Here is a 57,127-nt window from a genome sequence, read left to right on the forward strand (position 1 = left end):
CGTTTCCTGCCCAGCTCACCTAGGAGTCCGCCGGCGAGAGCAGCTGTCGCACGCCATCGGCGATCCGGTCGCGGCCGCCCCTCCTGTACCACGGAGGGGCGGCCGCGGCGTGTGGTGCGCATCGCTTCAGCAGGTGCGCCCCTTTGCGCGCTCCGGCTCCGGATCCGGGTCCAACGACCCGCCCATCAGTGCGTCCAGCAGTCCGCCGAGCACCTGGCGCTCCAGGTCCGTCAGCGGATCAAGAATCTCCTCCGCGGCGGACACCCGCGCGCCGCGCAACTCCCGCAGGGCCCTTCGGCCGTCCTCGGTGAGCTCGATCCGTATCACCCGCCGGTTGGTGGGGTCCGGCATCCGGCGCACCTTGCCGCTCGCCTCCAGCCCGTCGACCAGCGTCGTCACGGCCCGAGGCACCACCTCCAGGCGCTCGGCGAGGTCGGCCATGCGCGGCGGCGACTCGCAGTGCGCCAGGGTGCGCAGCAACCGTGCCTGTGCCGGCGTGACGCCGAGCCCGCTCCGCTGCAGATGGCGCTTCTGGATGCGGTGCACCCGGCGCGTGAGCCGCAGCAACTGCTCGGCGAGCAGGCTGTCGGAATCGGGGGTGCTCATGCGGGAACAATATCAGGATGCCGTTCATTGTGAGTATAGGTAACAATGAGCTATGCTCCGTCAGTCCTCGACGTCTCACACTCCGTAGGAGCCATGCCCCGCGACAACATCGAATGGACCCCCTCGCCCGGCACCTCGACCGACGAACCCCGGCAGGTGCGCCGCATCCTCACACTCTTCAAGCCCTACCGGGCCCGGCTGGCGGTCGTCGGCCTGCTGGTCGCCGCCTCGTCCCTGGTCACCGTGGCCACCCCCTTCCTGCTGAAGGAGACGCTGGACGTCGCCATCCCCGAGGGGCGGACCGGCCTGCTGAGCCTCCTCGCCCTCGGCATGATCCTCAGCGCCGTGCTCGGCGGCGTCTTCGGCGTCCTGCAGACCCTGATCTCCACCACGGTCGGCCAGCGCGTCATGCACGATCTGCGCACGGCCGTCTACGACCGCCTGCAGCGCATGTCCCTCGCCTTCTTCACGCGCACGCGTACCGGCGAGGTGCAGTCCCGCATCGCCAACGACATCGGCGGCATGCAGGCCACCGTCACCTCCACCGCGACCTCCCTGGTCTCCAACTTCACCAGCGTGGTCGCCACGATCATCGCGATGGTCGCACTCGACTGGCGGCTGACGGTCGTCTCCCTGCTCCTGCTGCCGGTCTTCGTGTGGATCAGCCGCCGCGTCGGCAACGAGCGCAAGAAGATCACCACCCAGCGTCAGAAGCAGATGGCCGCGATGGCCGCCACGGTCACCGAGTCGCTGTCGGTCAGCGGCATCCTGCTCGGTCGCACCATGGGCCGCTCCGACTCCCTCACGCGGGCCTTCTCGGAGGAGTCCGAGCAGCTGGTCGACCTCGAGGTGAGATCGAACATGGCCGGCCGCTGGCGCATGGCCGTGATCGGGATCGTCATGTCCGCCATGCCGGCCTTCATCTACTGGACCGCGGGCGTGACCCTCCAGCTCGGCGGCCCCGGTGCCTCCCTCGGCACGATCGTCGCCTTCGTCTCGCTCCAGCAGGGCCTGTTCCGCCCGGCAGTCAGCCTGCTGTCGACCGGGGTGCAGATCCAGACGTCCCTCGCGCTCTTCCAGCGCATCTTCGAGTACCTCGACCTCCCCATCGACATCACCGAGCGCGAGAACCCGGTGCACCTCGACCAGATCAAGGGCGAGATCCGCTTCGAGGGCGTCGACTTCCGGTACGAGGGCAAGGGCGGGCCGGTTCTCGAAGGCATCGACGTCACCGTCCCCGCCGGCGGCAGTCTCGCCGTGGTCGGCCCGACCGGCGCCGGCAAGTCCACGCTGGGCTATCTCGTGCCGCGCCTGTACGACGTGACGGGCGGCCGGGTCACCCTCGACGGCGTCGACGTCCGCGATCTCGACTTCGACACCCTCGCTCGCGGGATCGGCGTCGTCTCGCAGGAGACGTACCTCTTCCACGCCACGGTCGCGGACAACCTGCGCTTCGCCAGGCCGGACGCCACCGACGAAGAGCTGTACACGGCCGCCAGAGCCGCACAGATCCACGACCACATCGCCGCGCTGCCCGACGGCTACGACACGGTCGTCGGCGAGCGCGGGCACCGTTTCTCGGGCGGTGAGAAGCAGCGGCTGGCCATCGCCCGCACCATCCTGCGCGACCCGCCGGTGCTGATCCTCGACGAGGCGACCAGCGCCCTGGACACCCGTACGGAACGGGCCGTCCAGGAGGCCATCGACGCGCTCTCCGCCAACCGCACCACGCTCACCATCGCCCACCGCCTGTCCACCATTCGAGGCGCCGACCAGATCGTCGTGCTCGACTCCGGTCAGGTGGCCGAACGGGGCACGCACGAGGAGCTGTTGGAGCGGGACGGGCGGTACGCGGCCCTGGTGCGACGGGACGCCCGACTGGAGCCGACAAGATGAAAGTATGGCAAGTTATGCCGGGTTTGTGACGATGTGGGGGTTACCGTGCCCGCATGCAGATGAACACTCCGCCACGGAGCACGAGGAGCACGATTCGACTGACGCGCCGGGGCCGTCTCGTCCTCATCGCGACCGGAGCCGTCGTGGCCGGCACCGCCGTGGCGGTGCCGCTGCTGAGCCTGGAGAGCCCGAAGAAGGTGCAGGCGAAGCCGACGTCGCTGGTCATCCCGGAGGGCTGGCGCGCGAGTCAGATCTACGCGGCCGTCGACAAGGCGCTCGCCCTGCCGCCGGGCACCACCGTCAAAGCGCTGCCGAAGGCCGGTCTGAAGCTGCCGAACGACGCCGACGGCAACCCGGAGGGCTACCTCTTCCCGGCGACGTATCCGCTGGAGAAGGCGACCCCGCAGACGTTGCTGTCGTACATGGTCGACACGGCGAACAAGAAGTTCAACGGGGCGCCGATCGCGGCCGGCGCCCAGCGCAACGCCATGAACGTCTATCAGGCGGTCACCATCGCCAGCCTCGTCCAGGCCGAGGCCGCCACCAAGGCGGACATGGGCAAGGTGGCCAGGGTCGTGTTCAACCGTCTGGAGCGCGGGATGCCGTTGCAGATGGACTCCACCATCAACTACGCGCTGAACCGCTTCACGCTGAACACGACGGAGAGCGACACCCGCATCGAGAGCCCCTACAACTCCTACCAGCGCATGGGCCTGCCGCCGACGCCGATCGACAACCCCGGCGAAGAGGCGATGCGCGCCGCCATCAGCCCCACCCCGGGCGACTGGCTGTACTTCGTCACCGTCAGGCCCGGCGACACGCGCTTCACGGCGAGCTACGCGGAGCACCAGAGCAACGTCGCCGAGTTCAACCGGAACCAGAAGACCGCTCCGAAGAGCCCGAGCGCTTCGGAGGGCGTAAAGGGCGAGAAGAGCACGTCGGCGGCGGCCGGTTGACCCGACGGGTGCATCAGGCGACGGCGACGCTCTCTTCCGCGAGCAGCCGCCGGATGTCCCGTACGGCCGCGCGTCCGGCCCGGTTGGCGCCGATGGTGCTGGCCGACGGGCCGTAGCCGACGAGATGGATACGGGGATCGGCGACCGCGCGCGTGCCCTCGATCCGGATGCCGCCGCCCGGCTCGCGCAGCCGCAGCGGCGCGAGATGGTCGACGGCGGCCCGGAAGCCGGTCGCCCACAGGATGACGTCGGCGGCGACGTGCCGCCCGTCGTCCCACTCCACGCCGTCCTCGGTGATCCGGTCGAACATGGGCAGCCGGTCCAGCACCCCGTCGGCCAGCCCCTGCCGGATCGCGTCGTTGAGCGGCAGCCCCGTCACGGACACCACGCTCTTCGGCGGCAGCCCCTGCCGCACCCGCTCCTCCACGAGCGCGACCGCCGCGCGGCCCACCGCCTCGTCGAAGGGCCCCTCGCGGAAGACGGGAGGCCGTCGTGTCACCCAGGTGGTGTCGGCCGCGTACGGCGCGATCTCCAGCAGATGCTGAGTGCCGGACGCCCCACCGCCCACCACGATCACCCGCAGCCCGGCGAACGCCTCGGGACCGGGGTACTGCGCGGTGTGCAGCTGCCGCCCGCGGAAGGTCTCCTGGCCGGGATAGCGCGGCCAGAACGGCCGGTCCCAGGTGCCGGTGGCGTTGATCAGTGCCCGCGTGGACCACGTACCGTCGGAGGTCTCGACGAGCAGCCGCCCACCGGTGCCCTCCCGCACGGCCTTCACGTCGACGGGCCGCCGCACCCGCAGGTCGAAGGTGCGTTCGTAGGCGGCGAAGTACTCGGCGATGACCTCGGACGACGGCCGGGCGGGATCCGCGCCCGTCAGCTCCATGCCGGGCAACGCGTGCATCCCGTGCACCTTGCCGTACGTCAGTGAGGGCCACCGGAACTGCCAGGCGCCACCCGGGGCGGGGGCGTGGTCGAGCACCACGAAATCGCGCTCCGGCTCGAAACCGGTGCGGCGCAGGTGATAAGCGCCGGCCAGACCCGCCTGACCGGCGCCTATGACGACCACCTCGACCTCACGCAAGTTGTTCACGCTTCTACCAACGGAACGGTGGACGTGGATCTTCCCGCGTCGGCTGTGACTACGAGGACACGCGCGCGGGGAGTGGTGGAGGGCGGCAGATCGCCGTTGTAGCGCGGGTCCACGAAGGCCGCGAAGTGCACCTTGCGCGGGATGAGCTTCAGCTCGGTGAACGTGTCGGCGATCCGCTGCTCGGAGGCGATCAGCGGCTTGTCGATCGCGACCGAGATCCGGGTGGAGTTCGTCCGCTTGACCGAGGCCAGCGCCGCCTCGTACGGCAGCCCGGTCTCCTTCGCCCACACCTTGGCCCACTCCTCCTGGTGGTCGTACACCCACGCCGTCGCGCGCCGCAGCCGCTCCAGGTAGTTCTTGACGGCGGCGGCCTTCATCGTGTCCTCGAGCGCGGCGGGCGCGGCCACCTGGAAGGTGAGGCCGTTGGTGACACCGTCGCCGGTGGTCAGCACCCGCCCCTGCTTCGCGTGCAGCACCTGCGAGGTGTACGGGTCCCACACCGCCCACGCGTCGACCTTGCCGGAGGTGAACGCGGCGAGCGCGTCGGCCGGCTGGAGGTACTTGACCTTCACATCGCTCAGACTCAGCCCCACCGCCTCCAGAGACGCCACCAACTGGTAGTGCGCGGAGGAGCCCTGCGCCACGGCGACGGATCTGCCCTTGAGCTGCTCGGGCCGCGTCAGCTCGGAATTGTCGGGGACGAGGATGGCGTCGCCCTTGGACGTGCCGTGGAAGGCGGACACGACCGTGATCTTCGAGTCGGCTCCGGCCGCGAAGACGGGCGGGGTGTTGCCGACGCCGCCGATGTCGACCGCCTTGGCGTTGACCGCCTCCAGGAGCGGTGGTCCGGAGGTGAACGTGGACCACTTGATCTTGTAGTCGAGGTTCTTCAGCTCTCCTGCGGCTCGCAGCACGGCCTCGGAACCACCCTTCTGGTCTCCGACGTTGAGTGTGAGAGAGCCCTTGCCGTCGGTGTCGCCGCCCGCGCCCGTCCCGGCGGACGCGTTCCCGCCGCAGGCGGTGAGCAGCAGGGCGAGAGGGAGGAGCAGGGCGGCAGGGAGAAGGCGTCGTCGCATGGCGGTCCGTTCGGAGGAGGGGGAACGCCGGGCTGAGGAGGGGGAGGACCGGCTGAGAGGTGGGGCGGCGGAGTCGGGGTGGCGGAGGTGGTGGAGGCGGGGGCGATCGGCTGTCAGGCGGCTTCGGCGGCCGTCGGGTCCACGCCCAGGCGGCGCAGCAGCCCGGCGCGCAGTTCCGCGAAGCGGGGGTCGGCGATGTCGCGCGGGCGATCGAGGTCGATCTTCTGCTCGTGCGCGATGACACCGGCGTCCATCACCAGCACCCGGTCGGCGAGCAGCACGGCCTCCTCGACGTCGTGCGTGACGAGGAGGACGGCGCAGCCGCGGCGCTGCCACAACTCCCCGACCAGCCGCTGCGCGGTGATCCGGGTGAGCGCGTCGAGGGCGCCGAACGGCTCGTCGAGGAGCAGCAGATCGGGTTCGCGGACCAGGGCCCTGGCCAGGGAGGCGCGCTGGGCCTCGCCCCCGGAGAGGGTCTTCGGCCAGGCGTCGGAGCGATGCCCGAGCCTCACCTCTTCCAGGGCCTTGTCGGCGACGGGGCGTTCGGGCCGGCCCGGCAGCCCGAGGAGCACGTTGCGCCACACCTTCTTCCACGGCATCAGCCGCGGCGCCTGGAACGCGACGGCCTTGCGGCGCGGCACCAGCACGGTGCCCTCGATGTCACGGTCGAGCCCGGCGAGGATGCGCAGCAGCGTGGACTTGCCGCAGCCGCTGCGACCCAGCAGGGCCACGAACTCGCCCGGCCGGATGTCGAGCCGGAGGTCGTCGATGACGGCCCGTCCGTCGAAGGAGCGGGTCAGCCCCGCCACGCGGACCGCCTGGGGTGTTTGGGCCGCCCGGGGGCTCAACGGCCGGTGAACGCCGGTCGCCATTGCAGCAGCAGCCTTTCGAGGGAACGGACGACGAAGTCGGCGAGCAGGCCGAGGAAGGCATAGACGATGAGGCAGACCACGATCACGTCGGTGCGCAGGAAGTCCCGCGCCTGCACCATCAGGAAGCCGATGCCGGAGTCGGCGTTGACCTGCTCGGCGAAGACCAGCGCGAGCCAGGCGACACCGAGCGAGTAGCGCAGGCCGGTCATCGCGCCGGGCAGCGCACCCGGCAGGATCACGTGCCGGACCAGTCCCCGGCGCGACAGCCCGAGCGACTCCCCGGCCTCGATCAACTGCGCGTCCACGCCCCGGATCCCGGCGTACACGTTGAGGTAGAGCGGGAAGGTCACCCCGAGCGTGATGATGGCGATCTTCGGGGTCTCGCCGATGCCGAACCAGATGATGAACAGCGGGATGAGCCCGACGAACGGCACGGTCCGCAACATCTGTACCGGGGCGTCGACGAGGTCCTCCCCGATCCGGAACAGCCCCGACACCAGGGCCAGTCCGGTGCCGATGACGGTGCCCAGGAGCAGCCCGGCGGCCACGCGCTGAAGCGAGGTGCCCATGGCCGAGGGCAGGGAGCCGTCGGAGACGAGATCGCCGGCGACCTGGGCGATCCGGCCGGGCGGGGCGAGGACGTCGGAGGCCAACACGCCGGTGACACTGAGGAGTTGCCACAGCAACAGGAGCAGGACCGGTCCGGTGGTACGGCGCAGCCAGCGGGGGACACGGGCGCGACGGGCGGAGCGGGGGACGATGGGAGTGAGCGGGATGGATCCTTCGGAGGCGGAAACAGGGGAGATATCCGCCTCTGCGGATTCGGGCGGGGCGTGGCTGATGCTCATGGGGGCTCCACGGAACGGAACGGCGAGGACCGGCGGCCGGTGGGGGTGGCGGGGGAGGGGCGGGCGAGCGCGCCTCAGCGCCGCCACATCACGATCGGCTCAACCGGCGAAGGCGGCGAAGGCGGCGAAGCCGAGACGAAGGTGCGGTGGTGGGGCGAAGGCGCGGTGGTGGGGCGAGCGAGGTGAAGTGAGGCGGAGCGAGAGGTGCAGCCGGAGGCTGGAAGAGGTCAGCGGCCGCGACGACACGCGGCGGAGGCCACCCGCAGCAGGTCGATGTGACCGCGCGTGGTGAGCAGAGCTGAACGCAACATGCGGCCGAACGTAGTCAGCCTGCATGCCCACGGTCAACGGGTGTCTCGCAGATCGGACTCCGTAAGGTCAGGATGGGGTCATGTCAGCTGCGTTCACCACCCGAGTTCTGCACATCGCCTCCGGCTCCCGGGAGCGGGTCGTCGACATCACCGGCGACTGCGAGGCGTTCCTGCGCGAAGTGGCCGCCGGTCGCGACGGCCTCCTGAACGTCTTCGTCCCGCATGCGACGGCCGGCGTCGCGATCATCGAGACCGGCGCCGGCAGCGACGACGACCTGCTCGCCGCCCTGCACACGCTCCTGCCCGCCGACGACCGCTGGCAGCACCGCCACGGCAGCCCCGGCCACGGCCGCGACCACGTCCTCCCGGCCTTCGTGCCGCCCCACGCGACCCTGCCGGTCCTGGACGGGAGGCTGGAACTGGGCACGTGGCAGTCGGTGTGCCTGGTGGACACCAACAAGGACAACCCCGACCGCCAGGTCCGGGTGAGTTTCCTGGGCTGACGAGGGACGCCTCGTCAGCCCTCGTGCGAAGCGAAGAGTTCCAGGTGGCCGCAGGCGCGGCAGCGGTGGGCGTCTATCTGGAAGCGGGGCCGGCCCCAGCGCTTGGCATTGCCCAGGATCCCTCGCTTCAGCGGGCCGGGGATCCACCGCGCGTACCCCCGCGCGTGCTCGCCGGTCTCCTCGACGAATCCGGGCTCCAGGTCGTAGCCCTGGCACTGAGAGCACCTGATCTCCATGGCCGCACTGTAGACAGTGGACCGCGGCCCCGGATACGGCTGCCGGACGGTGTCCGGAGATCGCCCCGAGCCGAGCCCCCGTAGTTCACCTGGTGCCGGGCCTGGGATAGGGTCCCCCCGGTTCCGGTCACCGAATGGGGACGTGCCGGTACGGGGAGTGTCTGAGGGGCGGGCAGATTGATGGAATCCCAGGTGGGCGATGGCGGATCCGTGGACATCGAGGGAGCGACGTTAGAGTCGTTGTCCCCCGAACCGCTGCTGACCAGGGACTACGAGACCCGCCCCTCGCTCGTCTACGAGAGGCTGCGCCAGCGCTACGGTCCGGTCGCGCCGGTCGACCTGCTCGGCGTGCCCGCCTGGCTGGTCCTCGGCTACCGCGAGTCGCTCGACGTCCTTCAGGACGACGCCGGGTGGCCGAAGGGGCTGGAGAACTGGCGGGCCCGCTCGGAGGGCCGGGTGCCGGCCGACTGGCCGCTCGGACCGTCCCTGGAGGTCAACCATGTGCTGATCCAGGGCGGCCCCGGTTACCGGCCGCTCAGGACGGCCTGGGACGCGGCTCTCAAACCGTTCCAGGATCCGCGTCACCCCCAGGCGAAGCGACTGAAGACGGCGGTCACCGCCTACGCCGACGACCTCATCAGCCTGGTGGGGCAGGCGGGCGGCACGGGCCTGGCGGACCTGTCCGCGCAGTTCTCCCGTCCGCTGCCTCTGATGGTGGCCAGCCATCTGCTCGGCTTCCCCGGTTCACAGGGCGACGACGCCCTGATGGACATGTGGCGGGTACTGGACGCGGGCCCCGACGCGGAGCCCGCACTGGAGCGGCTGCTGGGGGCGCTGGCCGAACTCGCGGCGGTGAAGCTGAAGACGCCGGGGGACGACTTCCCCTCGTACCTGCTGGCGGCGCACCCCGAGCTCTCCCTCGACGAACTGGCCCGCGAGCTGTTCATGCTGCTGGGCATGACCTCCGATCACGTCGGGATCCTCATCTCCAACACGGTGGTCGAGGTCATCTCGGGCGAGGGCGGTGTGCGTGCCAGCCTGTCCGCCGGGATGGTCAGGGAGAGCATGAACCGGGTGGTCATGCGCAAGCCGCCGCTGGTGAACTTCGTTCCGCGCTTCGCGGCCAAGGACACCCCGCTCGGGAACTACACCATCCGCGCGGGCGACCCGGTATGGGTCTCCGCCGCGGCCGCGCACGCCGACCCGCTCTTCGCCGACAACGTGGCGCCGGGCACCACGGTCAGCACCCGGGCGCACCTGGCCTGGGGCGCGGGCCGTCGCCAGTGCCCGGCGCGCGAGCTCGCGTCGACGGTCGCGGCGGTCGGCGTGGGCCGGCTGTTCGAGCGGTTCTCCGACCTGGAGCTCGCGCTGCCGGTCGACCAACTGCCGTGGCGCTCCTCGCCGTTCATGCGGGGGCTGCGCTCGCTGCCCGTACGGTACGAACTCGCCGCGCTGCCGGAACGGCCGTCGGCGCACGCTCCGGCAGCGGCGTCGGCCTCGCAGTCGGATTCGGGATCGGAGTCGGAGTCGACCGAGACGGCCTTGCCGGATCCGTCCGTCCGGCAACGCTCGTCGCTGTGGAGCTATCTGACGGGCCTGATCGGCGTCGGACGTTGATCCGCTGCTGATCGGCCGCCGACAAGCCGTTGACGGGCCGTCCGTCGGTCGGAGTCCAGCTCTCGGAAGAGCCGGGCTACGACTGGCGGACGATCCGGCCCAGTTCGATGCGGTCGATGTTCGGGGCCCAGGCGGTCGCGTTCGCGAACGTCACGCCGTTGGCCCCCTCCTCCAGGTCCACGGGGACGCCCAGCGTCCAGTAGTCGTCCCAGCTCCAGGTGTTCTTGAAAGTGACCCTGCGCGGCGCTCCGGCGCCGATCGTGATGTCGGCCGTACGGGACATGATGTCCGTGTTGTAGGCGTGGCCGTTGTCGCGGCGGTCGTTGTGCGCGTAGTGGACGACCAACAGGTAGCGGCCGGCGGTGGGCGCCTGCACGGTGAACTCGGCTGTGCTGGAAGGGCTGTTGCCGAGCCCGCCGATGCGGGAGCCCCCGGAGGCGTGGGCGGAGTCGACGAGCCTTGCTCCTCCCGCGAGGGCGGCGGACGCGGCCTCGTAGGAGAGGGCGCCGGTGGTCGAGCCCTCGCCCGAGACGTCGAGGGCCCGGACCGCGGCGTGGTCGGCGGTCAGCGCGACCCGGTTGTTGCCCGCCGCCAGGTAGAGCCGCAGCGGACGGCTCGGAGCCGCTGTCACCTGCTCGCCGTGCACGGTGAGTCGTACCGCCGCCGAGGCGCGCGGTACCACCGTGTAGTAGGCGTCGCGCGGCGCGTACACGTCGAAGACGGCCTTGTCGCCCTTGCGCAGGACGAGTGCGCCCGTGCCCGCTCCGGCCGACGAGGAGTAGTCGTACGACGGGTTCCCGCTGATGTCCGCGAGCGTCGCCTCGTACGACGCCGACGGGGCGCCGGTGCGCGTTGTCAGGTCGATGCGGTCGAGGGTGACCTCGGCGTCGCCCTTGGCGAGCGTCAGCACATGGTCGCCGGCGGCCAATTCCACACAGAGGTCGTTCTTGGCGCGGTAGTTCCAGTTCTGCGTGGAGGGATACGTCACCGTGACCGGTTCCGCGCCGTCGATCGACAATTTCTGCGTGGCCGGGGTGCCGGACTGGTTGCCGTACAGGATCGCCAGGTCGTACGTCCCGTCCGCCGGGACGGTCACCGTGAAGTCGACCTTGCTGGAGACGGAGTCGAGGGAGCCGACGTCCTTCGTGCCGGAGGCCGCATAGCCGTTGGCGTCGCCCACCGTCCCGTGGGTGTGGATCCGACCGTCCGTGATCGCCGCGTCCTCGGCCTCGTACGACGCCGACCAGGGGACGACGGCGGGGCTCGGAGTGCCCGTGCCGCCCGGGGTGAGGACGATCCGGTACGCGGACATCCTCCGCAGGCCGCGCAGCGCAACGGTCACCGAACCGCCGTCCGCCACGTCGGTCTTCGTCCGGGTGAGGACACGCGGAGCGGCGTGCCGGCCCTCGTAGCCGGACCAGGCGGCCTCGGCGACGGTCACGCCGACCGTGCGACCGAAGACGGATCGGGAGAGGTTGTGCACCACGATGTCCGAGTCGCCGTCCGAGCCGCCGAGCAGCACCTGCGCCTGGCGGCGTGAGGTGTCGAGGGAGGCGAGACCCTGGAGTGTGTCGACGGTGTTCGGCTGCGGCGGGGTGACCCTGACCGTGTCACCGGTGAGCCCGGCGTACCAACGGAACAGCCACCAGCCGCCGTTGGGGATGTTGGTGCGCACCACATTGCCGTCCATGTTGCCGGCGGCGTCCCAGTAGGCCTGGTTGGCGTACACCTTGTTCCGCTCGAACATCGAGACCCACTGCACGAGTTGCCCCGGCACGGACAGGTCGCGGCGGTTGGCGTACTCGTCGATGCTGATCTTCAGCGGTGCGATTCCCAACCGGCGCTCGACGCGACGGTAGTTGTCGTAGTGGTCCTGGAAGTCCCGCAGTGAGCCCGAGTCCAACTCGTGCCAGGTGATCACCTGGGGCAGGACGTCCTCCCGCTTGGCGAAGGCGAGGAAGTCGGTCAACAGACGGGAGTGGTAGGCGGCTTCGTTGGGGCCGGCGATCCTCGCCGCGGGGGCGATCGCGCGAATGCGCTCGTACACCGTCTTCCAGTCCGCGAAGAAGCGGTCGCGGTTGGCCTCGTACTGCTTCCGGTCGGCGACGCCGAGGTCGTACCAGATCTGGTCGGGCTCGTTGAACGGGATGTAGACGAAACGGTCGCCGTCCGGGTCCGCCGACACCTCCTTGACGATCTCGTCGACCTTGGGGAGGTAGTCGTCGATGCCGAGATCCTCGTACGGCCACCGGGCGTAGACGTCCTGCATCATCACGTTGATCTCGCCGCCGCCGTTGCGGAAGAACGATCCGGAGACCGAGAGCGCGTCCCCGTTCGGGTGCTGGGCGCCGCCCTCCGGCTTCTGCGAGATGCTGGTGATCTTCAACGGCTCCAGCACGGCGTCGCCGGGCACGCCGTCGTCGCTCAGCCCGTAGAGCGCGCCGTTCGCGCCGAGCAGCACCGGGCCCTCGGAGGCGGCGAGGTCGACGGTGAGGCGCGTCGGCAGAGCCTCTGTGTGACCGGTCACGTTCATGCGTGGATTGTGATCGGTCACATACGGGCCGTCAAGAGCGTCGACGATCGTCGTCGACGCAAGACGGCCGACCGTCGAACTCCACGCATGTCATCCGTTCGGTCCAACTGGAGCCGAGGCCCGGGCCATGTCGTTGCGGGCCGGTGTCGGACCGTCGAGGGTGGTCGTACGGCGCCGGGCGACGCCGGGCGGTGGCGAGGAGGACAGGCGATGACGGACGGCGACGGCGTGGCGGACGCGGAGCGGCGGCGACTGGCTGAGGCCGACGCCCCTACGCCGACCTCGTCGACGCCAACCGGGCCCGCGGCCGCCACGACGTCGAGTACGAGCTCCTCGACACCAAAGTCTTCGACGAGAACCGCTACTTCGACGCGCTCGCTGGTCGGCTTGACACCGCTGGCGGCGACCAGCGTGATCGGCGGCCGGACGGACCAGCGGTTCCCCGAACTGGTCCAGGGAGCAAAGGAGTTCATCAAACGACACCCGGCCGTCGAGGCCTTCGTCTCCCAGCACGTCACCGCGGATCCCAATGCCGAGGGCCGCTGTCTCTTCGCCCTGTTCGGCGAGGACCGGCTGCGCCGTATCCTGGCCCGCATGCTCGACGAGGACGAGTTCCTCGGCCCGCACGGCATCCGCTCCCTCTCCCGCCATCACGCCGACCACCCGTACACCTTCGAGGTGCACGGCCGGACCTACGGCGTCGGCCGTCTCCCCGCCGAGTCCGACTCGGGGATGTTCGGCGGCAACTCCAACTGGCGCGGACCCGTGTGGTTCCCGATCAACCTCCTCCTGATCCGGGCGCTGCTGAACCTGCACGGCTACCACGGCCTCGACTTCCGCATGGAGTGCCCGACCGGTTCCGGACGCCTGCTGAACCTCTACGAGGTCGCCCGTGAGATCTCCGACCGGCTCACCGCCGCCTTCCTGCGGGACGCCGACGGTCACCGCCCGGTGCACGGGGCTCAGCCCCAGTTCGCCAAGGACCCGCACTGGAAGGACCTGATCCTGTTCTACGAGTACTTCCACGGCGACAACGGCGCGGGCCTCGGCGCCTCCCACCAGACCGGCTGGACCGGACTGGTGGCGGTCACCACGACGCTGTTCCGCACCCTCTCCGCCGACGAATGGCAGCGCGGCGGCCGGGAGTCCCTGCGGCCGAAGGGCGACGCCGAACGAGACGGCAACCGTGAGGAGCCGCTGTCATGACGGTGCTCTACGAGATCAACACCGTCGTCTGGCTCGGTGAGTTGAGCGTCCGATACGGGCGGCGCGTCACCCTCGGGGACGTGCCCGGCGAGGCCTGGGACGAGATCGCCGTGCCCGGCGTCGACACGGTCTGGCTGATGGGCGTCTGGGAGCGCAGCCCGGCCGGTCTGCGGATCGCCCTGCGCGACGAGGGCCTGCTGGCCTCCTTCCGTGGGGCGCTCCCCGACCTGACCGAGGCGGACATCGTCGGATCCCCGTACTGCGTACGGGACTACATCGTCGACACCGCCCTCGGCGGACCGGACGGACTGGCCGCCGCCCGCGCCCAACTGGCCTCTCGTGGGCTGCGGTTGATCCTCGATCACGTCCCCAACCACGTCGCCCCCGACCACCCCTGGCTCACCGCGCACCCCGACCGTCTGATCCGGGGCACCGCGGACGACCTGGCGCGAGCGCCGGGCGACTTCGTCGAGGCCGCCGACCGCGTCTACGCCCGCGGCCGCGACCCGTACTTCCCGCCCTGGCCGGACGTCGTCCAACTGAACGCCTTCAGCGACGGCCTCCGCGCGGCGACCGTGGACACGCTGGTGTCCATCGGCGACCAGGCGGACGGCGTGCGCTGCGACATGGCGATGCTGCTGATGAACGACGTCTTCGCGAAGACCTGGGGCGACCGGGCGGGACCGGCCCCCGCCGAGGACTTCTGGCCGTACGTCGTCCCGCGTGTCCGGGAGCGCCACCCCGACCTGCTCTTCGTCGCGGAGGCGTACTGGGACCTCGAACGGTCCCTCCGACAGCAGGGCTTCGACCACTGCTACGACAAACGGCTCCACGACCGTCTGGTCCACGAGGACGCCGACGCCGTCCGCGCCCATCTCCGGGCCGACCTCGCCCACCAGCGAGGCCTCGTCCGCTTCCTGGAGAACCACGACGAGCCACGGGCCGCCGCCACCCTGCCCGGTGCGCGGGGCCGGGCCGCCGCCGTCACCGTGGCGACCCTGCCCGGCGCGACCCTCTGGCACGAGGGCCAGTTCGAGGGGCGCCGGGTACGGCCGCCGGTGTTCCTCGCGCGCAGACCGCAAGAGGCCGTCGACGAGCCGTCGTGTGACTTCCACCGCCGTCTGCTGCCGGCCGCGGCCGCCGTCCGCCGGGGCGAATGGCGGCCGCTCGCCCCGACGGGCTGGCCGGACAACGACACCTGCCGCAACCTGCTGGCCTGGACCTGGACGCACCCGGACGCGCGCCATCTGGTCGTCGTCAACCACTCCGACCGCCCGGCCCAGGCCCGTCTGCCCCTGCCCTGGGACGACCTGCGCGGACACGACCACCGCCTGACCGACCTGCTCACCTCACAGTCGTACGACCGCGACGGCGACGAACTGACCGAGCCGGGCCTGTTCGTCGCCCTGGAGGCATGGCAGGCGCATGTCTTCGAGGTCGGGTGACGCTCAGCCCATGCTCTTCGCGCCGTCGATGGCCTCGCGGATGATGTCGGCGTGACCGGCGTGCTGCGCGGTCTCGCCGGCGATGCGCATCAGGACCCGGCGGGCCGACTGCCGAGCGCCCGGCTCGTTCCACGGGGCCGCCGGCAGCTCGTGGTCCGCGTCCAGGTCGGGCAGGGACACGACCAGCTCGTCGGTACGACGGGCCACCTCTTCGTACTCCTTCAGCACCCCGGCCAGCGTCTCGCCCGGCAGCATCCGGAACTCGGCGGCCCGCGCGGCCCAGTCGTCCTCCGTCATCTTGGTGAAGTCGGGCATCCCCGACGCGCCCTCCAGGATGAACCTCACCCAGCTTCGCTCCACGGAGGCGACGTGCTTGATCAGACCTCCGAGACACAGCGCGCTCACGGTGGTCCGCTGCCCGGCCTGCTCGTCGGTGAGGTCGCGGGTGGTGAAGCGCAGGAAGTGTCGGTGCTCGGCGAGCGTCTCCAGCAGGTCGGCGCGCTCGCGGCTGACGGCCGGGGCTGCGACGGTCTCTGTGAGGGGGGTGGGCTGGCTCATGACGGCCTCCGTGAGTGCTGTTCCGGGATCATCTGTCCCGCGGTCACCTTGCCCCGCGGTCACGAGTGCCACGTTAGGAGAGATAGAGGTCAGATCCTGACCTACAGCGCGGGCCGCTCAGAGCGAAAGTGAAATCGCCTCCGTACGTGCTCCCCACGCCGCCGCGCACAGCGTCCGTTCGACCTCGGCGGTGTACACGGCCGAGGCCAGCCAGGCGCGGGCGAAGCGGTCGGTGTCGGCGGGCAGCAGACGGCCGAAGGCGTCGCGGGAGCGGTCCGCGGCGGCGGCCTGGAGTTCGTCGAGAAGGTCTGCCGCGGTGGCCAGACCGGCACTGCGCAGCCGCCCGCCGTCGCCCGCCCCGCTGCCGGGGAATGCCAGCACCCGGCGGCCCCCGGACACGCTCTGGTGCACCCGGCGGCGCAGGAGGTGCAGCGGTGCCTCGTCCACCGCAGGAGCGGAGCCGGGCGCGGCCGTTGCCGCCGTGGGCAGGTCCGCGCGTTGGAGGCGGTCCAGGCCGAGGTCCACCCGGGCGTCACGGGCGTCGCCGGCGTCGGGCCCGGCGGGGTGTTCGGCGGCGAGCAGCAGCGCGCGCGGGAGCGGTCCCGGGGCGAGGCGGGCGACGATCCGCAGCCGACTGCCCCGCGCGGCGGCCAGCAGACGCAGGTTGTCGCGGTAGGGGAGCGCGGGGTCCTCGTGCGCCATGGCGAGCCGGAGCGCGAGGCCGTCGCAGTCGGCCAGCAGACAGTCGCCCGTGGCCTCACGGACCGTGCCCGCCAGGGTGACGTCGAGGAAGAGCAGGCCGTGGCCGTCACCGAGGCCGCCGGTCAGCGCCCGGGCGACCTGCGCGGCGGCGGGCGCCGCCCACAGCCTGTCGAGCGGCGCCTCGTGCCAGGCGGCGCCCGCGGCCCGAACCGCCCGCACCCCCGCCCCCGCGCCGAGCCGGCCCGTCGGGGACACCGTCGCACCGGAGACCGCGAGCCCCGCGCGCGACAGCTCACGGTGGGTCAGGGAGGTGTCGCCGATCCGCACCGCACGGTCGGCGGCGCCGGTCGCCCGCCCCGGGCCACCCGGAGCCACGTCGGAGACCGTGTAGAGGCGGCCTTCGGCGTCGGCGGTCCAGGTGACCGCGCCCGCGTACCCGCTCGCCGTCAGGATCGGCTCGGAGAAGAGCCCGTACAGGCGCAGGGAGCCGTCAGGGGTGTAGGGCTGCCGTACGGAGCCGCGCAGTTCGGCCAGGTCCGGGCCGGTCGCGAACGGCAGGCGATGGGCCACGCCGAGGACGCCGCGGAGCGCGTCGACGAGTTCGGGCAGCCGGTACGCGGGGTCGGCCGAGCGGGCCGCGCGCACCCCGGTGACCACGGAGACCGCCGAGGCGGCGGCCCGGGGGAGGCCCGCGAGCCGCGCGGTGTGCGCGGCCCGCAGCAACTCCGCCTGGAGCACGGCGCCGGAGCCGTCCGTACCCGCGGCGAGCACGGCGGCCGCCGCTTCGTACACGGCCCGCGCGGCGGCGAGTTGGTCGGGGGCGGCGGTCGCTGCGACCGGCGGTCGCGCTGCCTCTCCCCTCTCGGCTCCGGCCTCCGGTGCGGGCGACGGGTCGGGAGCGTCCTCGGCGACCGGTGCGGCCGAGGCCGCCGCCGCGCGGTGCAGACAGCCGGGGGCGAGCAGACAACCGCAGCGGATCGCGTCCGCCTCGGTCACCGTGCCGTCGGGGGCGTGCAGTTCGAGGTCGGTGTCGTCGTCGACGGCGATCCGTACGGTGTCGCCCTCGTGGACGACCGGACGAGCCGCGAGTTTGGCGACGCCCGCGTCCAGCCGCTTGCGCAGCCGGGGCGAGAGCGCCTCGACGAGTTCGGCAGTGACCGACGGGGCGACCGGAGGCAGGCCCGGGCTCGTGCTCATGCGATCTTCTCCCCTACCCAACGGGCCAGTTCGAGCGGACTGAGGGCGGCGACGGGCATGCCCGCGGCGACGAGCCGACCCGCGACGCCCGTGGAGTAGCGCGGCCGGCCGGTGTCGTCGAGGCTGGCGCAGCCCAGCACATGACAGCCCGCGCCGACCAGCGCCCGCACCTCGGCGAGCAGCCCGCCGAGCGGATAGCCCTCCTCGAAGTCGCTGACGACCACGACGAGAGTCCGCGACGGCACGGTGACGAGCTCGCGCGCGTGCCGCAGCCCCGCCGCGATGTGCGTGCCGCCGCCCACGCTGACCTCCAGCAGCAGCGACAGGGGGTCCTCGACATGGCCGGTGAGATCGATGACCTCCGTGGAGAAGGCCAGGAAGTGCGTGGACAGGGTCGGCACCCCGGCCAGCACCGAGGCGGTCAGCGCGGCCCACACCGTGGACGCCTCCATGGACCCCGACACGTCCGTGACCAGGATCAGCCGCCAGTCGGCCGCCCGCCGAGCCCGGGTACGGAACACCGGGTGCTCGGGGATGACCTGGACCGTGCCGTCCGGCCCGCGCCGCGCGGTCGCCAGGTTGGCGCGCAGCGTGCGGGGCAGGTCGAGGCCGCCGCCCGGACGCCGGCTCGGGCGCGGCAGCGCCGTACCGTGCAGGGCGGGCCGCAGCCGGGTGGCCAGCTGCCGGGTCAGCGCCTCGACCAGCCGCCGTACGAGCGGACGCAGCGCGGCCAGCCGGGCCTCGGGCAACCCGCCCGCATGCCGCAGCACCGTGCGCAGCAGATCGACGGAGGGGCGCACGCTGTCCGCGTCGAGTTCCGCGAGCACGTCCCCCCGGCCCGACGAGGCGGCCGCCGCGAGCACCTCCTCCCGGATGCCCGGCCCGAACAGCGCGACCAGTTCCTCGGACCACTCCCGCACTCCGGGATACGGCATCTCCCGGCCACCGCCGGCCCCCGGGCCCGTCAGATCCCCTCTGCTGCCCTCGCCGCGCCCGCTGCCGTACAGCTCGTCCAGAGCCGTGGCCAACGAGCGGGCGGACGCCGGGAGTTGATCGCGGCGACGGCCGAGCACGAGCCGCCAGCGGTCGGCGGGGGCGAGGAGCCGTTCTTCTCCTGCGCTGTCGCAGGCCAGGGCCTCGACGGTGGGGTTCTCCTCGGTGTTTCCCGGCGTCGGCGGCAGCAGTCCCAGCGACCGCAGCATCGCGCGGGCCGCGAGATCCGCGCCGGTCCAGGCGGCGAGCGCGGCCGGGTCGAGGCCGTCGGTGTCGGCCACGCGCCCGGCGCCGAGGCGTTCCTCGACGGACGCGAGGAGACGGTCGCGGGCCGCGGGGCTCAGCGTCTCGAACCCGCCTCGCAGCGCGGGAAGCCGGTCGAGGAACTCCTGGTCGGGCAGCTCCGACACCCGGCCCAGCAGGGGCTCCAGTGCGGGTGCCGCGGCTTCCAGCAGCGGCCCCGCGGCGGTCAGCAGCCCGCTCAGCCGGGCGGTCAGCGCCGACCGAGAGTCGGGATCGACGGCGCCGTCCACCCACGACGCGACCCGGTCGCCGAAGGCCCGCGCGTCCTCCTGCCCGAGCAGCACCCGGACGGCTCCGGCGGCGCCCCGCATCAGCGCAGAGCCGTCGGCGGCCAGCCGGGCGAGCGCCTCGGTGAGCCGGACACCGCCCAACAGGTCGGCGCGGTGGGCGAGTTCGAGCAGGGCATGGGCGTCGGCCGGATCCTCGGAACCCGTCAGGCCGTCCACCTGCCGTACCGCGGCCGCGGTGAGCAGCTCGGCGACGGCGGCCGCCCGCGCCGCACGGTCCTCGTCGGGGCCGAGCCCCGGCACATGACCGGCCCGCAGCCGGTCCGACAGGGCCAGACCGGCGAGGAGTTCGGGCAGCGTGCCGGCCTGCGGCAGCACTTCGGCGACGTCGTCGAGCCGCTCCTCGGTGAGCGCGGACAGCCCGCACTCCGCGGCTTCCACGAGCCCTTGCAGGACCTGCGCGGCCGTCGACCCGCCGGCGTCCCGCTCTGCGCGCCGCCGCTCCCGCAGCACCCCCTCAGCGGCCTGGGCCGGGGTGACCCCGCGCACGCCGGCCGCGGTCAGCATGGCCGCCGTCGCCGGCGTCCACCTCACCTCCCAGCGGGAGGTGAGGGCCTCGGCACCGCCCGCGCCGACGACCTCCTTGGGCTCTCCGTACGGCACTCCGCACACCGTCAGCCGGCGCAGCAGCAGTTCACGGCGGCGGTCCAGGTCGGAGCGCAGCGGGTCGAGCCGTAGATCCCGGGTCGCTCCGGAGGAGCTCTCCGGACCCGGCAGCCCCAGTGTCCCGACCTCGGCCTCCACCGCCGGGGCGAGACCGCTGCGCGGCGCGTCCGGCGCCGGCCGGCCGGTGCGGGTGCCGACGAGCACCCGCTCCATCGCCCGCGCGACAGCCCGCCCCCGCCCGTACGGCTCGCCCTGCGCGAGGACCGTCTGCACCGCCTCGACCAACTCGCCCCGGCCCGCGGCGGGCAGCCCGCGCAGCCGGGCGAGGTCCGAGGCGAGCCGAGTGATCTCACGCGCGTCGGCGGGCCCGGACGGATGCCCGAGGCTCCGCAACTCCGCGCACACCCGCACGGCGGCCCGCGTCAGCGCCTCCTCCAACGCGGCCGGATCCCCCGCCGCCCGCAGCACCATGTCCTGCCACTCCGGATCCCGGATCCCGGCCGGATAACCGGACCGCTCGTCGAGCAGCGCGTAGGCATACGGAATCAACGAGGTCACCCACGACGCCCGCCCACCGACAGCCGCTTCGGTCCCCTCCGCTGCCGCTGCCGCTGCCGCTGCCGCTGCCGCTGCCGCTGCCGCTGCCGCTGCCGCTGCCGCTGCCGCTGCCGTCGCCGTTCCGGTCAGGGCCGGGGCGTGGAAGGCGCCGATGATCACGGCGGCGCGTTCGCCGTGTGCCGTGGCCTCGGCGATCCGGGAGCGCATCCATCGCTCGCGCCGCAGGTCCAGCTCGGGTACGCCGCCGGCGGCGGCCGCGTCCTCGCGCAGCGCCCACCCCGCCAGCAGGGCCGCCCGGCGCAGAGCCTCGGGCGGGGAGCCCGGGGCGGTGGCCTCGACGAGCCGGTCCCACAGGTCGTCGCCGGGGCGGCCGGTGAGCCGGGCGCGCAGCGCACCGGTGAGTCCGAGGGGCCCGTGGGAGTCGCCCTGCGCGGTGCCCTCGCGTCCTTCGCTCCACGCCCGGTCCGCGAGGGGCAGGTCGCAGGCGAGCACCGGGACGCCGTGCCGGGCGGCCCAGCGCACGGCGGCCAGCTCGGGCGAGAAGTCGGCGAACGGATAGAACGCCGGCCCGCCGCCGCCCCGCCCGCCGCCGCCCCGCCCGCCGCCGCCCCGCCCGCCGCCGCCCCGCCCGCCGCCGCCCCGCCCGTCGGCGGGCGCCGCGGCGAGCGCGACCGGGGCCCGGGTCTCCTCGTGCCCGAGCCACGGCAGCCACTCCTGCATCTCGGCCGGGAGCTCGACGAGCACCACGTCCGGCTTCGCCTCGTCCAGCAGCGCGGGCACGGCGGCGGCCAGCGAGGGCGCGTGGTGCCGTACGCCGACCAGATAGGGCGCGGCCGGATCGGTGAGCTCGGCGAGGGCCTCGTCGGGGGCGGCGAAGGGAAGGGACACGGCCGTCAGCCCTCCAGCACGGTGCGCAGGTCCCACAGGGTGCGCCAGGTGGCGGAGCCCTGTTCGGCGCGGCGGCGGACGGGGCCGTCCCAGTAGCCGCGCAGCCGGGCCGCGTCGGCCGGGTCGTCCTTGCGGACCACACCCAGCAGATGGCCCGGGAGCAGCCCCAGCACATCACGGTCACCGGGGAAGTAGGCCGCCGCGAGCGCCAGCGCACCCGCCACGGACACGGCCTCCGCGGTGCTCATCACCGTGGACGGCCGTTCCACCTCCCAGCCCTCCGCCGACCGCCCCTCGCGCAGGTCGCGGAACGCGGTGACCAGCGCCTCCAGCACGGCGTCGTCGACCTGGAAGGGCGCCCCGGCCCGCTCCACCGAGGCCCGTGCCTGGCTGCGCACCAACGCGGTCTCCGCGTCGAGGTCGGGGATCGGGCCGACGGTCTCGAAGTTGAAGCGGCGCTTGAGGGCCGCGGACATCTCCGAGACGCCCTTGTCCCGGAGGTTCGCCGTGGCGATCAGGTTGAAGCCGGGCGCGGCATGCGCCAACGCGTCGTCGCCGCCCGCCAGTTCGGGCACGGCGATGCGCCGCTCCGACAGCAGCGAGACCAGGGAGTCCTGCACCTCGGGCAGACAGCGGGTGACCTCCTCGACCCGGGCGATGGCGCCCCGGGACATGGCGGTCAGCACCGGCGAGGGCACCAGCGCCTGCCGGCTCGGCCCCTGCGCCAGCAACAGGGCGTAGTTCCAGCCGTACTTGAGCTGGTCCTCCGTGGTACCGGCCGTACCCTGCACGACCAGACCGCTGGTGCCGCACACCGCGGTGGACAGCAGCTCGGACAGCATCGACTTGGCGGTGCCGGGCTCGCCGACGAGCAGCAGACCGCGCTCACCCGCGAGCGTGACGACACACCGCTCCACCAGCGCCCGGTCGCCGACGAACTTGCCCTGCACGACCAGTCGTCGCGGCACCCCGTCCGCCGCCTCGGCGTCCTCGGGCAGCTTCAGGGCGCGGCCGTCGCTGCCCATCACGAACGTGACGACGGCACGGGGGGTGAGTCGCCAGGCGGGCGGGCGCGGCCCGTCGTCATAGGCGGCGAGGAAGGCCAGTTCGGCGGCGTACAGGTCTTCGGGCGGGATGATCTGCCGGACGGGGGCGGGGGACACGGTGGTGGTCATCGGCGCGCGTTCTTCCAGGTGGGACGGGACGGTGGTCATCGGCGGCGGCCCTTGCGGGTGGCGCGGGTGGTGAGCTCCTCGTAGGCGGGGGCGTCGCCCGCGCGGACGCGGGCCCACGCGCGTGTGAACAGCTCCGGCACCGGCACCAGCGGCACCGCGCGGGTGTAGGCGCGCACCGGGTAGAGGCCTTCCTTCCAGAGCTCCACCGGCAGGGCGGGGGACTTGAGGTCCAGCCAGCCGCAGGGCAGGAAGAGGGTGCGCCCGGCGCGCGGCCGCTTGGCCTCGACGACCAGGTCGGTCGCGGCGAGTTCGGCGCGGGCCTTCTTCGTCCGGGCGGGCTTCCAGCCGGTCCAGCGCACGCAGTTGCGGTCCGTGGGGTCCGGGAGGGCGAGCAACTGGAGGTAGAGCGTCGCCGCGTCCGCACCGAGGCCGTGCTCGGCGGCCACCTCCGCGACCAGTTCGGGCACGCTGAGGGAAGGATCCTGGGCGTATCCGGCGGTCTCGTCGGCTCCGGTGAAGGGATCGGGGCCGGCGGCGAGCGCGCGGGCGAGTTCCGTGTCGAGGATCGTGCGCAGGGTCCACATGCCCTGGCCCCGCCCGGCCCCCACGAGGCCTTCGACGAGCCCGAACACCGGGTCGTCGGGGGTGCTGAGCGCACCCGGCCGGACCAGGACGGTCTCCTGGTCGCCGTACCAGGGGCGCAGCACCAGAGCCTCGCCCACCTGCGTCAGCCCGTCGGCGTCGGTGCCCCCGGCAGCGGGCATCCCGTACGCCTTGCGCAGTTCGACGGCGGTCGAGGAGCCCTTGTCCGTCCATGCGATGTCCGGGTCGAGGAGCAGTCCCGGATCGGCGACCCGGCGGCGCAGCGCGGCGAGGCTCTCCGGCAGGGCGGCCCGCAACGGGTGCCCGTACGGCAGGGAGTAGGCGAGTCCGGCCAGGGCGGCCACGGCACGCGTCAGGTGGTTCCGGCCGGGCAGCGCCGCCGGGTCCTCCGCGACCAGGTTGCCGTTCTTGTCCGGACGTTGGACCGTGGTGCGGCTGATCCAGGGGGTCAGCCCCGGGTTGAGGACTTCCTCCGCGGCGCCGGTGGGCAGGCCGCCGAGGGACAGCTCCCCGGCGAGGTCCTCGGGCAGCCGCACGACGTTGCCGAGCCGCTCGGCCCACACCGCGCCCGCGGCCTCGGTGTCCGGTCCGGCCGTCCACAGGTCGCCCGGGCTCTGCGGCAGCAGCGCCCCGACGAGCGCCGTCAGGTCGGTGTTCCCGACCGAGGACAGCAGGGCGTCGCCGAGCTCCTTCTGCCGCGGCTTCAGCCCGGTCGCCGCGATCACCTCGTCGGTGAGCTGCGCCGGCCTGCCGGCGAGCAGCAGGGCCGCCTGGACGGGTCCGAGCCCGCCGCGCGTCGCGGTGGCGAGGACGGCGGGCGCCTCCGGCTGCCAGGGCGCCGGGCCCTTGTCCCGGACGAGCGCGGTCACGGCGGTCAGCGCGTCGGCGGGGAACACCGCCGGGTGCGCGGTCTCCCGGTCCAGGGTGAAGTGGGCGATCGCGCCGAACCGGCCGGTCGGGTCGTGGTCCAGGGCGAGCCAGTGCACCCGCCCGGCCTGCCGGTCGAGGTTCTGGCAGCCGAGGACGACGACGGTACGGCCGTCCCGGCGCAGTACCTGGCCCACGCGCTCCTGCTTCTCGTGCGGCTCGCTCAGCACGATCTCGCGCAGCGCGCCCCGGGGAGCCGCCAGCGGTCCTTCCGCGATCGCCTCGAACAGCAGGAGCAGGGCCTCGCGGTGGGCCTCGGTCACCGTCGGGGAGGCGGCGCGGTACGCGAGCGGGCGCAGCACGTCCAGCACCGGCGTCCACACCAGGCCGATGCCGGGCACGGTGAACTCGTCGCTGTGCCACCCGTCGGCGGCGCCGGTGGGCCGGGAGGCCTTGGCGAGGGCCTTGCCGTCGGCCGGCTTGCCGGCCAGCACATGGTTCACGGAGCGGATCTGGCGCAGCGAGCTCCAGTTCCGCTCGCCGCCCCACCAGCCCTGTACGTCGGCCAGGCCCTTGGTGGCGTCGCGCAGCGTCTCGTCGTCGCCGTGCTCGGGCTTGAGGTCGGGGAACATGCCGTCGGCGCGGCTGCGTTCCGCCTTCGGTCGCTCGACCGGAGGCGCCACGAACCAGGCGGTCGAGTCCGCGAGTTGCAGCACCGCGCGCACGAGCGCGGCGACACCGGTGCCGAGCCTCGGATCGCCGAGCGTGGGCAGCGCGCGGGTCACGACCTCCAGGAGCACCTCGTCGGCGGTCGGGACGACCTCCTTGCTCTCCGGAGTTCCGTCGACCGCCTTCGCCGCCTTCAGCCTCGCCTGCCGCACGGCCAGCGCCTCGGCCCCCGCCCGCACCAGCGCGGCCGCCTGCTCGTCGGTCAGCGCGCGCAGCACGGTCGACGCGCGTTCGTCGCGAGGGCGCAGGGCGTGCCAGAAGTCGACCGGCGGGACGAACCGGGTGCCCGCGGCGAACTCGCCGCCCCGCTCCATCGGCGTCACCCGGCCCAGTTGCCCGGCGGCCGACGTGTCGTCGCCCGCGTACAGGGCGATCTGCCGGTGGAGGCCGACGGCGACGGGCTCGGCCCCGCCGGGCAGCCGCAGCGGGCCGAGCAGGTCGCCCGGCGCCCGGCCGTCGGCCCAGGGCAGGGTGACGGTCCGGCCGTCCGGGGTGCCGGCGACCGTACGGGTCTCGGCGCCCTCGCCCTCCGTGCGCACCCAACGGCCGAGGACCGTGCCGTCCGTGCCGAACGGGCTCTGCTCCAGCCCCGGTCGCAGGGGCAGCACCTGGCAGTCCCCTTGCAGCAGGCGCGCGTCCTCACGGATGCCGGACTGCACGAACGCGGGCAGCGAGGCTCGCCCGTGCGTGCCGGTGGCCGGGTCGTACTCGAGCCACACCTGCTGCCGACCCTGCCTTCCCTGACGCCAGTACGAGGTGCCGTCGCCGAGGATCCGGCGGCTCGGCGGCACGACCGTGTCCCCGGCGTGCAGCGTGCGTCCGCCGGTGGCACGACCGCCCTCGGGCAGCGGGATCGACGGCTCGCCCGCGTCGCTGCCGCCGTACCAGTACGGGATCTGCTCACCGCCGAGCGGGAACACGTCGGTCGGGCGCGCGGACCAGTAGCCGAACTGCTTGCCGTCCTGGCGCCACATGACGAGCAGTTCACCGTCCGTGAAGCGGTACTGCGGGCGCTGCCAGCTGTCCAGGCCGTCGGGCAGCCGCAGGTCGTGCTCCAGCAGGACGTCCTCGGGGCCGACGACGATCACCTTGTGCGCCCGGGCGAGGATCAGCGCGGGCCAGGCCTCGCTGACGTTCAGCGTGTCGTCACGGTTGCGCCTGGCCTCGGCGTCGAGCCTGCGCAGCGCCTCGTCGAGCGCGGGCCAGCCCAGTTCGTCCAGAATGCCGGCGCGCAGCGTGTGCCCGAGCAGCGGCGCGACGTCACGCGCGGCGACCTGGGCGACGGCCGCCGGACTCACCCGGGCGGCCACCGCGCGGAAGGGGCGCATCCGGTCCAGCGCCGCCCGCGCGGCGGGCAGCCCGACCGCCGCGGTCAGCTCCCCGGCCGCATGCTCCAGCCACTCCCGCAGCACATCGCCGAGCACGGGGTGGGCGGCCAGGCCCTCCAGGACCTCGGCCCCGGGACGGGCGCCGCTGAGGGCGCCGACGCCGGCGTACAGCAGACGCCTGAAGCGAGGGTCCGCCGCGGTCGCCGTCAGATCGCGCCGCCCGGCCCGGGGCTCGCGCAGCCAGCGGTCCAGGGACAGGTACACGACCTGGTCCGGGGCGGGCAGCGTCAGGGGCACGCCGTGCGCCACGCACAGATCCAGCAGGTCGAGGTCGGCTCCGGCCTGCCAGCGGCCCGTGCACAGGTCGACCGGACGGCCGTCGGCGTGCAGCCGGGGCCCCATCCGCTCCACGAGCGCGAGCGTGGCCGGGGAACGATCGCTGAAGCTGCTGCCGTGCTTGCGGTACAGCGCCCACCGGCCGAGCCAGTCCGCCGCGTCGACGTCGGACGCCGTCTCGCCGGTCAGGAGCCGATCCGCCTCGCAGTCCACGAGCAGCGCCAGCCAGAACTCGTCGTCCTCGACGGAACGGCCCAGGCCGGTCGGCATGATCTCCAGCAGCCGCCCCCGGACCTCGGGTCGTTGCTCGGCGAGCACGGCGAGCGTCGACCGGTAGGCGTTCCAGAAGGAGGCGGGAGCCCGGACCGCGGCGGGCGAGGCCAGCAGGTCGGCGACCAGGGCGCACTCCTCGGCGACCCGGTCCAGACCGGCGGCCTTGATCAGCCCGCGCGCGTCCTGCGGCAAGGAGGCGTAGGGCGGCATGCCGGCCGCGCAGCGCTCCACGGTCAGCTGCCGGAACTGCGCCCAGGCCGCCGCCGGGTCGAGCCGCGCGGTGAGTGCCTTGACATGCTCCTTGAGCGCCTTGACCGTCAGCGCCCCGGCGAAGGCGAACTCCAGGAACACGGCCCGCTGCCGCTCCTCGTCCACCTTCAGCGCGTGCACCCGCTCGGCCTCGCGGGCCTTGCCGAAGAAGGCGGAGGCGTACGTCGTGTTCTCGTGCTGGAGGAAGACGCGGGCGGCCTGCTCGTAGAAGGTGGGCAGGAAGTGCGGCACGGCCCGGCCGAGCCGGGTGCCGAGCTCCTCGAAGCCGTCCTTGGCGGTGCCGGGGCGGGACTTGGCCTGCCGCGCGAGCCGCTCCACGTCCTTGACCAGCGCCAGCGCGTGGTGGCCGTTGGCCGGGTCGTTGACCAGCGCCCAGGCGGGGAAGCCGAGCGTCTCCCGGCGCACCTGACCGACCTCGGGGGTCTCCGCCGCGCGGGCCAGCCCGAGGAACTCCAGCGCCAGGTCCTCGGCCTCGCCGAGGGTGCCCGGCACCAGCCGCACGACGGGCCGGTCGTCCAGCGCGGGGTGACCGTAGGTGCGGACGGTGAGGGTGTCGGCGTCCTCGCGGGCGGTGCTGCCCGGGGGCAGGACGGCGCCCGCGTCGAGCAGCGCGGCCGCGGTGGTCTCGTCGTAGGTCGTCATGCCGCCCGCTCCTCGTCCTCGATGTCGCGCCCGGCATACAGCGCCGCCGCCATGCGCATGCCCTCCGACCAGGCCACCGGCCCGACCTGACCGAGCTTCAGCGCCCGGCCGGCGGAGTCGGTGAACATCAGGGGACCGGTCTCGGCCTGCTCGTAGCCCTCGTAGTCGCCGACCCACACCCGGGCCTCGACCGTGCGGCCGTCCTCCAGGACGGAGACGACGCAGTGGCCGCCGCGCACGCGGTAGCCGAGCTGGGTGACCCGGCCGTGCAGGAACCGCTGCTCCTTGAAGGAGCCGCCCGCGTACTCCTCGACCGAGGCGCCCTCCGAGTCGAGCGTGGCGGGCCGCCGCCACACCTCGCGGAAGAGCTGCTGGGCCTGCTGTTCGACTCCGAGTTCGACGGCGAACTCCCGCAGGTCGTCGAGCTCGTCGAGGAGCACGGGGTGCGGGAGGCGGACGAGATCGGGGGTGATGCGGACGGTGTCGCCGTCCAGATCGACCAGGCCGAGGCCGCGTTCGGCGTCGGCGTCCCGCAGGAATCCGGCCACCTCGCCGTCGGCCCCGGTGACGACGAGGTCGCGCAGGGCGGCCTGCCAAGAGGGGTCCGGCCAGACCTGCGCGACCACGGCGAACGGCACCGGCAGCGAGCGCACCAGCCACCGCTCCACGGTGGCCAGGCACTCGCGTTCGTGCCTTTCCAGCCACTCGGTGAGCTGTCGCAGGCCCACCACCGCCGGCTCGTCGGCGATCTTGGACGGTACGGACTTCAACCGCCGTCCGGCCGCGTTGCGGCACACCACCTTGCCGTCATCGAGGGCGACTTCGTAGTCGCCGGCCGACACCCACCCCATGTGTGCCTCCCGCACCCGCACTGATCAAGTGACGGGAACTGTAGATCAGGCCACTGACAACGGGGCCCGGGAGACGGGGAACCGGCGATCGACGGTCGGGTCAGCCCTCCACCCAACCGTGGTTCTTCGCGAACTGCGCGAGGCCTGCCCGCACCTGGACGATCTGCTCACCGGTCAGCGAGGGCGCCGCCGTCAGCAGCGCCTCGGTGACGTCCCGGGTGAACTCCTCCGTGCTGAGCACATCGCACAGCACGTCGTCGTCCGCGGCGAGGGGCTTGCCGTCCTCGCCCCGGGCGAGGCGGACCCCGGACGCCTTCGGGCCCCGTTCGCCGTCCTCGATCTCAAACTCCACGACGATGCCCCGGCGCACCTGCGACTCCGGCATCAGCATGTCGTTGACGTGCAGGAAGACATCCTCCCCGCCGTCGTCGGGCGCAATGAACCCGTAGCCACGCTGGCTGTCGAAGCGCACCACACGACCAGCAACCATCCCAACCCCCAGCAACCTCGAAACACCCACGTCGGTGAACCTGCCCAGATCGTAGTCAAACCGACGGCCTCCGGGCGACACGGGGATGTTCACTGTGCGCGATACAACGTCGTGAGCAGTTCCAGCACGGCCTGCGTCGCGGGGTGCGGGTCGTCGCGCCACCACACCAGGCGCACGGCGACGGGCTCGGCGTCGCGCACCGGCCGGTAGACGACGCCGGGCCGCGGGTACTGGTCGGTGGTCGACTCCGCGGTCATCCCGATGCTGCGGCCGGTGGCGATCACCGTCAGCCAGTCGTCGACGTCATGGGTCTCCTCCGTCGCCGGACGAGCGTCTGGCGGCCACAGCTCGGGGGTGGTGGTGCCGGTCCGGCGGTCGATCAGCAGCGTCCGCCCGCCGAGGTCGGCCAGCCGCACCGAGCGGCGCCGGGCCAGCGGATCGTCGGCGGCCAGCGCGCACAGCCGCCGCTCCAGACCCACGATCGCCGAGTCGAACCGCCGGTCCGTCGGCTCCCTGCGCAGCACCGCCAGATCGCACGCGCCCTCCGCGAGACCGGCGCTGCCGGAGTTCACACGCACCAGCTGGAGGTCCGTCTGCGGCCGCTCGGCCGCCCACCGCCGCTGGAAGGCGAGGGTGTGACGGCCGAGCGCGGCCCAGGCGTAGCCGACCCGCAGCCGGGTGTGGCCCGAGGTCGCCTCCCGCACCAGGGTGTCCACTTCGCCGAGCACCCGCCGCGCGTGCGCAGCCACCCGCAGCCCGGTCGCGGTCGGCGTCACCATCCGCGAGGTACGCCGCAGCAGCCTTACACCCAGCGCCCGTTCGAGCGAGGCAAGGGTCCGCGACACGGCGGCCTGGGAGACGCCGAGCACCGCGGCGGCGTCGGTGAAGCCGCCCTCGTCGATGATCGCGACCAGACACCGCAGCTGCCGCAGCTCCACTCCGGAGGAATCCATGATTCCAGCGTATAGACGGCACGGCTCATGCATTTTGCGCAACACCGGACCGGGAGGACGATCGGCGCATGCCTGCCGCGCCCGTACCCGTGTCCTCGTCGCCCGTCTCCGTAGCGGCTCCCGCTCCGCAGCCGGATGACCGGCGAGGGCGGCTCGCCGGCGCGGCCGCCCTGGTCGGCAGCGGTCTGTCGAACCAGACCGGGGCCGCGATCGGCTCGCTCGCCTTCCCCGTGCTCGGCCCCACGGGAGTCGTCGCGGTCCGCCAGTACGTCGCCGCATTCGTCCTGCTGGCCGTCGGCCGCCCCCGGCTGCGGTCCTTCACCCGGAGTCAGTGGGGACCCGTCCTGCTGCTGGCGCTGGTGTTCGGCACGATGAACCTGTCCCTCTACACCGCGATCGACCGCATCGGGCTCGGGCTCGCGGTGACCCTGGAGTTCCTCGGCCCCCTGACCATCGCCCTGGCCGCCGCACGCCGCCGGGTCGACGCCTGCTGCGCCGTGATCGCCGCCGCGGGCGCGATCACCCTGATGCGCCCGCAGCCCTCCACCGACTACCTGGGGACGGGGCTCGGCCTGCTGGCCGCCGTGTGCTGGGCGGCGTACATCCTGCTCAACCGCACCGTCGGCCGGCGGATCCCCGGCGCCCAGGGCTCGGCGGCCGCCGCGGCCGTCTCCGCCGTGCTGTTCCTGCCGGTCGGCGTCGTGCTGGTGCTGCGCGAGCCGCCGACCGCCCAGGCCCTCGGCTACGCCGTCGTCGCCGGGGTGCTGTCCTCCGCGCTGCCCTACCTGGTCGACCTCTTCACGCTGCGGCATGTGCCCGCCGCCGTGTTCGGCCTGTTCATGAGCGTCAACCCGGTGCTCGCCGCGCTCGTCGGGTGGATCGGGCTCGGGCAGGGCCTCGGCCTCGTCGACTGGTCGGCCATCACCGCGGTCGTCTGCGCCAACGCCCTCAGCATTCTCGTGCCGCGCCGCTGACCCGCGTCAGCCGGCCGACGTCAGGACTGCTGCTCGCGCTCCGCGTTGCGCTTCTTGATGCGGACCGTCTCCTTGCGGACCTCGGCCTGCGTGGCGCGCTCCTTCTCCAGCCACTCCGGCTTCGCGTCCTTCACGGCCTCGATCTGCTCGGTGGTGAGCGCCTCGCTCACCCCGCCGCGGGCCAGGCCCGCGATGGAGACGCCCAGCTTGGCCGCGATCACCGGACGGGGGTGCGGGCCGGTCTCGCGCAGCTTGAGCAGCCACTCGGGCGGGTTCGCCTGGAGTTCGTTCAGCTCGGTGCGCGAGACGACGCCCTCCTGGAACTCGGCGGGCGTGGCGGGGAGGTACACACCCAGCTTCTTCGCCGCGGTGGCGGGCTTCATCGTCTGGGTGCTCTGCTGCGACTTCATACACCCCAGGGTATCGGCCCCCGGCGAGGCCTCCGACCACAGCCGGTAACCTTGCGGGATGACCGACTCGGCGGATTCCCCCTCGTTCCGGCTCGCCTACGTCCCCGGAGTGACGCCCGCCAAATGGGTGCGGATCTGGGCGGAGCGCCTGCCCGACACCCCCCTCACCCTCCTCCAGGTGACCCCCGCCGAGGCCACCGACGTCCTGCGCGAGGGCGCCGCCGACGCGGCCCTCGTACGCCTGCCGGTCGACCGTACGGTGTTCAGCGCGATCCCCCTCTACACCGAGACGACCGTCGTCGTGGTCCCCAAGGACCATGTGATCACCGCGGCCGAGGAGATCACCCTGGAGGACCTCGCCGACGAGGTGGTCCTGCATCCCCTGGACGACGTCCTCGGCTGGGAGAAGCCGCCGGGCGAGGCGGCCTTCGAGCGCCCCGCGACCACCGAGGACGCGATCGAGCTGGTCGCGGCGAACATCGGCGTCCTGGTCGTGCCGCAGTCCGTGGCCCGGCTCCACCACCGCCGCGACCTCACCTACCGCACGGTCGTCGACGCCCCCCGGTCGGACATCGCCCTCTCCTGGCCGGAGGACGCGACGACCGACCTCGTCGAGGACTTCATCGGCATCGTCCGCGGCCGCACGGTCAACAGCACCCGCGGCCGCGCCCAGCAGGCCCCGGCGGCGGCTGAGCGCAAGGGCGAGCGCGAGCGCGGTAAGCCGCAGTCCGGCGGCGCCGCGCGGAAGAGCCCGGCCCGGGGCGCGCAGAAAAGCGGTGGAACCAAGAGCGGTGGCACCAAGAGCGGTGGCGCGAAGGGCGGTGGTCGGCGCGGAACCGGCGGCGGCAAGCCCCGCCGCCGGTCGTAGTCGCCCGTCGCCCGTCGCTCGTAGTCACTCGCCGCCGTCGACGGCCGGCCCGCTCAGGCCACGTAGGTCGCCGCGTCCGCGGTGCTCACCGCCTTCTCCCCGTCGGCCCGGGTGAGCAGCCCGGCCGCCACCCACGCGTTCACCACGGTCTGTACGCGGGTGACCAGCGCCGCCTTGGACGCGAACGGCGCCCCGGCCCACACCTCGTCGAGCAGCGTGGTCCCGTCCGCCTTCGCGGGGTTGGCCACACCCGAGTCGCTCTTCCCGAAGACGATCCGAGGCTCCGCGCGCCGCCAGTACGCGTGCGTCGGGTCCTCGGTGCCCTCGTGGAAGGGGGCGAACCCGGTGCCGTTCAGGGTGTAGTGGAGCGGTCTGCCGCTGACGGCGGTCAGGGTGGGCAGCAGATCGCCGAGAGGGCCGCGTCGGCGTACAGCCCGAACTGCAGGTAGGACGTCGACGCGTCGCGGGCCACCAGGTTGACCGGGCCGTAGAACAGAGTCTGCAACGACGGGTCGTCCAGGGCCTTTTCGACCCGCAGCCGGAAGGGGACGGCGATGCGCACGACGTCACCGGAACTCCAGGTGCGGGACACCGTGAAGTAGCTGCCGGCGACCGGAGTGCCGCTCACCGCCTGGCCGTTGACCGTCACCCGGAAGCCGGCGGTCGCCCAGGACGGCACCCGCAGCAGCATCGACTGCCGCTTGGCGGCGAAGACCCCCGTCCCGAGGGTGACGTCCTTCAGCGCGAAGGGCTGGAGCGTCCAGGCGGCCGGGGCCGGAAGCGTGGCCGCCGAGGCCGCGGGAGGCGGTGCGGCGCCGGCTCCGGGGACGGCGGCGGCGAGGATCGCGCTCTGGAGAAGAGTCCGTCTGCTGAGGGGCGGTGCCATGTGCTGCTCCTCTGGTCCACCAAGCATGTTCGATATCGCGAACGCTGTGCGAATGGTCGGCCAGACGCTAGAGGGGGAACAGAGAGCGTCAACGGTCCTGACGGAACCGCAAGTTGCGGGAGAGCCTACTTCGCGGCGGCCCGTCCGATCGACTCGACGAGCGGCAGCAACCGGTGCGGCACCCGCTCCCGCAGGGCGACCTCGGTCCGGGTGCGCACCACCCCGGGCAGGCTGATGAGCTTCTGGATCACGTCCTCCAGATGCGCGTTGTCGCGTGCCACGACCCGGGTGACGAGGTCGCCGCCGCCGGTGATGGAGAACGCCTCGACGATCTCAGGGACGGCGGCCAGCGCGTCGCCCACGTCGTCGAGGTGGCCCTGGGTGACCTCGATGTGCACGAACGCGAGCACGGGGTGCCCCAGCGCGGCGGGGGAGAGGGCGGGGGCCGTGCCGGTGATCACACCGTCCCGCTCCAGCCGGTCGAGGCGGGCCTGGAGCGTGCCGCGCGCGACGCCGAGCAGCCGGGCGTACTCCCGCACGCTTGTGCGCGGCTGCTCCAGCAGCAGTCGCAGGATGCGGGTGTCCAGCTCGTCCACGGCCATCCCGTCGGCCCTCCTCGCAGGTACCTGATCAGCGCCGACTGTACCGATGGCTCGGCGGATCCGGCGTCCACCGAGCCATGCGGCCGACCTGCCGGGGGGTGTCAGACGTCGAACTCGTGGTCGCGGGTCTCCGGCAGGGCCAGCAGGCACAGAAGGCTCAGCAGGCAGAGTCCGCCCGTGTAGAAGCCGAGGACGAGCGGTGACTCCCAGTGGCTGTTCAGCCAGGTGGCGACGAGCGGGGCGAAGCCGCCGCCGAAGGTGTTGGCGAGGATGAAGGCCGCCGAGGCGCCGGTGTAGCGCAGCCGGGCCGGGAACAGCTCGGGCAGGAAGGCCGCCACCGGCGAGAACATCAGCGCCAGCAGCATCAGCCCGACCGTGTAGGCCCCGGTGATCGCCCATACGTCGCCGGAACTCAGCGAGGCGTACATCGGCACCGCCCAGAGCACGCTGCCGACGGCCCCGGTCAGCATCACCGGGCGGCGGCCGATCCGGTCGGCCAGCCGGGCGGCCGGGAGGGTGAGGGCGACGCCGGCCGCCGAGCCGACGCTCGCGGCGATCAGCATCGTGTTCCGGTCGATGCCGAGTTCCTTCGGCCCGTACGACAGGCTGTACACGATGGTCAGGTAGTAGACGGCCGAGCCGCCCAGGGCCGCGCCGATGCCGAGGAACAGCCGGCCGGGATGCCGGGCGAGCAACGTGCCGAGCGGGAAGCGGGACCCGGCGGCAGGCGTCCCGGCGAGCGCCCGGGGCGTGCGGTCGGGGGTCGAGGCGAACACCGGTGACTCCGAGATCGTCGTCCGCACCCACAGGCCCACCACGACCAGCACCGTGCTGAGCAGGAACGGGATCCGCCAGGCCCAGTCGGTGAACGCGTCCCGGCCCGCGAGGTTCAGGGTGGGGAGGATGACGGCCGTGGACAGCAGGAAGCCGAGCGACGGGCCGGCGTTCGGGACGGACGCGTACAGCGCCCGGCGGCCGGGCGGCGCGTGCTCGGCGGCGAGCAGCACCGCCCCGCCCCACTCGCCGCCCATGCTCACGCCCTGGAGCAGTCGGAGCGTCACCAGCAGCACGGGGGCGAGGAGTCCGGCGGTCTCGTACGTCGGGAGCAGTCCGACGCCGACCGTCGCCACGCCCATCAGCATGAGCGAGACGACCAGGGCCCGCCGTCGGCCGATGCGGTCGCCGACGGTCCCGAAGAGCACGACGCCGAGGGGACGCGCGAGGAAGGCCGCGGCGAAGGTGAGGAACGCGGCCAGTGAGGAGACGGTGGCGTTGTCGGAGGGGAAGAAGGCGGGGCCGAGGACGAGCGCGCTGGCGGTGCCGTACACCGCGAAGTCGTAGTACTCGATCGTCGTGCCGACCAGGCTCGCGGCGGCGACCCGCGACGCCTTGGCCCCTGCGGGCCGTACGGCCCGCGAGGTCGGCGAGAGCGGCGGTGACGCGGACGGTCTCGGGTCGATCGGGTCGGAAACGGCGTTGAGGGCGGTATTGGACGGTAATTCAGGCATGGGGAGTCACTTCCGGTACGCCCGGTGCGTGGGGGCCGGGGCCGAATGGGGAGAGGGACGGCCTCGCATGTAACACGAACCGGAGTGCACTTGTCACCCCGGTCTCGTAATTCAATTTCAGCCGAGAAGCCTTCCGGCCGCAGTCTTGTCTCCGTTTCCCTCCGGCTCTCCCCGGTTCTCTCCGAAATAGCGGCCCAAATTACACGTGACACTGCTCCAAAGCCTCCGATGCGGCCATGGGTCAGGGCAGACCGGCCCAATATGCATAGAAGTCACCCGAACAGCACTCGTGGACCGCGTCAACCCGTCTCACCTATCAGAACGCTGTCAAATAAACATGCGACGGATGGCATGAATATTTGAGGGCGATCACGCCTTGCCAACGGCTGATCACTCACGGAATGCTGATCCGCAGGGGAACTTGAAATTTCTACGACCATCGTTTTTCGGACACGGCGACCGCATCAGACTGCATCGGTCCGACATTCCTGAATGCGGCCTCCAGGCTGGGAAGGCGCATTACCCATGCTGAAAACCGGCAAGTTATTACGCTTGAGAAGGCTTTCGCTGGCGGGGGACGGCAGGCATCTCTTCGTACCCCTCGACCACAGTGTTTCGGACGGTCCGATCGTCCCCGCCGACAAGTGGGACGACCTGTTGCGCGCACTGGTGGACGGCGGGGCCGACGGGATCATCGTCCACAAAGGGCGGGCCCGCTCCTTCGCGCCGGAGATCCTCAAGCGCTGCGCGCTGGTGGTACATCTGAGCGCCAGCACCGCCTGTTCCGCCGACGTCCACGCCAAGGTGCTGGTCGCCGACGTCGAGGAGGCGCTGCGGCTCGGCGCGGACGCGGTGAGCGTCCATGTGAACATCGGCTCGGACACCGAGTCCCGCCAGCTCGCCGATCTGGGCGCGGTGGCTCGTTCCTGCGAGGCCTGGGGCATGCCGCTGATCGCGATGGTCTACCCTCGCGGCCCTCGGATCGAGGACCCGCGCGACCCCGCCCTCCTGGCCCATCTGGCCAATGTCGCCGCCGATCTGGGCGCGGACATGGTGAAGACCTCCGTGGCGCTGCCGATCGAGCGGATGGCCGAAGTGGTGGCCAACAGTCCGATCCCCGTGCTAGCGGCGGGCGGTCCGCCGGACGACTCCGACCTCGTCGAGTACGGCGCCGCGGTGATGGCCGCCGGTTGCGGGGGACTGGCCATCGGCCGCCGGATCTTCTCCGCGCCGTCCCCGTACGCCCTCGTGTCGCGGCTCTCCGCGGTCGTCCACGGCGGCGACGGCGTTCCGGATGGCATGAGCATGACATCCACGAACAGCAACTACTCGACGATGGTGGCAGGTGTCGCATGAGGTTCGCGTGGATCGATCTCCGTGAAGTTCCCCGTCCGCAGCTCCAGGCGGTTCTCGACGCCGCCGTCCACGCCCGCATGGCCGGGGTGGTCTCCGCCGACGCGGAACTGCTCGGGACGCTGCCGCCGACCGTCACCCGGGTGCTCGTCACCGAGGGCCCCGCCCCGACCCCGACGGTCGCCGCGAAGAAGCCCGGCGACAAGGAGGGGAAGGACGCGAAGGAGGCGAAGGACGCCAAGTCCCCGGCGGCCGACCCGAGTTCCGCTCCCGGCGGCGGAATCGACCTCCTCCTGCGGATGTTCGGCGCCCAGGACGAGCTGGACGCCCTGGCCGCCGCCAACCGCGCCACCGCCACGGGCACCGGCACCGGCACCGGCGCACGGACCGGCACCCCCGTCGCCGGCTTCATCGGCGTACGCGACGACCGCACCCTGAGACTGTCGTGCTCCGGCGCCATGGCGCTGCCGTACACCGTCATCCACTTCGCCGACCCGACCAAGATCCCGCTGGAGATCGTCCTCGCCGCGGCCGAGTCGGCCGAGGGCAAGCTGGTGACCGTCGTCGACGGCCTGGAAGAGGCCGCGATCGTCTTCGACGTGCTCGAACGCGGCTCGGACGGCATCCTGTTCACCCCCCGCAGCGCCGACGACGTGTTCGCCCTGGCCCGGCTGCTGGAGGCCACCACACCCCAGCTGGAGCTGTCCACGCTCACCGTCGAGAGCATCCGGCACGTCGGCCTCGGCGACCGGGTCTGCGTGGACACCTGCTCCCACTTCGAGGAGGACGAGGGCATCCTCGTCGGCTCCTACTCCTCCGGGTTCGTGCTGTGCTGCAGCGAGACCCACCCGCTGCCGTACATGCCGACCAGGCCGTTCCGGGTCAACGCCGGCGCCCTGCACTCGTACACGCTCGGCCCCGACAACCGCACCAACTACCTCAGCGAGGTGGGCTCCGGCAGCGCCCTGCTCGCGGTCGGCGCCGACGGGCGGACCCGGCGGGTGGTGGTCGGCCGGGCCAAACTGGAGTCCCGGCCGCTCCTGGAGATCCGCACCCACGCCGAGGACGGCCGCCTCGTCAGCCTGACCGTGCAGGACGACTGGCACGTACGGGTGCTCGGCCCCGGCGGCAAGGTCCTCAACGTCACCGAACTCCGGGCGGGCGACGAGCTGCTCGGCTACCTGGCCGCGGACAAGCGCCATGTGGGCCTGCCCATCGGCGAGTTCTGCAAGGAGGTCTGAGGGCCCATGGACGACTCCCTGGAGGAAGCGGTCCAGGCACTCTTCGACGCGCAGGACGACGGGCTCCCATATCTGATCCACCGCCAGGAGGTCGTCACCCGGGGCGAGTTACGGGAACGGGTGGCAAAACAGGCCGCCGTCTTCGCCGGTTACGGCATCGGCCCCGCCAGCACCGTCGGCCTGCGGACGCCGCCCAGCTTCACCCAGGTCGAGGTGCTGCTCGCGCTGTGGCGGCTCGGCGCCCAGGTGCTGCTCTTCGACTTCCGGCTCAAACCGGCCGAGGTCGCCGGGCTCTGCGCCTCCTGCCGGCCGCAGTTCATGGTCAGCGCGGGCGCCAACGTCCGGGCGACGTTCGGTTTCCGGTCCGAGTACGAGGTCCTCACCGAACGCCAGACCGGCGGCCGGCCGGCCGCCACCGGCCACCGGCTGGTCCAGTTCAGCTCCGGCTCCACAGGGCGGCCGAAGGTGATCGGCCGGACCGCCCGGTCGCTCACCGAGGAGGTGAACCGGTTCGCCGGGGTCGCCGGCATGCCGGTCCGCGGCGACCGGCTGCTGCTGCTCAGCTCGACCGCGCACAGCTTCGGGCTGGTCGCCGGACTGCTGCACTCCCTCGCGGCCGGGGTCTGCGTCGTCTTCGCCCCCCGGATCTCCGCCCGGGACATCCTGCGCACCGCCGTCGACCACCGGATCACCGCCCTGTTCGGAGTGCCGATGCACTACGAACTGCTCGCCGCCGCCATCGACCCGCCCGCACTGCCCGAGCTGCGGGTCGCGGTGTCGGGCGGCGAGCTGATGCCCCCACCGGTCGCCGCCCGGTTCGCCGACCGCTACGGAGTGCGGGTCGGCGAGTCCTACGGGACCACCGAGTCCGGCGTGGTCGCCATGGACACCAGCGGCGCACTGCGGCCCGCGGTCGGCCGGGCCGCCCCGGGCGTGGTGCTGCGCGAGCACCGGGGCGAACTGGACGTCGCCCTCGCACAGTCGCCGTACCTCTTCGGCTCCGGGGGCACGCAGTACGCGGACGGTTGGCTGCACACCCGGGACCGGGCCAGCGTGGACGGCTCCGGCACGGTACGGGTGCACGGCCGCGCCGACTCCCTCGTGGTGATCGGCGGCCTCAAGGTCGACCTCGGCGAGGTCGAGAACGTGCTCCGGGAGCATCCGGCCGTCGAACAGGCCGTCCTGGTCCACGACGGCGTCACCGAGGCGTACGTCACGGTGACCGCCGGAGCCGGGCAGCCGTCCGCGGAGGAACTGCTGCGCTGGTGCCGGGAACGGCTCGCCGACTACAAGCTGCCCCGGGTCGTCCGGCTGCTGGAGACCCTGCCCCGCACGTCCAACGGGAAGCTGCTGCGCCAGGCGGCGGCGTTGCGCTCCGCGGGTTGAGCCGGAGTGACACCGGTCGTCCGGTCGTCCGCGAGTTGTCCGTGGCCTGTCGCGCAGTTCCCCGCGCCCCTGGGGTGCTGCACCTTCCCTGAAATCACTCACTGGAGACATTGATCATGAGTACGTCGACCCTGGAAGACGAGATCCGCGAGTTCGTCCTGACCGCGGTCATCGACGAGATGAACATCCTGACCAGCCGCGACGGCATCACGGACGAGAGCCCGGTGACCGTCGGCGGGCTGGACGTGGACTCGCTGAGCCTGATCGAGCTCACCCTGCGGCTGGAATCGCGGTTCGGCGTGGAGATCCCGGACACCGACATCGAGCCGCTGGCCTCCCTGACGCTCGGCGCTCTGGTCACCGAGGTCGTCCGACGCGGTGCGAAGGCATGAGGACGGCCCGTTTCACCACCGCTTCCGTCCGGGAACTGCTCGCGGACCGCAACGTCTTCCCGGGACTGCCCGACGACCTCGGCGACGACGCCGAACTCGTCCTGGACTCCCTCGGGTTGGTGTGGCTCCTGCATGTGGTGGAGGAACGCTACGGCCTGGTCGTGGAGCCCAGCGACGAGGACATCGCCCAACTGACCTCGCTGCGTCGCCTCACCGACTACCTGAGCGCCGCCGCGCCGGCCCCGGCCGCAGGGGGCGAGCACGATGAGCGCTGAGGTCACGGTCACCGGATTCGGCGTACGCACCGCGTTCGGCACGGGCGCCGAAGCCCTTCGGCGCGGAGTCTTCGCGGGAGTCCCGTCGTTCGCGCCCACCACGAGGTTCGACACCGGCCCGTACCGTACGCCGATGGCGGCCGCCGCCCCCGACGGTCCCGACGCGGTCGAGGACCGGGCCCTGCGCCACGCGCTCGACCTGTGCGGGATCCAGGCCCTCGACATGGCGGGCCTGCGCCCGGGCGCCGCGGCGGCCGTCCTGGTCGGCATCGCCGGCGACCACACCGGCGTCACCCGGTACTGGCGGGAGGAGGCGGGTTCCCCCACCGGCGGGAAGGTGCCGCTCTCCGACGCCGTGCCCGCGCGGCTCACCGAGTCGCTCGCCGACGGCCTCGAGCTCACGGGGCCGCGGCTGACCTTCACCAATGCCTGTGTCGCCTCCGCCGCGGCGATCGTGCACGCCTGCCGGCTGATCGCCTCCGGCCGGACCGACGTGGCGGTCTGTGCGGGCGGGTACCTCGTGGAGGAGGAGACCTTCGGGAAGTTCGACTCCGGGCGGGCGCTGTCCCGCGACGGCATGGTGCGCCCGTTCAGCGCCGACCGCAGTGGACTGCTGCTGGGCGACGGGGTGGCCGTCGTCGTCCTGGAGTCCGCCGAGCACGCCCGGCGGCGCGGCGCCCGGCCGCTGGCGTCCGTGGTGGGCTGGGGCGCGGCGACGGACGCCCATCACATCGCCCAGCCGCACCCCGAGGGCGCGGGCCTCGCCCGCGCGGCCCGCGAGGCGGCGCGGCTCGCCGGCGACCCGGACGGGGCGGCCCTCGGCTATGTCAACGCCCATGGCACCGGCACCAAGTACAACGACGGGGCCGAGACCCGCGGACTGCGGGCCGCCTTCCCCGAGCACGCCGAGTCGATCCCGGTCAGCTCCACCAAGAGCACCACCGGCCACCTCCTGGAGGCGGCCGGCGCGGTGGAGTTCGTGATCACGCTGCTGGCCCTGACGGACGGCGTGCTGCCGCCGACCGCCGGATACACCGCCGCGGACCCGGAGTGCGACCTCGACTACGTGCCGAACCGGCCGCGCCAGGCCGATCTGCGCCGGGCCCTCACCGTCAACGCGGCCTTCGGGGGCGCCAACACCGCACTCCTCCTGGAGCGGCCATGACGAACGAGCCTTTGCTGCGCTCCCCCCTCGGCGTCCTCGCCACCGCCACCGCCACCCACGGCACCGGGCGCGACGACGACATCACGCTGCCGAAGCTGCCCGGCTTCGTGGAGTCGGCGTTCAGCCCGCTGGCCTACGAGGTGAGCCGCCGTTGTCTGACCGAGCGGCCCGGCGACGGTTCGCGCACCGCCGTCGCGCTGGCCGGCCTGACCGGCGACACCACCACCGCCGACCTGGCCAGCAGCCGTATGGTCGCCGGGCGGGTCCACAACCCGCTGCTGTTCATGCAAGCCACCCCCAACTCCGTGCTGGGCCACACCAGTCGGGAGTTCGGCATCACCGGGCAGATGCTCAGCGTCTCCACCCTCGACGACCCGGTGACCGAGCTGCTCACCCTGGCCGAACTGCTCCTGGAGGACCCGGAGCTGGACCGCGTCCTGGTGCTGGGCGTGGAACTGGGCGGCGGCGCGCGGCTGGCCGCCGTGCACCGGGAACTCGCCGCCGACAGCGGCCGACCGGTCCCCCGCCTCCCGGCGGCCGCGGGTCTCGCGGCCGCGGTGCTCCTCGGCCGCCCCGACGCCGGGACCCCGGTGACGGTCCGCTCGGCCGAGCCGGTCGACGGCACCGGGGAACTGCGGCATCACGGCAGCATCCAGGGCCTGTTCGACCTGGCCGCCGCCCACCGGCGGCTGCTGCGCGACGGCGGCAGTCATCTCCTCGCGACGGAGCCCGGCGCGCGGCGCGGCCCTGCCGCACTCATCCTCACCGTCGGCACGGACTCAGCCGTGCGGACCCCCGCCGGAAGGAACGAGACGAAGACCCATGCTCATCAGTAGGCAGGAGCGGGCCCGGATCTGCTCCGACACCGAACTGGGCGCCGGCAACGTCCTGGAACGCCTGCGGGCGTACGGCCGTCCGCTCGGCGGCGAACCCGTGCTGCGCACGGACGGCGCCTGGCGGGCGCCGGACGGCAGCCGTCCCACGGCGCTGACGCTCGGCCGGCTGCGCGAGATCGTCGAGACGTACGCGGGCTGGTACGCCGCCCGGGGCGTGCGCCCCCGCGACCCGGTCGCCGTCCACTCCTTCTCCAGCATCGAATTCGCCGTGAACTTCCTGGCGTTGACATCTCTCGGCGCGATCCCGTCGTTCGTCAACGGCAATCTGGCCCCGGACACGGCACGCGCGTACGTGCGTCGGCAGGGCGCCGTCGGCGCGTTCACCGACCGGGCGCACCACGAGGTGCTGTCGGGATCGGACCCGGGCCTCGGCTTCTGCGTCACCGCTGACGACATCCTCCCGGAGCACCGCGAGTCGCTGCCCCGGGCGTACCCCTACCGGCACGACCCGAGCGACCCGGTGCTCATCTCGCACTCCTCCGGTACCACCGGCCTGCCCAAGGGCGTGCCGCACACCCACCGGACGCTGATGTACGCGCAGTTGCACCGGCTGCGCTACTCCACCGGCACCGACATGGAGCGCACCCTCGTGGGGCTGCCGGGCGCGCACAACGCCATGGTGGCGACGCTGCTGTACTGCCTGCTGCTGCACACCGACATCAAGCTCGTCTCCAGCCAGCGCGGAGCCGAAGTGCTCGACGGCGTCGAGGAGTTCCGGCCGACCACCGTGCTGGCCTTCGCCGGCACGTTCGGCGAGATGGCCGCCGAGGACCTGACGCGGCGCGACCTGTCGAGCGTGCAGGTGTGGTTCAACACCGGCGACGCCGCGCACGAGGCGCACATCCGGGCGCTCGTCCAGCACGGCAGCCACGTCGAGATCCGCCGGGACCTGAGCCGGGTGCGGGTGGACGGCTCGGTCTTCGTGGACGGGCTCGGCTCCTCGGAGGCCGGCTACTCCGTCTTCCACAACCGGCACACCAAGGACACCGCCGCCTACTCGCGCTGTGTCGGCAAGCCGATCAGCTTCGCCGAGGCCGCGGTGCTCGCCGAGGACGGCACCCCGCTGCCGCCCGGGCAGATCGGCCGCCTCGGCCTCAAGTCCCCCACCCTCACCCCCGGTTACTGGAACGACTCGCTGACCTGGAACCGGCTGCGGCTCGGCGGCTACTGGCTGACCGGGGACCTCGCCCACCGGGACGAGGACGGCAACTTCTACCACCTCGACCGGGTGCCGGACGCGGTCCGCACCCGCGCCGGCATGGTCTTCAGCACCCGCACCGAGGAACTCCTGCTGGCCGAGCTGCCCGGCCTCGCCGACTGCACGGTCGTCGGCGTCGCCCCGGACGGCGTCCGCGCCGACTGGGACGGCGACGGAGAGGCCGAGGCGTACGCCCTCCTCCAACTCGCCGACGACCGACTCGACGAAGAGCAGGGCGAGAACGGCGGCGAGGACGACGAGGTGTGGACCGCGCGGGTCAACGCCGTCCTGTCGACGGCCGGATTCCCGCCGGTGCACCGCGCCCTGCGGATGAAGCCCGACGACGTGGCCAAGGGCGCCACCGGCAAGGTTCTCAAACGAGTCATGCGCGACCGGTTCGCCGCCGTCGCCGCCGAGGAGCAGCACACATGAGCACGCACACGGACGCAGACGGCGTCAACCACCGCGCCCGGGCGGGAGAGGCCTACCGGCTGTGGTGGCAGCACGACGCCCACTGGTACCAGGGCGTGGCCGCGCGGTTCGGACAGCAGGCCGCGAACGAGATCAACGCCGAGGCGCTGCGCAAGGTCGCCCTGCACGTCGGGCAGCGGGTGGCCCGGCTCTCCGGCGCGCTCCCCGACAGCGGCGACACCGTCAAGGACCTGGAGGAGCTGCGCCGCCGCTACGACGCGTGCGGCGACCGGATGTTCCCGCCGGAACTGCGCAACGCCTCCACCGAGGTCGAGGAAGACGACCTGATCGTCCTCACCATGAAGCGGAACTTCGCCGTCACCATGGTCCGGATGGCCGGTTCGCTGGACGGCTACCGGTGTCCGTGCACCGACATCCACGCGGGCTGGTCCGAGGGGCTCTGCGTGACCCTGACGGAGAACCGGGCCGAGAGCTGTCTGCGGGACGGCGACAAGGCGTGCCGGCTGCTGATGCGGGTGGCCGGTCCGGTCGCGACCAGGACGGAGGGCTGAGCCGTGCGGATACTCGTCGCAGGGGCCACCGGAGTGGTCGGACGTCCGCTGGTCGGCGCGCTGCGGGCCCGCGGCCACGAGGTCAGCGCGCTGGTGCGGGAGGAGTCGCGGGCACCGGACGCGGACCGGGTCGTGGTCGCCGACGCCCTCGACCGCGAAGCCGTGCTGACGGCGGTCTCGGCCGCCCGTCCCGAGGTGGTCGTCCACCAGCTGTCGGCGTTGCGGCTGCTGCGCGACGACCCTCCGCAGGCCTTCGCGCAGACCGCGCGGCTGCGCACCGAGGGCACCGCGCATCTGGTCGAGGCGGCCCGCGCGGCCGGCGCCCGGCGCCTGATCGCGCAGTCCATCGCCTTCGCCGCCGCCCCCGCCGGGCCCCCGGCCCTGGACGAGGACGCGCCGCTGTACGTGGACGCCCCGGATCCGGGCTGGGCCGCCACCGTCCGGGCCGTCGCGGAGCTGGAGCGGCTGGTGTCGACCAGCGAGGACCTTGGCGGGCTGGTGCTGCGGTACGGCACCCTCTACGGCCCCGGCACCGCGTACGCGCGCGACGGCGGGACCGGGCAGCGGGTGCTGGCCGGGAAGCTCCCGCTGCCCGAGGGCGGGGCCGGGATCACCTCGTTCCTGCACGTCGAGGACGCCGTGGGGGCGGCCGTCGCGGCCGTGGAGTCGGCGGCCACCGGCGTCCTCCACCTCGCGGACGACGAGCCGGCCCCGGCCGCGCAGTGGCTGCCGCAGTACGCCCGCGCGCTCGGCGCCCCGCCGCCGCGCACGATCCCGGCGGCGATGGCGCCCCGGCTGCTGGGCTGGTTCCTCGCCCATCAGCTGACCGCGGCGCGCGGGGCGGCGGCCGACCGGGCCCGGTCGGCGCTGGGCTGGAAGCCGCTGCGGCCGAGCTGGCGCGACGGGCTGGGCGAGGAATGACCGACCCCCTCGGCGCCCTGTCCGTGTGCGTGATCGGGGCCGGTCCGCGCGGGTTGTCGGTCCTGGAGCGGATCTGCGCCAACGCGGAAGGGACGGGTCGGCCGGTCACCGTCCACCTCGTCGACCCGTACCCGCCCGGCCCGGGCGCGGTGTGGCGCACCGACCAGCCGGGCGAGCTGCTGATGAACACGGTGGCTTCCCAGGTGACCCTGTTCACCGACGACAGCGTGGACTGCGCCGGGCCGTCCGTGCCGGGCCCCAGCCTGTACGAATGGGCGCGCACGATCGGGCAGGGCACAGGCGGCCATCCGGACCGGGTCCTGGCCGAAGCGCGTCGGCTCGGCCCGGACACCTACCCCACCCGGGCCTTCCACGGCCACTACCTGGAGTGGGTCTTCCAGCACTTGTCACGCACCGCACCCGAGGGGGTGACGGTCCACCCGCACCGCTCGACGGCGGTCGCGCTGGACGACACCCCCGACGGACGGCAGACGGTCACGCTGGCGGACGGCCGTCGGCTGACCGGGGCGGACGCCGTGGTGCTGGCCCTCGGCCACGGAGAGCTGACCCCCGACCAGGAAGAACGCGCGCTGGCCGACTTCGCCGACCGGCACGGCGTGACCTACGTGGGCCCCGCCAACCCCGCCGACGCACAGCTGAGCGGGATCGCCTCGGGCACGCCCGTCGCCCTGCGCGGCCTCGGACTCAACTTCTTCGACCACCTGGCGCTGCTCACCGAGGGCCGTGGCGGCGCCTTCAAGGAGAGCGAGACCGGCCTCGTCTACCTGCCGAGCGGCAACGAGCCGGTGCTGTACGCAGGTTCACGGCGCGGGGTGCCGTACCACGCCCGGGGCGAGAACGAGAAGGGCGCGCTCGGCCGCCACCACCCCCGCTTCCTCACCCCCGAAGTCATCGCCGGGCTGCGGCGACGGGCGGACGACGGACGTCCCGTCGCCTTCCGCGACGCGCTCTGGCCGCTGATCGACCGTGAGGTGCGCACCGTCTACTACGAGGCGTGGATCCGCGCCGCCCACGGGACTCGGGCCGCCGAGGAGTTCGTCCGCTCCACCCTCGCCGGCCGGTGCCCGGAGGAGCTGCTGCTGGACCGGTACGCGGTGCCGGCCGGCGAGCGCTGGGACTGGCGGCGCGTCGAACGCCCCTACGGCGGGCGTACCTTCGCCGACCGGGAGGCGTTCCGGCAGTGGCTGCTGGGGTATCTGCGGCGGGATCTCGTCGAGGCCCGGCTGGGCAATGTGAGCGGGCCGCTGAAGGCCGCCCTGGACGCCCTGCGGGACCTGCGCAACGAGATCAGGCTCGTCGTCGACCACGGCGGGGTCCCCGGCGACTCCTACCGGGACGAACTGGACGGCTGGTACACGCCGTTGAACGCCTTCACCTCGATCGGCCCGCCCGCCTTCCGCATCGAGCAGCTGATCGCGCTGATCGAGGCCGGGACGCTCCACCTCCTCGGTCCGGGGATGCGGGTACGGCCCTCGGCGCGCGAGGGAGGCTTCCTCGTGGACGCCGAACTGGTCGCCGAGCCACCGGTGTTCGCCGGCACGCTGATCGAGGCCCGGCTGCCCGCCGTCGACGTACGGCGCAGCGCCGACCCCCTGCTCACCGGGCTGCTGGCGGCCGGCGCCTGCGTCCCGTACCGGCTGGGGGACCACGAGACGGGCGGGCTGGCCGTGACCGGCCGCGCGGCTCGGCTGGTGGACGCGACGGGCCGGGCCCACCCGCGCCGGTTCGCGTTCGGCGTGCCGACGGAAGGCGTGCGGTGGGTGACGGCGGTCGGCGTCCGACCCGGCGTCGGCTCGGTGACGTTGGAGGACTCGGACGCGATCGCACGGGCCGCGCTGCTGCTCACACCGGCGTGAGCGCAGGCGTGAGCGCAGGCCCACCGCAGGTTTGTGACGAAACATCAGACATGAGATGCAGGGAGTCGATGAGCGTGAACGCGCTGTCCGCGGGTACCGACGCGGGCCTGCTCGCCCCCACCTGGGCGGACACGCCGGTCGCGGCCGAGGTGACCGACGAGGCCTGGCTGCAGGCCATGCTGGACGTCGAAGTGGCCCTGGCCCGAGCCCAGTTCGCCGTCGGGCTCACCCCGGCCGCCGTCGTGGAGACGATTCGCTCCGCGGCCCGCGAGGACCGGCTGGACCCGGTCGCCCTCGCCCGGGAGGCGCGGGCCACGGCCAACCCCGTGGTCGCACTCGTCGCCGCCTTCACCGAGGCGGTCGCCGCCCGGGACCCGGCCGCCGCCGAGTACGTGCACCGCGGCTCCACCAGCCAGGACATCCTCGACTCGGCGGCCATGCTGATCGCCCGCCGGGCGCTCGGCCTGATCGCCGCCGACCTGGACCGCGTCAGTGCCGCCCTCGCCGCGCTGGCCGACACCCACCGCCACACCGTGCTGGCCGGCCGCACCCTGACCCAGCACGCGGTGCCCACCACCTTCGGCCTCAAGGCGGCCGGCTGGCTCCAGTCGGTCGGGGACGCCCTGGCCCGCGTACGGGCCGTCGCGTCCGCCCTCCCGGCGCAGCTCGGCGGCGCGGCGGGCACCCTCGCCGCGTACGGCGAGTACGCGGCCCTTGACGGCGGCAAGGCCGACAGCGCGATGGAGCTGCTGCGGCCCTTCGCCCAGGCGCTGGAGCTGGCCGAACCGGTGCTCCCGTGGCACACCGCGCGCACGCCGGTCGCCGACCTGGGCGCCGTGCTCCAGCAGGTCACCGGGGCGCTCGGGAAGTTCGCGCTCGATGTGCAGACGCTGTCCCGCACCGAGATCGGCGAACTGTCCGAGCCCGCGGCGGCCGGGCGCGGGGGCTCGTCGGCGATGCCGCAGAAACGCAACCCGGCGCTCGCCACGCTGATCGTGTCCGCCGCCCGTCAGGTACCCGCCCACGCGCTCGTCCTGGCCCAGTGCATGCTCGCCGAGGACGAGCGCCCGGCCGGTGCCTGGCACGCCGAGTGGCAGCCGCTGCGGGAGGCGCTGCGGCTGGCGGGCGGGGCCGCGCACACCGCCGTCGAACTCGCCGAAGGGCTGGTCGTGCATCCGGAACGGATGCGCGCCAACCTCGAACTGACCGGCGGCGCGATCGTCGCCGAACGGCTGACGGTGGCCCTGGCCCCCGCACTCGGCAAAGCGCGGGCCAAGCGGGTGCTGACCGCCGCCACGACCGAGGCGGAGAGCGGCGGCCGCCCGCTCGCCGAGGTGCTCTGCGCCCATCCCGAACTGTCGGCCCGTCTCACCCCGGACCGGCTGGCCGAACTCCTCGACCCGGCCCGGTACACCGGCGCGGCCGACGCGCTCGTCGAGCGGGCGCTGCGCAGCTACGGGAACGCCGACGACCCCCGCCCGACCGCGGACGGGGACACCCGATGAGCGCCGTGAGCCGCACCGAGGAGACCACGAAACAGGCGGCGCCTCCTCGGTCCTGGCCCGTCCTCCTGGTCGTCGTCTGCGCCCAGATGCTGATCTGGCTGGACACCTCGATCCTCAACGTGGCCGTCACCACCCTGGCCGATCCCGACGGGGGACTCGGCGCGACCCCCGCCGAGCTGGAGTGGGTCGCGAGCGCCTACACCCTGGTGTTCGCCGGCACCCTCTTCGCGGGCGGCGCGCTCGCCGACCGCTTCGGCCCGCGGGCCACCCTCGTCGCCGGCCTCGCCCTGTTCGGCGTCGCGTCCGGGGCGGGCGCGTTCGCCGGGAACGCGGGCTGGCTGACCGTGGCGCGCGCCTTCATGGGCGCGGGCAGCGCACTGCTGATGCCCGCGACCCTGTCGGTCATCGTGCAGAGCACCCCGGCGGAGAAACGCACCCGGGCCATCGCGATCTGGAGCTCGTCCAGCGCCCTGGGCGTGGCCGTCGGCCCGGTCGCGGGCGGGGCGCTGCTCAGCCACTTCTGGTGGGGTTCGGTCTTCCTGGTCAACGTGCCGATCGTGGCCCTGTGCCTGGCCGGGGTGGTGGCCGTGGTGCCCGCGCTCAAGGGCCCGGTGCGCCGGGTGCTCGATCTGCCCGGCCTCGCGCTGTCGGTCCTCGGCCTCGGCGGTGTCGTCTACGGCGTCATCGAGCTCGGCGACGGCCGGAGCTGGCACGGGGCACACGTCCTGCTGCCCCTGGTCCTGGGCGGTGCGCTGCTCACGGCCTTCGTCGCCGGCCAGCGCAGATCCCCGGCGCCCAGCCTGGACCTGCGGCTCTTCCGGCAGCCCGGGTTCACGGCCGGGAGCGTGGTGCTGCTGATCGCGTTCATGGCGCTGGCCGGGCACCTGTACTACGCGGCCTTCTACCTCCAGGGGCCCCGCGGGCTCTCCCCGGCCGACGCCGGAACCGTGATGATCTCCGCCGCGGTCGGCATCCTCCTGGGCAGCCAGGCCTCCCCGGCGATGAGCAGGCTGCTGTCGGCCCGCTGGACGGTCGCGGCCGGGGTCCTCCTCACTGCCGTCACGTATGTCGGCTATCTGTGGTTCGACGGACGGACCCCGATCCCGGTCGTCGTCGCGCTGCTGTGGGTGCAGGGCTTCGGCATGGGCCTGGTCGGCACACCGGTCACGGCCGTGATGATGAGCGCGGTGCCGCCGCAGCTCGCGGGCGCCGGATCGGCCGTCAACAGCGTCACGCGGCAGGTCGGCGGGACGCTCGGGGTGGCCATGGCCGGCTCGATCCTCTCCGGGGTGTACCGGGAGCGCATGGCGGACGCCCCGCTGCCCACCGGCGCACCGGGGCTGTCGCCCGGCGCCGCGGAACAGGCCCGGACCTCGGCCGAGGCGGCACGCTCGCTGGCCGGCTCCCTGCGGCTGCCGGAACTGGCCGCCACCGCCGACCGCGCCTTCCTCGACGCGATGTACGCGGCCACCTTCTGGATCGCGGTCCTGGCCTTCGTCGGATGCGTCGTGGCCGCCGTCGGTCTGCGCCCACGCAAGACCGCGGACGGTGCAGGCGGAGGGAGCTGAGATGACAGGGACCGACGAGCGCACGGCGGCCCGGTCGGTCCTCGTGACCGGCGGGAACCGGGGCATCGGGCTGGCCATAGCCCGCCGCTTCGCCGCGGCGGGAGACCGGGTCGCGGTCACCCACCGCGGCGAGAAGCCGCCCCCGGACACCGGTCTCCTCGCCGTGCGCTGCGATGTGACGGACGGCTCGCAGGTGGACCGGGCCTTCAAGGAGGCCGAGGCCGCCCACGGCCCGGTCACGGTCCTGGTCGCCAACGCGGGCGTCACCGGCGACCGGCTGCTGGTGCGGATGAGCGAGGAGGACTTCACCTCCGTGCTCGACACCAACCTCACCGGAGCGTTCCGGGTGGTCCGGCGCGCGGTGCGCGGGATGCTCGGGCAGGGCCACGGCCGGATCGTGCTGATCTCCTCCACCGCGGCACTGCACGGGGCCGCCGGGCAGACCAACTACGCGGCGGCGAAGGCGGGGCTGGTCGGGTTCGCCCGCTCACTGACCCATGAACTCGGAGCCCGGGACATCACCTGCAATGTGGTGGCCCCCGGACTGACCGAGACGGACATGAGCCGCGCGCTCACCGAGGAGCAGCGCCGCGACCTGCTCGGCCGGACCCCGGCGGGCCGCCTCGGCCGCCCCGACGAGGTAGCCGACGCGGTCGCTTTCCTGGCCGGCGCCGGTTACGTGCGCGGCGCCGTCATCCCGGTCGACGGAGGCGCCGGACTGGGGCACTGAACAGGATGGGCCGTTGGCCGACCGACGGCGAGGAAATACGCGCCCTGACTGAGCCATTGGCCCAGTGTCCTCAACGCCTGTTGAACCACCAGCCTTCTTGATGCTGAGATGGCCGCATCGATGGCGCTGCGGACTCCGCGGCGCCTTTCTCATGCCGTGGGTCATGGCAGGGTGCGATCAGGTGAGGGAAGGGGCGGGGCAGCATGCTGAAGACGGCGTTCGTCGCACCGGACCCCGGGCGCGCGCGGCTGCGGTTCGCCTCCCGGGCCGTGCTCGGCATCGGGCTCGCCGTCGCGCTGTGCGGACTGGCCGGGCACTCGCTGCCGTCCGCCGTCACCGGTGGTCTGGCGGCGCTGCTCGCCCTGTTCACGGTCACCGACCCGACGGTGCGCGGGCAGGCCGTCACGACCGCGCTGCTCCCCGTCGTCGGACTGCCGGTGCTCGCTCTCGCGGCCGTCCTGCACGACACGCCCGTCGCCCGTGACCTGGCCTTCCTCGCCGTCGTCGGGGCCGGGGCGTACGCGCGGCGCTGGGGGCCGCGCGGGCACTCGCTCGGCGTGTTCGCGTTCATGACCTTCTTCGCCGCCCAGTTCCTGGGGACCGTCCCCGCCCAGCTGCCGGAGCTGTACGCGGCGGTGCTGATGTCGCTGGGGACGGCGTCGGCGGTGCGCTTCGGCCTGTGGTGCTACGAGCGCCGCTCGCCCGCGCCGATGGCCGTCGCCCCGCCGACCGGCGGTACGGGCCTGGCGCGGATCACGACGCGGCAGGCGCTGCAGGCGACCGTCGCGGCCGGGATCGCCCTCGTCGCCGGGCAGGCGCTGTCCGACCAGCGGTGGTACTGGGCGGTGGGCGCCACCTGGTGGGTGTTCGTGAACACCACCTCGCGCGGCGAGACGCTGGTGCGAGGGTTCCGGCGATTCCTCGGGACCGTGATCGGGATCGTCCTGGGCCTGCTGGTGGCCGTCCCCCTGCACGGGGAGCCGGTGGCGACCGCGGTGATCGTCGCGATCAGCGTCTTCGGGATCTTCTACTCCGCCGCCGTCTCCTACACGTGGATGATGCTCGCCGTCACGGTCATGGCCAGCGCCCTGTACGGAGTGCTCGGCCTGCTCGACCCGGCCCTGCTCGTCCTGCGGGTGACCGAGACGGCCGTCGGGGCGCTGGGAGCGGTGCCGGCGGTGCTGCTGGTGCTCCCGGTGACCACGCACTCCGTCACGGACGCCTGGGTGGAGCGGGCGCTGCGCTGTGTGCACGCCTGCACGGCCGAGGCGGCCGCCCGGCTCGCCGGCTCTCCGACGGCGGGCCCGGCCCGCCGCGTGGTCGAGCTGGAGCAGATCCTCGCCCGGGTCCGGCTGTCGCTGGCGCCGCTGGTGCATCCGCTGAGCCCCCTGCGGGCGCGCGGCGCGCGGGCCCGGCAGGTGCTCGCGCTGCTCGACGACTGCGCCCGTGAGGTGCGCGCACTGGCCTCGGTCGCCGCGGACCCCGAGGCCTCGCACGATGCCCGCCTCGTCGCCGCCTGCTGGCGGGTCGAGGCCGCGGTCGAGGCGCTCACCGCCCTGCCGGCCGAGGCACGGCCCGGTCCGGCGCACACGACTCCCGATCCGCCGCACAGCGCGTCGGCCGAGCAGCTCCTGCCCCCTCCTGCGCACGGGCTGCCCCATGGGCACGCCCTGTCTCATCTGCACGCCCTGGAACAGGCCCTCCTCGAACTGGCCGTACCCCTTCGCGGCTCCGGCCGCCGAGTCCCGACGGGCGCCTGAGATTCGCCCGTCCGCGTCCGACCGTCGCCCGGGCGTCGCCGGTCCGGCGGGGGAGATCGCGTGCCTGGTCTAGACCGCACGTGATCGACTGCTACCGTCACCCCGAGCAACAGCGTCAGCAGCGACAGTGGCGACAGCGACGACCCGGGAGGGGACAGCGGTGGCAGACCTCGGCGGAAGGGGACGGCGGGCGTTCATCGGCTCGTTCACGGCGGCTGGAGGGCCCGGGATCGTGGCCGCCGCCGTGGACCCGGCCAATGGCGCACTGACCCCCTTGAGCAGTGTGAACGGCGTACCGGACCCCTCCTACCTGGCCCTGTCGGCCACCGGGGACACGCTGTACGCGGTCAGCGAGACGGCGGACGGCGCGGTGGTCGCGTACCGGATCACGGGCGATGCGCCGGAACAGGCCGGACCGCCCGTGCCGGTGGACGGCAGCGGCCCCACCCACCTCAGCGTGTTCGACGGGCACGTCCTCACCGCCAACTACGGCTCCGGCAGCGTCACCGCCGTCCCGGTCCACGCCGACGGCACCCTCGCCCGCGTCGCCTCCGGCGTCCTGCGGCACACCGGCTCGGGCCCGCACACCCGGCGCCAGCAGGCCCCGCACGCCCACCAGGTGCAGCCTGACCCGAGCGGTCGCTGGGCGGTCAGCGTGGACCTCGGGACGGACTCCGTGCGGGTGTGCGCCCTGCGCGACGGCAGCCCCGTGCTGCACCGGGAGCACGCGCTGCGCCCCGGCTCCGGGCCGCGCCACCTGGCCTTCCACCCGGGCGGCCGGTACGCCTACGTCGTCAACGAACTCACCCCGACGGTCACCGTCTGCCGATGGGAGCCCTCGGACGGCTCGCTGAAGCCGCTGGCCGAGACCGCCGTACTGCCCGGCGCGCCGGCCGGGGACGCCTACCCCTCGGGCCTCGTCGTCTCGCCCGACGGCCGGTTCGCCTGGACGGCCACCCGCGGCGAGGACGTGCTCTCCGTGTTCGCCGTCGAGGACGACGGGGAGACGCTGCGGCTGGTCGGCACCGTGCCCTGCGCCGGGCACTGGCCGCGCGCCCTCGCCGTCTCCGGTTCCGGCGACTTCCTCTACGTCGCGAACGAGCGCTCCGGCGACGTCACCTGGTTCACCGTGGACCGGGCGACCGGACTGCCCCGTCGCGGCGGTTCCGTCCCGGTCCCGGCGGCGTCCTGCGTGGTCCTCGGCTGAGACCGCCCGCGACCTGGCGGCCGCACCCCGTGGCAGCACGCGAGGGGCCCGCTCCGAACGGAGCGGGCCCCTCGCGTTGACCTGCGTTCCCGCGAACGCCTCAGCGGACCGGCGCGCCCTGCGGCTGCGGCGGGGCGATGCCGAGGGCGGTCGTGTACTTGGCCAGCGCGAGCTTGCCGATGGCCGGGTACGGGCCGAGCGCCTCGGCGGCGGCACAGCCGGCCTCCTTGGCCGCCTCGTGGACCAGCGTGGCGTCGATCTCCGGGCCGATCAGATACGGCGCCAGCGCCAGCTGCTGCGAACCGGACGAGCGCAGTTGCTCGGCGACGGAGGCGATGGAGCCCTCCTGGTCGAGGGCCGCGGCCATCACCGGCACGGCGAGCCGCGCGGCGAGCAGCATGCCGGTGATCCCGGCGGCCTGCACGGCCTCCTCGCCGCCGACGGAGGCCAGGACGATGCCGTCCGCCGCCGTCGCCACGGTGAACAGCCGGGCGCGGTCCGCGCGGGCCAGACCGGCCTCGGACAGCCGCACGTGCAACGCCTCGGCGAGCAGCGGGTGGGGGCCGAGCACATCGGTCAGCTCGGCCGCGATCCGGCTCTCCATGACGGCCTGGCGGACCTGGCGCAGCAGCGCACCGTCGGGGCCGGCCAGCAGCGGCACGACGACGGCTACGGGGCCGTCGGGCTCCTTGACGTCCAGACCGGCGGCACGGGCCTGTTCGAAGCGGGCGGTGCGCTCTTCGGCGGCGTACGTGAGCACGGCCTGGAGGGTGGGGAACTCGGTGTCGTCCCCGTCGAGGTAACCGATGCGCGCGTCGAGGCCGGGGAGCTCGGAGCGGGCGATGCTCACGATCTCCTCGGCGAGGCCGCGTGTGGCGGTGCTGGGCGTGCCCGGCACCGCGAGCACGAGCGCGGGCGCGCCCTCGGGAGCCGCCAAAGGCTCGGGTCGGCGGTGCCGCCCGGGCTGGCGAGGCCGCGGCATTCGTACTGGCAGGCCGGACGCGGGCCCAGTGGGGGAGCTCATGGCGAGGCATGTTACTGGCTTCTTGGGCTCCCCTGTTCGGGGAGGGTGCACGTGAGCGGTATCCGTCCGGTTTTGTCTGATGAGTTACGTGCGGATCAGAAGTGATCAGAGTGTTTTCCGGGCGACTTGCCCTCGAAGGAGGTAATCCGAGGTAATCCCCCATTTGGGCCATGGCGTACGGCCCCTACGCAGGATGCATCACGATGTGTTACGTCTGCCGCACCACCGTCAGCAGCGTCTTCTCGCCCGGCAGCGTGAACGTGTCGGTCGCCAGCGCGGTGGCGATGCGCACGGCGCCGTCCAGCGGATCGCCCTCGGGCGGCACCCGCATCGCGTGCGGCAACCGTCTCGCGAGTTCCTCCTCCACGGGGACGAGGAGAGGGTCGCCGATGGTGAACAGGCCCCCGGTCAGGGCGATCCGGGACTCCCCGCCCGGCGGGCACACCGCCGCGGCCGACTCCGCCAGGTGCCGCGCCGCCGCGCGCAGGACGCCGGCGGCGACCGGGTCGTCCTGAGCGCACGCGGCCACCTGCGGCGCGAAGGAGGCGAGGACGGCCGCGCGGTCCGGGCGGGGGTAGAGCTGACCGGGCAGCCCGGCCATCGGCCCGAACCGCTGCTCGGCGCAGGTCAGAAGAGCGGCCGACCCGCCGGGACGCCCGTCGTGGGCGCGCAGCGCGGCTTCCAGCCCGGCCCGCCCGATCCACGCGCCGCCCCCGCAGTCGCCCAGCAGATGGCCCCAGCCGTCCGCCCGCTGCCATGCCGTCAGGTCGGTGCCGATCGCGATCAGGCCGGTGCCCGCCGCCACCACGGCGCCCGGCCGCGACCCGAGCGCGCCGACGTAGGCGGTGACGGCGTCGGCCACGAGCGCGGTCGTCCGGACCCCGAACTCCCGCGCCAGCGCACCCGGAAGCTCCGCGCGCAGCGCCTCGCCCAGGGTGCCGAGCCCCGCCGCGCCCACGACGGCCGTGCTCGGCGGCGGCGAACCGGTCTCCGCCGCCAACGTCCTTACCAGGGGCACCAGTTGCGCCATCAGCTGGTCGGGGTCGATGCCCCGCGAGCCGGTGCCCACAGGTGCCTGGGACGCACGCCGGGCGAGTGCGCCCCGCCTGACGCTTCCCAGGGCGACCCGCAGCCCGGACCCGCCCGAATCCACGGCGAGGATGCCGGAGTCGGGGCCTGAGGCGGGGCCGGAGTCCGAGGCGGGGCCGGAGTCCGAGGCGGGGCCGGACCGGGCGCGGGAGCCGGGGGTCACGGCAGAGGCCGGTCCGGCACATGACGGCCGTGGCGGAGCGGCTCGACCACTGGGCGCGACAAGCGCCTCTCCTTTCCGGTGACCGGCTGCGCGATCTGCTGGACCGGCTCGCCGACCTCGACGAGGAGGAAGAGTAGCGCCTGAGGGGCGGCCCCTGTGCGGAGGATTCCCTGCGCGTGCAGGGCGTCTGTGTGTGCCAGTAGAGTGACGCGCTGTGGCACCACGACCCTTGCATGAACTTGTTGAAGCAGGCTGGGCGAAGGCTCTTGAGCCTGCGGCCGAACGGATCGCGGCGATGGGGGACTTCCTCCGGGCCGAGATAGCGGCGGGCCGGACCTATCTGCCGGCCGGGGCGAATGTTCTGAGGGCTTTCCAGCAGCCCTTCGACGACGTCCGCGTGCTGATTGTCGGCCAGGATCCCTACCCCACGCCGGGTATGGCGATCGGGCTGAGCTTCGCGGTCTCGCCGGAGGTGCGTTCGCTGCCGGGCAGTCTGGAGAACATCTTCCGGGAGATGCACTCCGACCTCGGGTTGCCCAGGCCGTCGAACGGCGATCTGACTCCGTGGACGCAGCAGGGGGTGCTTCTGCTCAACAGGGCGCTCACCACCGCCCCTCGCAAGCCCGCCGCACACCGGGGCCAGGGCTGGGAGGAGGTCACGGAGCAGGCGATCCGCGCGCTGGCGGCGCGCGGCAAGCCTCTGGTGTCCATCCTGTGGGGGCGTGACGCGCGCAATCTGCGGCCGCTGCTGGGGGATCTGCCGGCGATCGAGTCGGCGCACCCCTCTCCCATGTCGGCGGACCGCGGTTTCTTCGGCTCGCGGCCGTTCAGCAGGGCCAACGACCTGCTGCTGCGCCAGGGTGCGCAGCCGGTGGACTGGCAACTCCCGTAGGCCACGGCCCGGCTGCCTCCGAGCCGCCGGGACGAAAGAAGCCCCCCGGTCGATTCGTCCGCGGATATCGCCGGTACCACGCGTGGCGCGCGCGGTTCCCGATCCCTTACGCGCGACCCACGTGCCTTGGCAGATGTCGCCCTCGGGTTCGACGGCCCGTGTCCAGGCCGGTTGATCCCGTTGATCCCGTTCGGGTCATCCGATCACCGCGGCTCGTACGCACAGCACGTCCGGCAGATGGGAGGCCAGCTGCCGCCAGCTGTCGCCGTCGTCGGCCGAGGCGAACACCTCGCCGTTGCGGTTGCCGAAGTACACGCCGGCCGGATCCGCGTCGTCCGTGCGGAGCGCGTCCCGCAGGACCGTGCCGTAGTGGTCCTCCTGCGGCAGTCCGGCGGTGAGCGGCTCCCAGCTGCTGCCCGCGTCCGCGGTGCGGAACACCCGGCATCG

General features: G+C 73.2%; 47 protein-coding genes and 1 pseudogene (1 of these 48 cut by a window edge). 25 read left to right on the plus strand and 23 right to left on the minus strand.

The window, feature by feature from the left end:
• Positions 1-126: 126 nt before the first annotated feature.
• Complete coding sequence (locus AB0J04_RS22280; protein ID WP_363170281.1) at positions 127-606, minus strand: MarR family transcriptional regulator; 480 nt, start codon at positions 604-606, stop codon at positions 127-129.
• Positions 607-699: 93 nt separating this feature from the next.
• On the opposite strand from AB0J04_RS22280, the gene AB0J04_RS22285 reads away from it, so the two are divergent.
• Together AB0J04_RS22285 and mltG are read left to right on the plus strand one after the other, a co-directional pair.
• A complete protein-coding gene (locus AB0J04_RS22285; RefSeq protein ID WP_363170282.1) occupies positions 700-2,502 on the plus strand; it encodes an ABC transporter ATP-binding protein in 1,803 nt (600 codons plus the stop codon).
• Positions 2,503-2,555: 53 nt separating this feature from the next.
• Complete coding sequence (gene mltG, locus AB0J04_RS22290; protein ID WP_363170283.1) at positions 2,556-3,458, plus strand: endolytic transglycosylase MltG; 903 nt, start codon at positions 2,556-2,558, stop codon at positions 3,456-3,458.
• A 13-nt stretch (positions 3,459-3,471) separates the two neighbouring features.
• Here mltG and AB0J04_RS22295 read toward each other — a convergent pair whose 3' ends face one another.
• From AB0J04_RS22295 to AB0J04_RS22315, 5 genes are all read right to left on the minus strand, one after another.
• A complete protein-coding gene (locus tag AB0J04_RS22295; RefSeq protein ID WP_363170284.1) occupies positions 3,472-4,551 on the minus strand; it encodes an NAD(P)-binding domain-containing protein in 1,080 nt (359 codons plus the stop codon).
• A complete protein-coding gene (locus AB0J04_RS22300) occupies positions 4,548-5,627 on the minus strand; it encodes an ABC transporter substrate-binding protein (protein WP_363170285.1) in 1,080 nt (359 codons plus the stop codon). Before AB0J04_RS22300 ends, AB0J04_RS22295 begins: the two co-directional genes overlap by 4 nt.
• Before the next feature lie 113 nt (positions 5,628-5,740).
• Entirely contained in the window at positions 5,741-6,499 is a 759-nt protein-coding gene (locus AB0J04_RS22305) for an ABC transporter ATP-binding protein (protein ID WP_363170286.1), read from the minus strand.
• Positions 6,472-7,347: an ABC transporter permease gene (locus AB0J04_RS22310; protein ID WP_363170287.1), complete on the minus strand. Its 876-nt coding sequence runs from the start codon at positions 7,345-7,347 to the stop codon at positions 6,472-6,474. Before AB0J04_RS22310 ends, AB0J04_RS22305 begins: the two co-directional genes overlap by 28 nt.
• 227 nt (positions 7,348-7,574) lie before the next feature.
• Positions 7,575-7,658: a putative leader peptide gene (locus AB0J04_RS22315; RefSeq protein ID WP_313884353.1), complete on the minus strand. Its 84-nt coding sequence runs from the start codon at positions 7,656-7,658 to the stop codon at positions 7,575-7,577.
• Positions 7,659-7,738: 80 nt separating this feature from the next.
• Here AB0J04_RS22315 and AB0J04_RS22320 point away from each other — a divergent pair, with 80 nt between their 5' ends.
• On the plus strand, positions 7,739-8,161 hold the full coding sequence (locus AB0J04_RS22320; protein WP_363170288.1) for a secondary thiamine-phosphate synthase enzyme YjbQ: 423 nt from the start codon (positions 7,739-7,741) through the stop codon (positions 8,159-8,161).
• 14 nt (positions 8,162-8,175) lie between these two features.
• Here the strand turns inward: AB0J04_RS22320 and AB0J04_RS22325 are convergent, their stop codons facing one another.
• Positions 8,176-8,397, minus strand: a complete 222-nt coding sequence (locus AB0J04_RS22325; protein ID WP_363170289.1) for a hypothetical protein — start codon at positions 8,395-8,397, stop codon at positions 8,176-8,178.
• Between the two features lie 180 nt (positions 8,398-8,577).
• Between AB0J04_RS22325 and AB0J04_RS22330 the strand changes: the two genes are divergently transcribed.
• Positions 8,578-10,014, plus strand: coding sequence for a cytochrome P450 (locus AB0J04_RS22330; protein ID WP_363170290.1), 1,437 nt, complete (start codon positions 8,578-8,580; stop codon positions 10,012-10,014).
• A 76-nt stretch (positions 10,015-10,090) separates the two neighbouring features.
• On the opposite strand, the gene AB0J04_RS22335 is transcribed toward AB0J04_RS22330, so the two are convergent.
• Positions 10,091-12,547: a cellulosome protein gene (locus AB0J04_RS22335; protein ID WP_363170291.1), complete on the minus strand. Its 2,457-nt coding sequence runs from the start codon at positions 12,545-12,547 to the stop codon at positions 10,091-10,093.
• 387 nt (positions 12,548-12,934) lie between these two features.
• On the opposite strand from AB0J04_RS22335, the gene AB0J04_RS22340 reads away from it, so the two are divergent.
• Together AB0J04_RS22340 and AB0J04_RS22345 are read left to right on the plus strand one after the other, a co-directional pair.
• Positions 12,935-13,753, plus strand: a complete 819-nt coding sequence (locus AB0J04_RS22340; protein WP_363170292.1) for a hypothetical protein — start codon at positions 12,935-12,937, stop codon at positions 13,751-13,753.
• On the plus strand, positions 13,750-15,198 hold the full coding sequence (locus AB0J04_RS22345) for an alpha-amylase (protein ID WP_363170293.1): 1,449 nt from the start codon (positions 13,750-13,752) through the stop codon (positions 15,196-15,198). Before AB0J04_RS22340 ends, AB0J04_RS22345 begins: the two co-directional genes overlap by 4 nt.
• Before the next feature lie 3 nt (positions 15,199-15,201).
• On the opposite strand, the gene AB0J04_RS22350 is transcribed toward AB0J04_RS22345, so the two are convergent.
• The 8 genes from AB0J04_RS22350 to AB0J04_RS22385 form a co-directional block, all read right to left on the minus strand.
• On the minus strand, positions 15,202-15,756 hold the full coding sequence (locus AB0J04_RS22350) for a DinB family protein (RefSeq protein WP_363170294.1): 555 nt from the start codon (positions 15,754-15,756) through the stop codon (positions 15,202-15,204).
• Positions 15,757-15,873: 117 nt separating this feature from the next.
• Positions 15,874-17,655 carry a hypothetical protein gene (locus tag AB0J04_RS22355; RefSeq protein WP_363170295.1) on the minus strand — a complete coding sequence of 594 codons (1,782 nt, stop codon included), beginning with the start codon at positions 17,653-17,655 and terminating at the stop codon, positions 15,874-15,876.
• Complete coding sequence (locus AB0J04_RS22360; RefSeq protein WP_363170296.1) at positions 17,652-21,290, minus strand: DUF5682 family protein; 3,639 nt, start codon at positions 21,288-21,290, stop codon at positions 17,652-17,654. The genes AB0J04_RS22355 and AB0J04_RS22360 overlap by 4 nt, the downstream gene beginning before the upstream one ends.
• A 5-nt stretch (positions 21,291-21,295) precedes the next feature.
• Positions 21,296-22,465 (minus strand): AAA family ATPase, encoded by a 1,170-nt coding sequence (locus AB0J04_RS22365; protein WP_363170330.1) that lies wholly within the window; start codon positions 22,463-22,465, stop codon positions 21,296-21,298.
• 35 nt (positions 22,466-22,500) lie between these two features.
• Positions 22,501-27,513, minus strand: coding sequence for a hypothetical protein (locus AB0J04_RS22370; RefSeq protein ID WP_363170297.1), 5,013 nt, complete (start codon positions 27,511-27,513; stop codon positions 22,501-22,503).
• Positions 27,510-28,364 carry a DUF4132 domain-containing protein gene (locus AB0J04_RS22375; RefSeq protein WP_363170298.1) on the minus strand — a complete coding sequence of 285 codons (855 nt, stop codon included), beginning with the start codon at positions 28,362-28,364 and terminating at the stop codon, positions 27,510-27,512. Before AB0J04_RS22375 ends, AB0J04_RS22370 begins: the two co-directional genes overlap by 4 nt.
• 100 nt (positions 28,365-28,464) lie before the next feature.
• Positions 28,465-28,854, minus strand: coding sequence for a cold shock domain-containing protein (locus tag AB0J04_RS22380; RefSeq protein WP_351916336.1), 390 nt, complete (start codon positions 28,852-28,854; stop codon positions 28,465-28,467).
• 89 nt (positions 28,855-28,943) lie between these two features.
• The gene (locus tag AB0J04_RS22385; RefSeq protein WP_363170299.1) at positions 28,944-29,807 is read right to left on the minus strand and encodes a LysR family transcriptional regulator; all 864 of its coding nucleotides are present in this window, start codon (positions 29,805-29,807) and stop codon (positions 28,944-28,946) included.
• 68 nt (positions 29,808-29,875) lie between these two features.
• On the opposite strand from AB0J04_RS22385, the gene AB0J04_RS22390 reads away from it, so the two are divergent.
• Positions 29,876-30,781, plus strand: a complete 906-nt coding sequence (locus AB0J04_RS22390) for an EamA family transporter (RefSeq protein ID WP_363170300.1) — start codon at positions 29,876-29,878, stop codon at positions 30,779-30,781.
• Between the two features lie 20 nt (positions 30,782-30,801).
• Here AB0J04_RS22390 and AB0J04_RS22395 read toward each other — a convergent pair whose 3' ends face one another.
• Positions 30,802-31,191, minus strand: a complete 390-nt coding sequence (locus tag AB0J04_RS22395; protein WP_363170301.1) for a DUF5997 family protein — start codon at positions 31,189-31,191, stop codon at positions 30,802-30,804.
• A gap of 58 nt (positions 31,192-31,249) precedes the next feature.
• Here AB0J04_RS22395 and AB0J04_RS22400 point away from each other — a divergent pair, with 58 nt between their 5' ends.
• Positions 31,250-32,059, plus strand: coding sequence for a LysR family substrate-binding domain-containing protein (locus tag AB0J04_RS22400; RefSeq protein WP_363170302.1), 810 nt, complete (start codon positions 31,250-31,252; stop codon positions 32,057-32,059).
• 53 nt (positions 32,060-32,112) lie between these two features.
• Here the strand turns inward: AB0J04_RS22400 and AB0J04_RS22405 are convergent.
• The 3 genes and pseudogenes from AB0J04_RS22405 to AB0J04_RS22415 all read right to left on the minus strand — a co-directional run.
• Positions 32,113-32,750, minus strand: a pseudogene (locus AB0J04_RS22405) (glycosylase); the annotation flags it as partial.
• 320 nt (positions 32,751-33,070) lie between these two features.
• A complete protein-coding gene (locus tag AB0J04_RS22410) occupies positions 33,071-33,547 on the minus strand; it encodes an Lrp/AsnC family transcriptional regulator (protein WP_363170303.1) in 477 nt (158 codons plus the stop codon).
• 101 nt (positions 33,548-33,648) lie between these two features.
• The gene (locus AB0J04_RS22415; protein WP_363170304.1) at positions 33,649-35,055 is read right to left on the minus strand and encodes an MFS transporter; all 1,407 of its coding nucleotides are present in this window, start codon (positions 35,053-35,055) and stop codon (positions 33,649-33,651) included.
• Positions 35,056-35,580: 525 nt separating this feature from the next.
• Between AB0J04_RS22415 and AB0J04_RS22420 the strand changes: the two genes are divergently transcribed.
• The 16 genes from AB0J04_RS22420 (at position 35,581) to AB0J04_RS22495 (ending at position 53,512) form a co-directional block, all read left to right on the plus strand.
• Positions 35,581-36,411, plus strand: a complete 831-nt coding sequence (locus tag AB0J04_RS22420; RefSeq protein ID WP_363170305.1) for a 2-amino-3,7-dideoxy-D-threo-hept-6-ulosonate synthase — start codon at positions 35,581-35,583, stop codon at positions 36,409-36,411.
• Positions 36,408-37,649, plus strand: a complete 1,242-nt coding sequence (locus AB0J04_RS22425; RefSeq protein WP_363170306.1) for a 3-dehydroquinate synthase II family protein — start codon at positions 36,408-36,410, stop codon at positions 37,647-37,649. Before AB0J04_RS22420 ends, AB0J04_RS22425 begins: the two co-directional genes overlap by 4 nt.
• Before the next feature lie 6 nt (positions 37,650-37,655).
• Entirely contained in the window at positions 37,656-39,035 is a 1,380-nt protein-coding gene (locus tag AB0J04_RS22430; RefSeq protein WP_363170307.1) for a class I adenylate-forming enzyme family protein, read from the plus strand.
• 116 nt (positions 39,036-39,151) lie between these two features.
• Complete coding sequence (locus AB0J04_RS22435) at positions 39,152-39,427, plus strand: phosphopantetheine-binding protein (protein WP_363170308.1); 276 nt, start codon at positions 39,152-39,154, stop codon at positions 39,425-39,427.
• Positions 39,424-39,702: an acyl carrier protein gene (locus tag AB0J04_RS22440; RefSeq protein WP_363170309.1), complete on the plus strand. Its 279-nt coding sequence runs from the start codon at positions 39,424-39,426 to the stop codon at positions 39,700-39,702. Before AB0J04_RS22435 ends, AB0J04_RS22440 begins: the two co-directional genes overlap by 4 nt.
• A complete protein-coding gene (locus AB0J04_RS22445; protein ID WP_363170310.1) occupies positions 39,692-40,867 on the plus strand; it encodes a beta-ketoacyl-[acyl-carrier-protein] synthase family protein in 1,176 nt (391 codons plus the stop codon). The genes AB0J04_RS22440 and AB0J04_RS22445 overlap by 11 nt, the downstream gene beginning before the upstream one ends.
• Positions 40,864-41,703: a hypothetical protein gene (locus tag AB0J04_RS22450; RefSeq protein WP_363170311.1), complete on the plus strand. Its 840-nt coding sequence runs from the start codon at positions 40,864-40,866 to the stop codon at positions 41,701-41,703. Before AB0J04_RS22445 ends, AB0J04_RS22450 begins: the two co-directional genes overlap by 4 nt.
• Positions 41,690-43,393, plus strand: coding sequence for a class I adenylate-forming enzyme family protein (locus AB0J04_RS22455; RefSeq protein WP_363170312.1), 1,704 nt, complete (start codon positions 41,690-41,692; stop codon positions 43,391-43,393). Before AB0J04_RS22450 ends, AB0J04_RS22455 begins: the two co-directional genes overlap by 14 nt.
• Positions 43,390-43,944 carry a hypothetical protein gene (locus AB0J04_RS22460; RefSeq protein WP_363170313.1) on the plus strand — a complete coding sequence of 185 codons (555 nt, stop codon included), beginning with the start codon at positions 43,390-43,392 and terminating at the stop codon, positions 43,942-43,944. The genes AB0J04_RS22455 and AB0J04_RS22460 overlap by 4 nt, the downstream gene beginning before the upstream one ends.
• Before the next feature lie 3 nt (positions 43,945-43,947).
• Positions 43,948-44,865, plus strand: a complete 918-nt coding sequence (locus AB0J04_RS22465; RefSeq protein WP_363170314.1) for an NAD(P)-dependent oxidoreductase — start codon at positions 43,948-43,950, stop codon at positions 44,863-44,865.
• A complete protein-coding gene (locus tag AB0J04_RS22470; RefSeq protein WP_363170315.1) occupies positions 44,862-46,742 on the plus strand; it encodes an FAD/NAD(P)-binding protein in 1,881 nt (626 codons plus the stop codon). The genes AB0J04_RS22465 and AB0J04_RS22470 overlap by 4 nt, the downstream gene beginning before the upstream one ends.
• Before the next feature lie 68 nt (positions 46,743-46,810).
• The gene (locus tag AB0J04_RS22475; protein ID WP_363170316.1) at positions 46,811-48,247 is read left to right on the plus strand and encodes an adenylosuccinate lyase family protein; all 1,437 of its coding nucleotides are present in this window, start codon (positions 46,811-46,813) and stop codon (positions 48,245-48,247) included.
• Complete coding sequence (locus AB0J04_RS22480) at positions 48,244-49,815, plus strand: MFS transporter (protein ID WP_363170317.1); 1,572 nt, start codon at positions 48,244-48,246, stop codon at positions 49,813-49,815. Before AB0J04_RS22475 ends, AB0J04_RS22480 begins: the two co-directional genes overlap by 4 nt.
• Before the next feature lies 1 nt (position 49,816).
• Positions 49,817-50,545: a 3-oxoacyl-ACP reductase FabG gene (gene fabG / locus AB0J04_RS22485; RefSeq protein WP_363170318.1), complete on the plus strand. Its 729-nt coding sequence runs from the start codon at positions 49,817-49,819 to the stop codon at positions 50,543-50,545.
• A gap of 203 nt (positions 50,546-50,748) precedes the next feature.
• Positions 50,749-52,305 (plus strand): FUSC family protein, encoded by a 1,557-nt coding sequence (locus tag AB0J04_RS22490; protein WP_363170319.1) that lies wholly within the window; start codon positions 50,749-50,751, stop codon positions 52,303-52,305.
• Positions 52,306-52,465: 160 nt separating this feature from the next.
• Positions 52,466-53,512, plus strand: coding sequence for a lactonase family protein (locus tag AB0J04_RS22495; RefSeq protein WP_363170320.1), 1,047 nt, complete (start codon positions 52,466-52,468; stop codon positions 53,510-53,512).
• A gap of 100 nt (positions 53,513-53,612) precedes the next feature.
• Here AB0J04_RS22495 and AB0J04_RS22500 read toward each other — a convergent pair whose 3' ends face one another.
• Together AB0J04_RS22500 and AB0J04_RS22505 are read right to left on the minus strand one after the other, a co-directional pair.
• Positions 53,613-54,536 (minus strand): hypothetical protein, encoded by a 924-nt coding sequence (locus AB0J04_RS22500; RefSeq protein WP_363170321.1) that lies wholly within the window; start codon positions 54,534-54,536, stop codon positions 53,613-53,615.
• 208 nt (positions 54,537-54,744) lie between these two features.
• Entirely contained in the window at positions 54,745-55,698 is a 954-nt protein-coding gene (locus AB0J04_RS22505) for a BadF/BadG/BcrA/BcrD ATPase family protein (protein ID WP_363170331.1), read from the minus strand.
• 304 nt (positions 55,699-56,002) lie between these two features.
• On the opposite strand from AB0J04_RS22505, the gene AB0J04_RS22510 reads away from it, so the two are divergent.
• Positions 56,003-56,680: a uracil-DNA glycosylase gene (locus tag AB0J04_RS22510; RefSeq protein WP_363170322.1), complete on the plus strand. Its 678-nt coding sequence runs from the start codon at positions 56,003-56,005 to the stop codon at positions 56,678-56,680.
• A 195-nt stretch (positions 56,681-56,875) separates the two neighbouring features.
• Here AB0J04_RS22510 and AB0J04_RS22515 read toward each other — a convergent pair whose 3' ends face one another.
• Positions 56,876-57,127, minus strand: partial view of an exo-alpha-sialidase gene (locus AB0J04_RS22515; RefSeq protein WP_363170323.1) — the end only. 843 nt of this gene lie beyond the right edge of the window; only the last 252 of its 1,095 coding nucleotides appear in the window; its start codon lies off the right edge, out of view — the gene reads right to left on this strand; the stop codon is at positions 56,876-56,878.

The organism is Streptomyces sp. NPDC050263, assembly GCF_040655955.1.
Lineage (GTDB): Bacteria > Actinomycetota > Actinomycetes > Streptomycetales > Streptomycetaceae > Streptomyces.

Coding starts and splice junctions, on each gene's coding strand:
- AB0J04_RS22280 (WP_363170281.1), bottom strand. CDS start 606: ATGAGCACCCCCGATTCCGACAGCCTGCTCGCCGAGCAGTTGCTGCGG.
- AB0J04_RS22285 (WP_363170282.1), top strand. CDS start 700: ATGCCCCGCGACAACATCGAATGGACCCCCTCGCCCGGCACCTCGACC.
- mltG (WP_363170283.1), top strand. CDS start 2,556: ATGCAGATGAACACTCCGCCACGGAGCACGAGGAGCACGATTCGACTG.
- AB0J04_RS22300 (WP_363170285.1), bottom strand. CDS start 5,627: ATGCGACGACGCCTTCTCCCTGCCGCCCTGCTCCTCCCTCTCGCCCTG.
- AB0J04_RS22305 (WP_363170286.1), bottom strand. CDS start 6,499: ATGGCGACCGGCGTTCACCGGCCGTTGAGCCCCCGGGCGGCCCAAACA.
- AB0J04_RS22310 (WP_363170287.1), bottom strand. CDS start 7,347: ATGAGCATCAGCCACGCCCCGCCCGAATCCGCAGAGGCGGATATCTCC.
- AB0J04_RS22315 (WP_313884353.1), bottom strand. CDS start 7,658: ATGTTGCGTTCAGCTCTGCTCACCACGCGCGGTCACATCGACCTGCTG.
- AB0J04_RS22320 (WP_363170288.1), top strand. CDS start 7,739: ATGTCAGCTGCGTTCACCACCCGAGTTCTGCACATCGCCTCCGGCTCC.
- AB0J04_RS22325 (WP_363170289.1), bottom strand. CDS start 8,397: ATGGAGATCAGGTGCTCTCAGTGCCAGGGCTACGACCTGGAGCCCGGA.
- AB0J04_RS22330 (WP_363170290.1), top strand. CDS start 8,578: ATGGAATCCCAGGTGGGCGATGGCGGATCCGTGGACATCGAGGGAGCG.
- AB0J04_RS22335 (WP_363170291.1), bottom strand. CDS start 12,547: ATGAACGTGACCGGTCACACAGAGGCTCTGCCGACGCGCCTCACCGTC.
- AB0J04_RS22345 (WP_363170293.1), top strand. CDS start 13,750: ATGACGGTGCTCTACGAGATCAACACCGTCGTCTGGCTCGGTGAGTTG.
- AB0J04_RS22350 (WP_363170294.1), bottom strand. CDS start 15,756: ATGAGCCAGCCCACCCCCCTCACAGAGACCGTCGCAGCCCCGGCCGTC.
- AB0J04_RS22355 (WP_363170295.1), bottom strand. CDS start 17,655: ATGAGCACGAGCCCGGGCCTGCCTCCGGTCGCCCCGTCGGTCACTGCC.
- AB0J04_RS22365 (WP_363170330.1), bottom strand. CDS start 22,465: ATGACCACCACCGTGTCCCCCGCCCCCGTCCGGCAGATCATCCCGCCC.
- AB0J04_RS22370 (WP_363170297.1), bottom strand. CDS start 27,513: ATGACGACCTACGACGAGACCACCGCGGCCGCGCTGCTCGACGCGGGC.
- AB0J04_RS22375 (WP_363170298.1), bottom strand. CDS start 28,364: ATGGGGTGGGTGTCGGCCGGCGACTACGAAGTCGCCCTCGATGACGGC.
- AB0J04_RS22380 (WP_351916336.1), bottom strand. CDS start 28,854: ATGGTTGCTGGTCGTGTGGTGCGCTTCGACAGCCAGCGTGGCTACGGG.
- AB0J04_RS22385 (WP_363170299.1), bottom strand. CDS start 29,807: ATGGATTCCTCCGGAGTGGAGCTGCGGCAGCTGCGGTGTCTGGTCGCG.
- AB0J04_RS22390 (WP_363170300.1), top strand. CDS start 29,876: ATGCCTGCCGCGCCCGTACCCGTGTCCTCGTCGCCCGTCTCCGTAGCG.
- AB0J04_RS22395 (WP_363170301.1), bottom strand. CDS start 31,191: ATGAAGTCGCAGCAGAGCACCCAGACGATGAAGCCCGCCACCGCGGCG.
- AB0J04_RS22400 (WP_363170302.1), top strand. CDS start 31,250: ATGACCGACTCGGCGGATTCCCCCTCGTTCCGGCTCGCCTACGTCCCC.
- AB0J04_RS22410 (WP_363170303.1), bottom strand. CDS start 33,547: ATGGCCGTGGACGAGCTGGACACCCGCATCCTGCGACTGCTGCTGGAG.
- AB0J04_RS22415 (WP_363170304.1), bottom strand. CDS start 35,055: ATGCCTGAATTACCGTCCAATACCGCCCTCAACGCCGTTTCCGACCCG.
- AB0J04_RS22420 (WP_363170305.1), top strand. CDS start 35,581: ATGCTGAAAACCGGCAAGTTATTACGCTTGAGAAGGCTTTCGCTGGCG.
- AB0J04_RS22425 (WP_363170306.1), top strand. CDS start 36,408: ATGAGGTTCGCGTGGATCGATCTCCGTGAAGTTCCCCGTCCGCAGCTC.
- AB0J04_RS22430 (WP_363170307.1), top strand. CDS start 37,656: ATGGACGACTCCCTGGAGGAAGCGGTCCAGGCACTCTTCGACGCGCAG.
- AB0J04_RS22435 (WP_363170308.1), top strand. CDS start 39,152: ATGAGTACGTCGACCCTGGAAGACGAGATCCGCGAGTTCGTCCTGACC.
- AB0J04_RS22440 (WP_363170309.1), top strand. CDS start 39,424: ATGAGGACGGCCCGTTTCACCACCGCTTCCGTCCGGGAACTGCTCGCG.
- AB0J04_RS22445 (WP_363170310.1), top strand. CDS start 39,692: ATGAGCGCTGAGGTCACGGTCACCGGATTCGGCGTACGCACCGCGTTC.
- AB0J04_RS22450 (WP_363170311.1), top strand. CDS start 40,864: ATGACGAACGAGCCTTTGCTGCGCTCCCCCCTCGGCGTCCTCGCCACC.
- AB0J04_RS22455 (WP_363170312.1), top strand. CDS start 41,690: ATGCTCATCAGTAGGCAGGAGCGGGCCCGGATCTGCTCCGACACCGAA.
- AB0J04_RS22460 (WP_363170313.1), top strand. CDS start 43,390: ATGAGCACGCACACGGACGCAGACGGCGTCAACCACCGCGCCCGGGCG.
- AB0J04_RS22470 (WP_363170315.1), top strand. CDS start 44,862: ATGACCGACCCCCTCGGCGCCCTGTCCGTGTGCGTGATCGGGGCCGGT.
- AB0J04_RS22475 (WP_363170316.1), top strand. CDS start 46,811: ATGAGCGTGAACGCGCTGTCCGCGGGTACCGACGCGGGCCTGCTCGCC.
- AB0J04_RS22480 (WP_363170317.1), top strand. CDS start 48,244: ATGAGCGCCGTGAGCCGCACCGAGGAGACCACGAAACAGGCGGCGCCT.
- fabG (WP_363170318.1), top strand. CDS start 49,817: ATGACAGGGACCGACGAGCGCACGGCGGCCCGGTCGGTCCTCGTGACC.
- AB0J04_RS22490 (WP_363170319.1), top strand. CDS start 50,749: ATGCTGAAGACGGCGTTCGTCGCACCGGACCCCGGGCGCGCGCGGCTG.
- AB0J04_RS22500 (WP_363170321.1), bottom strand. CDS start 54,536: ATGAGCTCCCCCACTGGGCCCGCGTCCGGCCTGCCAGTACGAATGCCG.